Genomic DNA, 47,668 nt, shown 5'->3' on the forward strand with positions numbered 1-47,668 from the left:
AGCATTCCGTTCGACTTGCATGTGTTAAGCACGCCGCCAGCGTTCATCCTGAGCCAGGATCAAACTCTCCATAATAGAAAATTCGAACCAGATGCTCTCATCCGGTTAACTCTTGCACCCAGTAAGCATTAATGCTAAACTGACTGCAATTTCAATTCGTTAAACGGGAACCTTGGCTTAATATCTAGACTATTTAACTGTCGAGGTTCTCGCAGCCAGTCATGAGTCGCTCTCGCTTCCCCCCTCTGGCGCTTTACCAATATAACTACCCCCTTACTCAATTGTCAATACAATCGAGAAAAGAAATATCCCCTGCCTCAATCGCCCACCACGTAGGGGTTTCAAGGGTTTAGGAACGGTCTTAAAGTAGGTTTTTGAGAAAAAAAGTTTGAACTTTCTGCGAAGAGAGCCCTGCCAGAATCTTTCTAGCAGGGCTCTCTGACGGTTAAAGCGATCTTTAGCCCACAGGCGGGGGATCTTTGCGGGCAGGGTTGGTTGCCTCTACTGGAGCGTTTAGACTTTGGGGAACAGGCTTGAACTGGAAGGCTGCTCTTAGATGCTCAGGAAGTTAGGAGCGGCATTCGGTCCGATTCGGGAGAGAATGAATCGGTTGCTGTTGCAGTGTTTGATGAGAGAGGGTTGGCTGTGAATTTTCAATCGGTGATTGCGACGCTGCATGATTTTTGGGCGAAGCAGGGATGTCTGATTGTGCAGCCCTACGATACGGAGAAGGGGGCAGGTACGAAAAGCCCTCATACATTCTTGCGGGCGCTTGGGCCTGAGCCTTGGTCAGTTGCTTATGTGGAGCCCTGTCGCCGTCCGGCAGATGGGCGGTATGGGGAAAACCCAAACCGCTATCAGCACTATTACCAATATCAGGTGCTGATTAAGCCATCGCCAGACAATATTCAGGAAACTTACCTGGACTCGCTGCGGGCACTGGGGATTCGGCCGGAGGATCACGATGTTCGATTTGTGGAGGATAACTGGGAGGATGCGGCAGTAGGCGCTTGGGGCGTGGGTTGGGAGGTTTGGCTTGACGGCATGGAAATCACCCAGTTTACTTACTTTCAGCAGTGTGGGGGAATTGACTGTCGTCCGGTGTCGATTGAGCTGACTTATGGGCTGGAGCGATTGACGATGTATCTACAGGAGGTGGATGCGATCGCAAAGATTCAGTGGAACGACCACATCACCTACGGCGATATCCACATGCAGGGGGAAATCGAGCACTCAACCTACAACTTTGATGAGTCTGACCCGGAGCTGCTGTTTACACTGTTTAACCTGTACCAAAAGGAAGCAGAACAGCTGATGGACAAGGGATTAGTGCTACCAGCCTATGACTATGTCTTGAAGTGCTCTCACGCGTTTAACCTCTTGGATGCTCGGGGCGTTATCTCGGTCACGGAGAGAACCCGCTACATTCGCCAGGTACGGGGGTTGGCTCGGCGAGTGGCTCAGCTGTATTTACAGCAGCGGGAGGAGCTGGGATTTCCCTTGCTTAAAGAGGTTGCGAGAGAGGCTGCCTAAACGGGCTCAGGTGTGGCATGTTAAGAATTGTTTTGCCACCAACGCAGTTTAGGGAGAGGGATTGTGGTTTCTAGCGTGCGCGCATTTTTACAGCCGATTGCGGACTGGTTTGCGGGTTTTGGGATGCCTGAACCGATTATCCACTGGGGTCACCCGGCCATGATGGGGATTGTGGTGCTGGTGATGGGCAGCTATACGGCTTGGGCTGGTTGGCAGGGGCGAATTGCTGCCGATGATGAAGTGAAGCTGACTCAGCGATCGAGCCACCGTAAGCTTGCGCCTTGGCTGTTTACGTTTATTGCGCTGGGGTATACCGGCGGGGTGCTGTCGCTGGTTATGCAGGGGCAGCCAATTTTTGCCAGTCCTCACTTTTGGACCGGAACGGCGGCAGTAACTATGTTGGCGCTGAATGGGCTAATCTCGGCCACTAAGTTTGGCGGCGGCAGTGGGTCGCTGCGGACGGCTCATGCTTACATTGGCACCATTGCGATGGTGCTGCTGTTGGTGCATGGCTTCTTTGGGCTGAAGCTGGGTTTGTCTATTTAGTTGAGTTACCCCACTAGAAGTAGGGGCCTTGTGCTGTACCCCTACTTCTAAAGCAGTTGCTCCAGAGTCATATCTGTTCGATAGGGCATTAACGAGTAGAGGAGTTTTGTCCAGGATCGGGTGGGGTGGAGAAGATGGCTGAAAATTGGTCGGGCAGGGCCTGTGCGATCGCATCTCTGACAAACGCTCTGATAAAAGCTTCTCGCTGGTTTAAGCGAAACTGCTCCTGCACGACTTCGGCCATGCCACCGTCACCCCAAGTCTGGCTGCGGCGAAAGTATTCAATGAAGCTTTTGCCTGCTATACGGGTGAGATAGGCAGCACTAACGCCTTGTAAAGCCCTGCCAGCCAGCACGGTGGCTAGGTTAGTTTGTAGACCAACTGCCAAAAGCTCAACTGCGCCCCGGACAATGCCTAATCCGGTTAGGGTCTTGGCGAGAGAAAGGGCCAGCTCTTTGCCTTCTTCCAGGCTGAGGCTACAGTCGTAAACTCGGCCTAGCTCTACGACCATTTGGGCATTGATGGCTGCTGCCGCCAGCAAATCCAGACCAGGTAGAGGTGTTACTGCAATCACGCCCGCTCCGATCCACTGATAGCGCTCGACCACTGCATCAGCCTGCCGCTGGCGCTGATCGTCGATTAGGCGGCGGGCCTCGCTGCTGAGCCGCTGAGCTTGAAGCAGCAGGTTATCGGCGATTAACGTGTCGCCCTCTAGCCAGAGCACTTCGGCCATGCGCTCAATCAAGGGCACTACGTCAGGCTCCATTTGAAACCAGCCGCCATCTTCTAGAGGCAAAGGAGCTGGATTCGCGGCAATTGCTAACACATCTGCTGGGGTGAGAACGGTTTGAAAGCGCGATCGCACCCGCTGCAAAATTGCCTCCAGGGCTTCATCGGGAAAACGATCGGCCTTATTGAGGACAACGAGAAGGCGCTTGTTGATATCAAGGAGCGATCGCACCAGCTGATACTCCGACTGCCGCAGGTCATCATCAATGACAAACAGCACCAAATCGGCTTCTGTCGCAAGCTGACGCGCATCCTGTTCCCGCAGGGTTCCAGCGACGCCTGCTTCCGAGATGCCCGGCGTGTCTATCAGCAGGATATTGCGAGAAATTTCGGCTAGCTGCCAGCGGTAGGTTTGCCGATCAGTTGTGGTGCCCATTGGAGCTGCCACAGCCCCCACGGCCTCACCAATTAAGGCATTGACTAAAGAAGTTTTACCGGCGGAGCCAACCCCAAAGACTGTTACTGCCAAGTCGCGGCGCTGCATCTCAGTTGTTAGACTTTGGGACTGCTCCTGCAGCGCCTCTCGCGCCACCTGATTTTGAATTTGAGCGATCTGCTGCTGCAGGGCGTCGAGCGTTGCTCCCGCCGCTGCCGTCTGATCTTGGGGAGCTTGAGGCCGTCGCTGTGGCTGTTTGGGGCGTAGAAACAGCCAACCGTAGTAGATCCCAACTCCCAAGGCCAAAAGGAATAACCCAAGCACCAACAGCAGCAGCAGGTTGGCTAGAAGCGGTGATGTGAGGGCTAAGCCATAGTAAAAGCGCGAGACAACTTCCACTAGCCAGAGCAGCATGCCCAGAACCAGCACTAAGCTCAGTACCAGAGGAATGAGTTGCCACCGCCGCATAAATAAAACCGCAGCCCGATGCTTAATCTACGCGTAGAGAGAGACCCAGGTTGAGTCTGCCCTCAGGCAGATGAGCTAGGGATGGCCCAGATCGTACAACCAAGGAGGCTTTGCCACAGCATAGCGTGTAATGCTAACGGGTACGACTTATGGGACTGTTTGATCAAGTTTTAAGTGCAATTAACGACCCCAGCCGTCAGGCCAGTCAGGATCAGGTTGGTCAGTTATTAACAACAGTCAACCAGCTCAGCCGCCAATCGAATACCCCTCCTAGCACCATGAATCAGGCTGTTTCGATCTTGGGTAGCTTCGTGCGATCATCGCTTCAAGATACGCGACAGCGTCAGGGAAATGAGGCAGCCTTGGATTTGGTTAGAGAAGGCAGCCGCCCAAACAGCAACATCTTACCCAGGCTGTTTGACAATGGGCAGCAGCAACAGCTGGTCAGTGCTTTAACTCAGCGCACTGGCCTAAACAGTGGTCAGATTATGACCCTGCTGCCTGTTTTGCTGCCAGTTGTCATGCGGCTCTTGCAGTCGGGCGACACCACTCAAACTGGACCCAGCAATCACAACAGCATCCTCAGCGCGTTTCTAGATACCAACAGCGATGGCGAGGTGGACATGGGCGACATGCTTAGCCAAGCTAGCCGCTTCTTTACACGTTAGAAAGCGGTTAGCTCGAATAGATAGAGTTCATAGGCAATCTCAACAAAGAGCGGGCACAGCCTGATACAAGGCAACTTCAGGCCTAAATAGCGTGCAGCCTATGGAGCTCTATTAATAGCAGTACAGGGCTAAAGGGGATTGTGGGAGAATCGGGTAGTGCGGTTGCGGCTTCGGATGCCGCCGCTGCCACCGGCACTGCCATCGTCAGAGCGGGGCCGGGCTTTATTAACGCGCAGCTCTCGGCCTAGCCATTCCGCACCATCGAGTTCAGCGATTGCAGCGTCTTCACGGGCTTCCTCTGCCATATCGACAAAGGCAAATCCACGCTTCTTACCCGTTTCGCGATCAATGGGTAGACTAATGCGCGTAACCTCGCCATACTCGGCGAAGACATCCCTAATGTCGTCTTCAGTTGCCTGAAAGGACAAATTCCCAACGTAAATAGTCACGACTCTCTCCGACCGGAATACAGAAAGTACTCATTCGGCAAGAATGACCAAAAACGCCTTGAATGCCATCATTTGGCATCTATATCCGAATGATTGCTGCCATAATAGCCCATCTTTCATCAAGCTAGCAGTAGCGCACCTTACACCCTCAAGCACTTTTAATGAAGGTGTTGAAAGCTCTTTTGCGACGCTGCTGACTCGCTTGATTCACTGCTAGCAGACTGGCGAACGAGAACAACAGTAGCGTTAGTTTTGTCAGCAATTTCTAGCGGGATATTGCCCTTGAGAACCTGGCTGAGGAGCCCCTCTCGGCTTGCTCCCACTAAAATAGCGTCACTTTGGTACTGCTGGGCTAGCTTAACAATAGCTCCAGCAATTTCCTCTTGCTGCACAACTAAACATTTGACGGAGCAGCGTAAGGAGCGTAGGGGTGTAGCCAGTTCTACTAGCAGCTGTTCTTCGTGAATCTGCAGCTGATCGGATGCCCGTTTTGTCACGCAGCACAACCGCACATCGGTCGCTTCGCCCAAACTGACCAGACCGGGCAGGAGCTGCAGCGCCGCCTGAGAATTGGGCCCGCCAGCGGTGGGAATGAGCCAGCGATCGAACTGCAGGTCTTGGCCAGGACGCACCACGATCACAGGACAGGGGGCCTGCCGGATTAGGGTATCTACTACAACTCCCATAATCCGACCAGGAGTAGTGGGCTGTCGATGCCAGCCTGCCAGTACGAGGTCGATATGGCGTTCTTTGATGACTTCTAGCAAGGTGCGGCCCACCTCATGAGCAGCTCGCACCTGAAAATGCAGCGGCAATCCATTTCGTTGGGCGTAGGCGGTAGCTAGCTGTTCTAGAGGCTCGCTGTACTTTAGATTGACGGCAGCCTCTGCTGGGGGAATGCTGCGCGGCACCTGAATGATGTGGACGCACTCTAGTTCGTAGTGCTTGTCTTTTGCGATCGCACCCCCAATTTTCAGCAGCAGCGGCGCAGTTTTAGGATCGCTTAGAGGCAGCAACAGCCGACCCTGCCCTATGGCGGGCGCTCGTCGCTGGTAAACCACATAGGAGGGTTGTGCCTGAGGCCCTGGCTCTATTAGCTGGCCGCTAACCTGATCAGACTCAGCCCGGATAATGTCAGCGCGGGTAATGATTCCGACTAGCTTGGTGCCTTCAACTACAGGTAGGCGGCTGATTTTGAGGCGGTTGAGCAAATACAGCACGTGAGTCAAAGAAGCCTCTGGCCCCACTGAAACGGGATTGGGCGTCATCACATCAGCCAGTTTTGGGTTGCCCTCAGAGCTACTGGCGGCAACCTCACTTAAATCTGTCTGAGTGACAATGCCCACCAAGCGACCTGAATCTAAAACTGGAAAGCCTCGGTGGTGTGACCTCGAAAAAGCCTGCACTACCTCGGGTAGGCTAATCTGGCTAGAGAGCGTTTCAACCCGCCGCTGCATCAGATCGGCAGCCTTAAGGTTGGCCCAGGGGTTGTTAGCTTGAGGCACTGGCTCTAGGTGAATGCCCTGCCAAACCAGTAGGCGGCTGTAGATAGAGCCGTTGGCCACCCGATCAGCAATTAGGTAGGCAATGCCTGAACCGATCATCAGCGGCAGCACCAGGTTAAAGCTGGCAGTCATTTCAAAGACAATCACAATGGCAGTAATCGGTACGCCTGTAACAGCACTGAAAAAGGCTCCCATGCCGGTCAAGGCATAGGTCGTGGTGCTAGCCAGATCCGCTGGTGGAGCCCACGCCCCAAAGCCGCTGTAGGTAGCCTGAGCCACAAAGCTTACAAGACAGCCCAGGGCGGATCCGAGCACCAGCGAGGGGGCAAAGATGCCCCCAGCGGCCCCCGACCCATAAGCCAGCAAGGTCAGCAGAAACTTGGAGATGAATGCGATCGCAATTAGCTGCCAGCTAGCCGCGCCCGTCACCAAAAACTCCTGCAGACCCGTATTGTCTGCAGCGGCAATCGGCAGAAATATGCCTACTACCCCTGTGATCAACCCGGCTAAACCCACTCGCTGGGCCAACCCCAGTTTGAACCGACGAAAAAACTTGAGACTGGCAAAAATACCTCGGCTAAAGCCCGCTCCCAAAAACCCCGCTAGCACTCCCAGCACAATTAGAAACGGCAAGTCCCGAACAGACAGACCTACGCTAGGAGCATCGATCACCAAGTTCAGCCCTTGGCCTCCCAAGAGGCGAGAGACTACAGCCCCAATAAAAGACGCCAAGATTGCGCTCCCCAGGGTAAGCCCAGAGAAGTCCTGCAGCAGTTCTTCGACAACGAACAAAATGCCTGAGATAGGCGCATTAAAGCCAGCGGCCAAACCCGCAGCGGCTCCAGCAGAGATCAGCTGTCGGCGGTACTCCGGAGAAGTAGGCACCCAACGGCTAAGCTGAGCAGCCAGGGCCGCACCTATTTGCACTGTCGGCCCCTGCCGCCCCAACGAGAGGCCAGACCCTAGGGCCAACATGGTGCTAGCTAGCTTCACCAGCGCCACCCGCAGGTTCAGGGCCATCGGTGCAAATCCGAGAGCCGCCTTAACCTGGGGAATACCAGAGCCAGCCGCTTCTGGGGCCAGCCGCTCCACCAGCCCGCCCGAAAGCCAGCCCCCTAAAAGCCCTATCAGCGGCAGCGCCAGCCACAGGGGCAGAGCCAACCCCAAGGGCAGGGCTAGGGAACTTCGCTGCAGGGTTAGCCACTCTACCCCCTGCTTTAAAAATACGGCTGCTAGCCCAGATACGACCCCAATGATGCAGGCTTCTAGAATGGCAGCGCGCTTTCGACTTAGAAACGGCTCTAGGCGTTTGAGCAGCATAACCAGCAGGAGCAGGCATCCGTTTAGTATTCACTAACAGCCTGTCATAGAGAGCCCTCCGACGATAACCGATGGGGTATAGCAAGAGCCATTCCAATCTGCGTCTCCGCCCAACTCCACAATGTTGGACAGGGCCGTATAAACGTTGCCAGCAATCATCGTGTCTTTGACCCGACCGACAATTTCGCCATTGCGGATTAGGTAGCCAAGCTCAACATTGACCGAAAATTCACCCGAAATGCCCGCGCCGCCGCCCAACATCTGATCGACCAGCAAACCCCGATCTAGAGAGGCAATCAAATCGAGCAGGTCTCGCTCTCCGGGCTTGACCAGAGTGTTAAACAGGCTGGGTGTCGGGTAGCTGCCTAAACCAGGGCGAAAACCGTTGCCGGTAGAGCCGCCCCCCAGTTCGCGGCCCGTGGTACGGTCGGTGTAAAACAGGCGCAGCACCCCATTTTCGATAAAGGTCAGGGGCTGAGCCGGGGTGCCTTCATCATCAAAGGGGCAGCTAAAGGGACCGGCCTCAGGATCTTGGGAAAAGGTCAGCTGAGCGCCCGTGACCTGATCGCCAATGCGATCGCTCCAGGGAGAAGACCGCTCCAGCACCCGCTTACCGCTCAAGGCATCTTGCACCGTGCTCCAGAGCATATCGGCAGCTTTGGACGTAAAGAGCACTGGCAGCCGCCCTCGAGGAGCCGCCACATTGCGATCGGCCCAATCCAACCGCTGAAGGATTTGCTGGGCCAGCGCATGGGGATCGAGGGCGTTGCGCCGGGTCTGCCCGTCGGCAACGCTAAGAAAGTCGTCTCCTCGCACCCAATCTGCCGACACATAGCCGTCTAACGTGGTGTCGCTATAGCTGCAGTCTAGGCCGAGCGTATTGACGATGCGGGTTCTTTCGACGTCGCATTCTAGCTCCGCCTCGCAAATTACCTCTGGGTAGGCGCTGCGAATTTGATCAATGACTTCTCGGCCTAGCTGCACTAGGTGTTCTACCGGCACCGCCTGTCCCATATCGGGGTAGCGGGTTTGGTTACCAACTGTAAGCTCGATTGTCTCGGGATCGTTAAGCTCGCTGAGCGCCAACGCTTTGGCTACCAGCGCTTGAGGATCGACATCGCCATAGGCCACTGCCAAACCCGGACGACCATCGCGCCACAGCCGCAAAGCTGTCCCTTCTGCTTCGGAGCTTTCTAGCTGCTTAAGTCGGTTCGCCTCAAAAAAGACGGGCCTGGAAACAGATTTTGACTGCAATATTTCAGCCGCCTCTGCTCCAGACTGGAGCGCCAGATCAATTAGCTTCTCTGGCAGCAAGTCGTCAAAATGGTCAGACCCCATAGATATTACTCAGGCGGTAACCCGAATGAACCTTCACCCATCTTCGGGGATCGTGGTCACTCTGGAAAGGTGTCGCTGTTTGAGGTGGGGAAGAATCTAGCAGTGCGGCTGCCAGATCGCCAATTCACGATTAAATAGGAAAGTCCTTTTTGCCGAGACCTGTGCCAGATACTCCTAAGCCCGGTCGGTCCCTCGCTAATATTGCTGGGATCGTTGCTGCGGCTACCTTGATTAGCAAGCTCTTTGGCCTATTTCGCCAGCAGGCCATTGGGGCAGCCTTTGCCATTGGTCCGGTCGCCGATGCCTACAACTTTGCCTACGTGATTCCGGGGTTTTTGCTGGTGCTTTTGGGCGGTATCAATGGCCCCTTTCACAGCGCTATTGTTAGCGTCGTTGCCAAGCGCAAGCGGGAAGATATCGGGCCTCTAGTGGAGTCGATCAGCACTCTGGTAGGGCTGGTTTTGCTGGGGGTGGCGGTGCTGCTGGTTATATTTGCCGCACCGATGATTGACCTAGTGGCGCAGGGATTGGCCCAAAGCACGCCCGAGGCCAGAGAAATTGCCATTCTGCAGCTGCGGATTATGGCTCCGATGGCGCTGTTTGCCGGCCTGATTGGCATTGGCTTTGGCACCCTTAATGCCGATGACCAGTATTGGTTACCCTCGGTCAGCCCTCTGTTTTCGAGTGTGACGGTGCTGATTGGGCTTGGACTTTTGTTTGCTGCTGTGGGGCAGGACATCGTGCGGCCCGAGTATTTTCTGCTGGGGGGAGCGGTGCTTGCGATCGCAACTCTAGCGGGCGCAGTGCTGCAGTGGCTGGTGCAGCTGCCAGCCCTCTGGCGCTCTGGCTTGGGTCGGCTGCGGCTGCGGTTTAACTGGTCTGATCCGGGGGTGCAGGAGGTCTTTAGGATTTTGGGACCGGCCACCTTTTCCTCAGGCATGCTGCAGATCAATGTCTTCACAGATTTGTTTTTTGCCTCGTTTATCCCTGGTACGGCAGCCGCTCTAGGCTACGCCAACCTGCTGGTTCAGACGCCCCTAGGAATTGTTTCCAACGTTATTTTGGTGCCGTTTCTGCCCATTTTTGCGCGGCTGGCAGCGCCAGAAAACTGGCCGGAGCTCAAGAGCCGCATTCGCCAGAGCCTGCTGCTTACGGCCCTGACCATGCTGCCGTTGGGGGCGCTGATTATTACCCTGGCACTGCCCATTGTGCGGCTAGTTTATGAGCGCGGAGCGTTTGACCTAGAGGCCTCACAAATGGTGACCTCGCTGCTGATCACTTACGGTATCGGCATGTTTGTCTATCTAGCGCGGGACGTGCTGGTGCGGGTGTTTTATGCGCTGGGAGACGGCCAAACTCCGTTTCGCGTCAGCCTAGCCAACATCGGGCTGAATGCGGTGCTCGACTTCTGGTTCATCCGCTGGTTTGGCGCGCCTGGTCTAGTGCTGGCAACGGTCGGAGTCAATATCATTTCGGCCTTGGCGATGGTGATTATTCTGGATCGGCGGCTGCAGGGACTGCCATGGCTGGCTTGGGGCCGCCCAATCCTAGCGCTGACGTTGGCCAGCGGAGCAGCGGGCACCGCCGCTTGGGGAACTCGCCTAGGGCTTGAGAACTGGTGGGGGATGGAAGGATTTTGGATTCAGCTGCTGGTGCTTGCGATCGCAAGTACCGTTGGCCTCATGCTATTTACGCTGCTTGCCATGCTGCTGCCTATTCCTGAAACGGGGTTACTGGTGGCACGGCTGCGGCAGCGCTTCCGACGTCGCTAACGTAGGCCGACCTTTAACAAAGCTTGCAACAGTTGGCGTCACTTTCGAGATCTCCGTGTATCCTTACACACAGCCGATTTAGCCTCGCTGGGGTGCCCCCAATGAACACGCTACCGAAGACCTCTTTATTGCTGCTTGCCCTGCTGACCTCGCTGGTCATGCCTCTGGTAGAGTTCCGACGAGAAAGCGGGCATACCCAGGCCCAAGAGTTTCTGGCTCAGGAATTGATTGAGCCTGTGCCTACCTTTACTCCGCCCGCTAGCATTGCCGCCGGGACTACCTTGACCATTGACGGGTCACCCAGTATGCGGGCAATCAATCAGGCGTTAGAGCAGGGATTTGAGAGCCGCTATCCGGGCTCGCAAGTGACCTCGGGCAGCAGCAGCACAGAGGCGGGGCTACAGGCTCTGCTCCAGGGCAACCTCGACCTAGCTGCAGTCGCTCGCCCCCTCAGTGATGCTGAAATCGCCCAAGGGCTAACTCAAGTGCCCATCAGCCGGGAAAAAATCGCCATTATTGTGGGGCGCGACAATCCCTTTCAAGGAGATCTCACCTTTAACGACTTTGCGCGGATTTTTCGAGGAGAGATTACCAACTGGGCTCAAGTTGGTGGCCCTAACCTGCCGCTGCGCTTTGTTGATCGCCCCGCTACCAGCGATACCCGGCAAGCCCTAGGCGGCTATGAAATTTTTCAGGCTGCGCCGTTTGAAACGGGAGCCAATGCGGTTCAAGTTGACACAGATGATACGGCTGACGTAGTTCAGACGCTCGGCAACGATGGTGTGGGCTATGCGATCGCATCTCAGGTATTAAACCAGGAAAACGTTCGGGTCTTGACTCTAAATAGCACCCTCCCCGACGACCCTCGCTATCCCTACTCCCAACCCCGAGGCTACGTTTACCGGGGCGAGCCCAGTCTGGCCGTAGAAGCCTTTTTGGGCTTTGCTACCAACCCAGAGGGCCAGCAAGCCGTTGCCGTTGCCAAAGCAGACGAAGCCGCGACAGTAGCCACCGCCGATCTGCTGCCTGGGCAACTGGCCGTAAGCCCCGATGGCGAATTAATCGTGCGAGGCACTCAAGATGGCCGCCTGGAGTGGTACGACAGCCAAGGCAAGGCTTTGGGGATCACCGTGCCCGCCCACACCAACCTAGTCACCGGGCTGGCCTTCGCCCCCGACGGGCAAACCCTGGTTTCTAGCAGCGCTGATGGCACCATCCGCCGCTGGGATCGAGAGGGTAACCCGGTGGGGCAGCCCCTACAGGGCAGTGGTAGCCCGATAACCGCCCTCGCAATCAGCCCCGACGGGCAGCAAATCGCCAGCGGCAGCAACAATGGCAGCGTTCAAAGGTGGTCAGCTGATGGCACACCGGGCAGTCCTATTGCAGCCCACCAGGGCAGCGTACGGGCTGTGGCCTTTAGCCCTGATGGCCAAACCCTGATTACTGGCGGTACCGATGCTGCTATCCGACGGTGGAACCCCGATGGCACCGCCGCTGGGGAAGCCGTTGAGGCCCATCTAGGGGGCGTCAACGCTTTGGCTAGCAGCCCAGACGGCCAGTTTTTGGTCAGCGGCGGCGCAGATGGCACCCTGCAATTTTGGGATGCTGCCGGAACACCTCAAGGTGAGCGGGTAGCTGCCCATGAAGAGGCTGTCACAGCCATCGCGATTAGCCCCGACAGCCAAACAACCGCCAGTGTCGGTCAAGACAACGTTTTACGGCTGTGGGACCCCAACGGCAATCCTCGAGCCACGCCCGAGGGTTCTCTCCCTAGCTCAGTTAGCGATTTGGCCTATACTCCCGAGGGCAATCTGGTGACCAGTCTGGCTGAGGGCGACCTGCAGCTGCGCGATCCGCAGGGACGGCTGCGAGGGGATGAACTGCCTGCGCTGCCCAGCAACTCCAATTTGCCGCCTGGAATCAACAATGCCTTGCAAGGTTTACCCCGCTCAGTCTGGTGGATTATTCCGGCAATTCCGATTCTGCTCATTTTAGTCGGCCTGCTGTGGAGCATCTTTGGCAGACGGCGATCTCCAGAAGACCCGGAGGAGACTGAACTAGAGGAACTAGAAGACGTTAATGCCCAGCTAGTCAGTGTTCCAGTCGAAAATGTTCCAGCCGAGGATGCTCCAATCGGAACTGTTCCAGTCGAAGATGTCTCAGCCAGAGTTGACGACATTACTCCTGGAGTACCCGATAACGGCTACCTAACCTCCCCTGAAATACCGCCCGATTCGGCTTGGGTAGGAGTTCCTGGAGCAATGGTCAAAGACCAACCCTTTAGGGCCACTGCAGATCCCTCTCTGGGGGAAAAACTGAGTCAGGCTAGGGCAGATTTGGCAGAGGGCAACCGGCTAGCCAGCACAGGTCACTATGACGATGCTCTCAACCATTTCAATAGCGCAATTGAGGCGGCTGAGGTGGAGCGCATGAAAGCGATCGCAGCCGGCACCAGTCTGGCTGGAGTCGCCCTGGTTATGGCCCAAGCCACTGCTAGCCAAGGTAACGTCTTGGCACTGTTAGGCCGTTCTGATCGGGCTCTAGAGAGCTTTAACCAGGCTCTAGAAATAGATGCCGACGCTATAGAAGCTTGGGTGGGCAAAGGTCGCCTGCTGGCAAATATGGGGCAGCTAGACGAAGCATTATTTTGTTTTGACAAGGCCCTAGAACTCGATCCGAGCTCTGGTCCAGCCTGGGCTGGCAAAGGGCGCACCCTTATTCAAATGGGAGAGCAGCAGGAAGGACAGACCTATCTCAGCCGAGCAGCCGAATTGGGCGGCGACGGTGACCCTGTCCCCGCTGAATCTGGTCTGCTAGAGCCTAGAAATCCTAGCGACCTAGCAGGCGATCTGCTCACAGACAACATTTCAGATGAATCTACTCTGCAATCACTAGTTGACCCTGCACCCGCATCCTTGCCCGGCCCAATTCAGGCGTCTACGGGCTTGCCCCAGGCAGACGTACCCGCCGAGCTAGAGCAGGACGTTGCCGATTTACCCAGTGCCAAAACCCTGAAACAACCGGCAGCCCCGCTGGCAGATTTAGAAGTGCCAGCGGCCATGCAGGCTGTGGTAGCCGCCCTCCCCGATGAGCCTGAACTGCCTGAACACGCCTTCATCACGGCAGACCAAATCACCAATCCGGATGAATGGGAGCAGCCCATTGCCCCCGTTATTTTGGAAGCGCCACCACTGACGCCAGAACAGTCACTCACTCCCACAGAGCTAGCTGCCCCCCCAGCAACGCTGGTGATAGACGAAGTTTCTCTGCCTGATCCAGAGGATTTACAAGAGATGGCAGAGGCTCTCAGGGCCACGATTGATCTCTCTACCATCACGACTCAGACCCGCCAGTCAGGAGACATGGCCCCAGAGAACCCGACTGCGGACATAACCCCAAACCCGCCTAGAGCAGAACGGCCCACAGGTCGGGTGAGTTTGGTCGAGTACCTCCAGCCTAATGGTCCAGAACCTCCAAGCGGTGCTTTAAGTTCAGGCAGTACACTGGTCCCGGCTGAAGTGGCAGAGCCTGAGGCTTTAGAGACTGAGGCTGAAGTTGTAGAGCCTGAGGTCGCAGAGCCTGAAGCTGTAGGGCCTGAAGTTTTAGAACCTGAGGTCGCAGAAGTTGTAGAGCCTGAGGTTATGGAGCCTGAAGCTGTAGGGCCTGACGCTAACCCTGCTCCGGTAGATAGTTTCTCTGGTTCAGGCAATGTATCTATGCTGGATGAGCCTTTAGAGGCCGAACCTGAGCCGGATCTGGCAGGTGATACCTCCTATCTCTCAGCCACCAATAGCTCAACGACATCCATTCCCGCTGAAGCCCCCCGTGCAGTGAATTCCGCCGAACCTGAGCCAGAACTGGTCGAGAGCAGACCCGACAATCCTGACGAAGGCAATGAGTTTGCTGACCTGCCCCCAGAGGTGCTGGCAGCGCTGCGCGGCATTCCTGCTGATTCCCCTGATTATCTCGATGTGCCCAGCGAAGTGGGAGGCGGGACAGTGAAACCGCCAGCGGTTCCGGCGAATCCCCGCTTGGCCCAGTTGTTACCAGATAATCTTACCGACCTGCCGACCAGCTGGATGACCCTCGCTCAAGAGACAGGCGGTGAACGCCTTTACACAGTCTGGGAAATTTCTGATTTGGAGCGAACTGCAGCCAAGCAAGAGGGTGGGGAAACTCTCATGATTCGCCTATACGACGTTACAGGGCAGCCTGCGGCAGGGAGCTTGCCTGCGCCTATTGATCAGCAAGCGTGTTACGAACTGGCTAAAGACTGGTATCTAGCGCTGCCTGAAGGCGAAAATGTCGAGGCCCAATCAACCCGCACCTATCTAGCTGAGGTTGGCTACCAAACCAATACCGGAGAGTGGTTAAGCCTAGCGCGCTCTAATTCAGTGACCATCGGCCTTGGCTAAGCGCTGCTGCCCACAGCCACCATAGCCGCCCTGTATAGTGGTTAGAAGTTAAGTGGGAAAGCCCATGACAGCACCGCTGAAAACCTGGCTCCAAGCCTGTCCTAACCTATTTGCGATCGCAGCTGCAGCTCTGCACCGAATTAACCGGCCCTGGCAGCGAGGAACGGCGCTGGTCCTGGCAGGGGTATTTGCGATCGCACTGAGCAGCTGTGACCCTTCCCAGTTTCAGAGAGCCGATGCCGCTTCCACTCCTCGGCTAGTGCTGAGCTCCCTGGGCGATCCCAAAACCTTTAACCCCGTTCTCAACGACGAAGCCAACCACGTTTTTGGCTACACCTTTGAGGGCCTGACCACCGGCGATGGCATTACCGGCGAAGTTATTCCCGCCCAAGCCGAGTCGTGGGAGATCTCTGAAGACGGCAAAACTATCGTCTTCACAATGCGAGAAGGGCTGCAGTGGTCAGACGGAGAGCCATTAACCGTTGACGATGTGCTCTTCACCTACAACGAAGTCATCTTCAATGAGGCTATTCCCACCAGCAGTCGTGATGTGATGCGTATCGGTGAGCAAGGGCTTCTGCCCACCGTCAGTAAGCTAGACGACCGGCGTGTGCAGTTTGTCCTGCCCGAGCCCTTTGCCCCTTTCCTACGCACCACCAGCATGGAGATCCTGCCCGCCCACGTGCTGCGGCCTAGTGTGCAAGAAAAAGACAGTAACGGCAACCTACGATTTCTCTCCACCTGGGCCTCCGACACTCCGCCTAGCCAGCTCGTGGTCAATGGCCCCTACCGGATCAAGCGCTACACCCCTAGCGAGCGAGTCGAGTTTGAGCGCAACCCCCACTACTGGCGTAAAGATGAACAGGGCAACCCGCAGCCCTACATTCAAGAACTGGTTTGGCAGGTGATTGAATCTACCGACAACCAGCTGCTGCAGTTTCGCTCAGGCGGGTTGGACCTGATGAGCATTTCTCCCGATTTCTACGCGCTGCTGCGGCGAGAGACAGAGCGGGGCGACTTTAGTATTTACAACGGTGGTCCAGCCCTAGGAACCACCTTCATGACCTTCAACCTAAACAAAGCCAGCCGCAACGGCAAACCCCTCATAGACCCGATTAAGTCCCGCTGGTTCAACACCCTAGAGTTTCGTCAGGCGGTCTCCTACGCAGTCGATCGCCAAACAATGCTCAACAATATTTTCCAAGGCTTAGGAGAACCCCAAACCTCCCCCATCTCCAAACAGAGTCCCTACTATGCCGCACCAGAAGAAGGCATTCCGACCTACGACTACAATCCTGACAAGGCCCGCGAACTGCTGCTCTCAGCCGGATTTCAGTACAGCGGTCGAGGTGAACTGCTCGATGCCGACGGCAACCGGGTGCGGTTTACGCTAATCACCAACTCTGGCAACAAGATTCGTGAGGCAATGGGCTCGCAGATCCGGCAAGATCTGTCCAAAATTGGTATTCAAGTTGATTTTCAACCAATTGCTTTTAGCGTTTTGGTAGACCGTCTGTCCGACAGCCTTGAGTGGGATGCCCACATCCTAAGTCTGACCGGAGGGTTAGAACCTAACAGTGGAGCCAATGTCTGGCTAGTTAACGGCACCCTCCACGCCTTCAACCAAAATGCGGTCTCTGGGCAGGAACCCCTGGAAGGCTGGGAAGTTGCTGACTGGGAACAGCGCATTTCAGATCTTTACATTCAAGCCGCCCAAACCGTCGATGAAGATGAGCGTCGGGCACTTTACCGGGAAACCCAGGAAATTACCCAGACCTACCTGCCCTTCATCTACTTAATTAACCCGCTTTCCCTCGCGGCTGTTCGTAACAAGGTGGAAGGCGTACAGCACACGGCCATCGGCGGCTCTCTCTGGAATCTTCATGAACTCAGGCTGCAGGAATAAAGTAGTTCCTAGGCGGAGAAGCCCTCTGGATTGAGCTATTGCTGCCATAGTCAGCCTGAAGAATCTTGGCTGGCAGAGTTTTTGAGCGCTGTGCTGATGGAGGCAACTCTAGCCAGAGGCTCTTGATTGACAGACCCTAGCGGCGGCATTTTATGCCAGCACGACCTTCCACAGACACTGATCAAGATTGAATCGCTTCCTAGCTTTATTCAATGCTTGTCCTTCTTCAGCAGACAGGTGGCAACGTTCAGCCTGTTCTGTTTACGGAGGCCGCAGGCGCATCAAAAGTATCTAGGTACTGACGGCATTTATATGCGTCAACCTTTAGCGACACCAGAAAAGCAGATTAATTCTTTTAATAGCTGGCATTTTAGATCTTAATTAGTCTTCCTTAGAGGGAGCGTTCTTATTTTTATTCTGAAAAATTATTTTAAATAATCAGATACAATTCCATGAGTGAGCGATTCTCAAGTTTGTAAATTTTGTTTACAAACTTATCGATTGTTTATTTCAATTTGTGTCTCCTAACGGCTCAAATCCCTACCAGGCAAGGATTTTTGATACAAACGTTTGGTAGGCTTGTTGTTGAACCACAGGCTAAAAAACATTTCCTTATACCTTGGAAGTTGTTTTGTAAAGCCTCTGATCTCTCTAAGTTCAAAATTTTTGGAGTTTTATCTCCCTCACCTCTAAGGATCAAATTCAAGGGTTAAATTGAGCCTGCGACGACATCCGTAAATGCATAGAATGAACTTTTTTACAAGCGGCTGGCCATCGTTTCTGAGCAGTCCTCCTGGAGTTCATTTTGATGACAGCTTTGGCCCCTGGCTTCAGTTACTAGGCTGATAGATTAGGTGCTGGTTTTAACGAACTTTTCGGCAACTTGAGATTAACGCAAGGAGTTTTACTGCATGTTCACCCACGTCAAGCCCACTATTCGACACATCGCCCCAGAGAGTGTAGATGGGCGTTCCTTGGTCAAAGTGGTCTATGTCGTGCTGGAGCCCCAGTACCAAAGCTCTCTCTCAGCTGCGGTTCGGGCTATCAACGCCAACAATCCCCAGATAGCTGTAGAAGTCAGCGGCTATCTCATTGAAGAACTGCGAGATGCCGAAAACTTTGAAGCCTTCCAGCGAGATGTCGCCAAGGCCAATATTTTTATCGCCTCTCTGATCTTCATTGAAGATCTAGCTGACAAAGTGGTGACTGCTGTGCAGCCTCACCGCGACCATCTGGATGTGGCGGTGGTCTTTCCCTCCATGCCTCAGGTCATGCGCCTCAACAAGATGGGCAGCTTCTCAATGGCGCAGCTGGGCCAGTCTAAGAGCGTGATCGCCAACTTCATGAAGAAGCGCAAGGAGAACTCCGGCAGCGGCTTCCAAGACGCCATGCTGAAACTCCTGCGGACGCTGCCTAGCGTACTCAAGTACCTGCCGATGGAGAAGGCCCAGGATGCCCGCAACTTCATGCTCAGCTTCCAATATTGGCTGGGCGGCTCCTCGGAGAACCTAGAAAACTTCCTGCTGATGCTGGCCGACCGCTACGTTTTGAAAAAGGGCGATGGAGCTGAGGCCAATACAGCACTGGCCCTACAATATCGGGATCCCGAAACCTTCCCTGATATGGGTATCTGGCATCCCCTTGCACCCGCCATGTTTGAGGATGTCAAGGAATACCTGAACTGGCACAACTCTCGCCGCGACGTTGCCGACGATCTCAAGGATCCGCTGGCTCCTTGCGTGGGTCTAGTATTACAGCGCACTCACCTAGTGACGGGCGACGATGCTCACTATGTGGCCATGGTGCAGGAGCTAGAGTACCTGGGCGCGCGAGTTATTCCCGTCTTCTCTGGGGGCTTAGATTTCTCCAAACCAGTAGAGGCCTTTTTCTTCGACCCAGTCGATACCAGCAAGGCAATCATTGATGCTGCCGTTTCTCTGACTGGCTTCGCGCTAGTCGGAGGCCCAGCCCGCCAAGATCACCCTAAAGCGATTGAGACGCTGAAAAAACTCAATCGCCCCTACATGGTGGCCCTGCCCCTAGTCTTTCAGACCACTGAAGAGTGGGAAGACAGCGACCTGGGTCTGCACCCGATTCAGGTGGCGCTGCAAATGGCAATCCCCGAACTCGATGGCGCAATTGAACCCATCGTGCTCTCCGGCCGTGACGGCATTACCGGGCGGGCCATCTCCCTCCAGGACCGGATTGAGGTGATTTCCCAACGGGCCATGAAGTGGGCCAACCTGCGCCGCAAGCCCAAGATCGATAAGAAGCTGGCCATCACTATCTTCAGCTTCCCACCAGACAAAGGCAACGTGGGCACGGCTGCCTACCTCGACGTGTTTGGCTCCATCTACAAAGTGCTGGAGGCTATGAAGCACAATGGCTACGACGTGCAAGACCTGCCAGAGTCTGCCGAAGCCCTGATGCTTGAGGTGATTCACGATGCCCAAGCCCAGTACAACAGCCCCGAACTCAACGTTGCTTATAAAATGCCTGTCCGGGAATACCAGGCCCTAACCCCTTACGCCGAGCGGCTAGAGGAAAACTGGGGTCCCCCGCCGGGCAACCTCAATACCGACGGCGAGAACATGCTGGTATACGGCAAGGCATTTGGCAATGTCTTTATCGGTGTGCAGCCTACCTTTGGCTACGAGGGCGACCCGATGCGGCTGTTGTTCTCCCGCTCAGCCAGCCCTCACCACGGCTTTGCCGCCTACTACACGTTCATAGACAAAATCTGGGGCGCAGATGCGGTGCTGCACTTTGGCACCCACGGCTCGCTAGAGTTTATGCCCGGTAAGCAGATGGGCATGTCGGGCAGTTGCTACCCCGACAACCTGATCGGCACCACGCCTAACCTCTATTACTACGCAGCCAATAACCCATCAGAGGCAACTATTGCCAAGCGCCGGGCCTATGCCGAGACCATCAGCTACCTCACTCCCCCAGCGGAAAATGCCGGTCTCTACAAGGGCTTAAAGGAACTGAGCGAGCTGATCGGCTCTTATCAGTCTCAAAAGGACAGCGGTCGGGCAATCCAGATTGTCAACGCTGTGATCGAGACGGCGCGGCAGTGCAACCTTGACAAAGACATTCAGGAGCTAGCCGGAGAGCCAGGTTCCCTCGATGCAGCCACGCTATCGGCTGAGGAGCGCGATGGGCTAGTCGGCAAAATCTACATCAAGCTGATGGAGATCGAGTCACGCCTGCTGCCCTGTGGCCTGCACGTGATCGGCAAGCCGCCCAGTGCTGAAGAAGCGATCGCAACTCTAGTCAACATTGCCGGACTCGATCGCGAAGAAGAAGGCATCAAGAGTCTGCAGCGGATCATTGCTGAAAGCCTAGGCCGCGACATCGACGAGATCTACGCCAATAGCGATCGCGGTGTACTGACTGACGTGCAGCTGCTCTACGACATTACCCAGGGGGTGCGCTCAGCGGTCAGCGCCTTGGTGCATGAGCAGATCGACGCCGAAGGTCGCGTCTCGATGGTGTCTCGCCTCAACTTCTTCAACATTGGCCGCAAAGAGCCCTGGATCAAAGCCCTCCATGAGGCAGGCTATACCAAAGTAGACAGCGAGCCCCTCAAGCCTCTAATGGAGTACCTGGAGTTTTGCCTAGAGCAGATCTGCGCCGACCAGGAACTGGGCGGACTGCTGAAAGCACTAGAAGGCGAATACGTACTGCCCGGCCCCGGCGGCGACCCCATCCGCAACCCAGATGTGCTACCCACCGGCAAAAACATCCACGCCCTCGATCCCCAGTCCATTCCCACCACCGCAGCGGTGCAGTCGGCCAGGATCGTAGTGGAGCGCCTGCTAGAGCGGCAGCGCCAGGAAAACGGCGGTCGCTACCCCGAAACCATTGCCACCGTGCTCTGGGGCACCGACAACATCAAAACCTACGGCGAGTCCCTGGCACAAATGCTTTGGTTTGTCGGAGCCAAGCCCGTCCCCGACTCTCTAGGCCGGGTCAACAAGCTAGAGCTGATTTCCTTAGAAGAGTTGGGTCGTCCTCGGGTAGACATTGTCGTGAACTGCTCCGGCGTCTTCCGAGATCTGTTCATTAACCAGATGGCGCTGCTAGATCGAGCAGTCAAGATGGCAGCTGAAGCTGACGAACCGCTGGAGATGAATTTCGTTCGCAAGCATGCACTAGAGCAGGCTGAGCAAATGGGCATTTCCGTCCGTCAGGCAGCGACCCGAATTTTCTCTAACGCTTCTGGCTCCTACTCGTCCAACATCAACCTAGCCGTCGAAAACAGCAGTTGGGAAGAGGAAAAAGAACTCCAGGAGATGTACCTGAAGCGCAAGTCCTTTGCCTTCAACTCCGACAACCCAGGCGTGATGGACAACAGCCGAGACATGTTTGAGACGGCGCTGAAGACGGCAGAGGTGACCTTCCAGAACCTCGACTCTTCGGAGATCTCTCTCACTGATGTATCCCACTACTTTGACTCTGACCCTACCAAGGTCGTAGCCAGCCTGCGAGACGACGGCAAAGCCCCATCTGCGTACATCGCCGACACTACCACCGCTAACGCTCAGGTTCGCACCCTCTCTGAAACCGTCCGCCTAGATGCCCGCACCAAGATGCTTAACCCGAAGTGGTACGAGGGTATGCTCTCCCACGGCTACGAAGGGGTCCGGGAACTGTCGAAGCGCTTGGTCAACACTATGGGCTGGTCAGCTACCGCTGATGCAGTGGACAACTGGGTCTATGAAGACGTCAACACCACCTTCATTCAGGATGAAGAGATGTGCAAGCGCCTCATGAACCTCAACCCCCACTCCTTCCGCCGGATGGTTTCTACCCTGCTGGAGGTCAACGGTCGCGGCTACTGGGAAACCAGCGACGAAAACCTGGAGCGCCTGCAAGAGCTGTACCAAGAAGTTGAAGACCGAATTGAAGGCGTTGAATAAGCTCTGGTAATTTAGACATGTACTAGGGGTGAACACAAGTTCACCCCTTTTTTATTTGAACAAGTCCTTATTCAAAGGGAGTAATCCTAAACCGCGAGAAGAAAAAATAGCTAGGAAGCACCACCCGAAAAAGGATTTAACGCCGGAAGAACAAGCTTTACTGGAGCCTATAGAAGAGGGAATGAAATTTTGCTTCAAACCTTGAACAGGAGATCAGAGGTTTTCAAAGTGATGCCAAGAACCAGCTAAGCGCTCTTTACCAAGCACCCACAGACAATAAATCAAATAGCTAGCATAGAAGCAGTTTGCCAAGGTGAAACCTATGAGGTTGCTGACTCCACTCGCTGCTGCAGCCATTTTGTTTGCAATTGTGCCAACTGCAGCCGCTGAAATCAGTGCTGATTCATTTCCTGTGTCAGAGCGCACTCAAGAGATTTCTGTACAAGCCGATGCCCCTACTGCTGAAGAGACAGGGATTGCTCAGGGGACATTGGAGTGCCCACCGGGTCAGTTTTTATCTCCTTTCTCTGACGTAAGGCCCACAGACTGGGCCTATTCGGCTGTGGTTGCGTTGGCAGGTGTACCGCTGGAGTGTTTTGGCCCGAACACAGTAGGGCAAGCGCCCCTAAGCGGGACAGCCACAAATTGAGGCTAGGGGCCAACGGAGAGCCTAGCCTGACGCGTAAGCTCTCCGCTCTGAGTAGTCCTGCTAGCGGAATTAGCCTCTGTTGATCCAGGGCATCTTTCTGTTTTGCGAACGCCGCTGCAGCCACAGCACAGCTGCAAGGCCGCCTAGGCCCAGGAGCACTCCCGGTTCGGGGGCGCTAGCAGGGTCGTTGAGCAGGTTGGCTGGTTGAGTCAGCGTATCGTTGCCCGTCTCGACCTGGCGCTTGAATCGATCTGCCGAGGCCTCTGCCTGCCGTAGGGCTTCCCGTTGCCGAGCATCCACCAGCACTAGCATCGACGAGTAGGGGGTCACAATTTGACTGCGTTTAGCAATGGCATGCACCCGATCGAGCTGCTCTAGCTGCCCCATATCGCCATCTCGACCGAGCTTGAGAATGAGTTGACGGGCTGCCAATGCGATAAAATCAGGCGCACTTACATCTGTACTTTGGTCAGCAGAGACAGGCTCCACACGCCACACATACCCATCTGCCACGCTTGCGACCCGGCTATCTTGACGGTTCATTGCTAGTCGCTGGAGCAGCTCACTCACCTCAGTCGCCACACCTCCTCGGCTCGCTTGAATCGCTTGTAGCACTGCATCCTGATAGGCCGATGGCAGGTGCCCGCCCAAGTGCAGTACCCAAAGTGGCGCATCCGGCGGAGGAACCTCGGCCTCATTGTTGGCCAGCTCATAGCTGCCCTCGTCCGTAACCAGAATGATGGCATCGTAAGAGCGACTTTCCTGTAGATGCTCAAACTGTTTCAGCATCTCAGATAACTGCAAACTGCCAAAAAAGAGCAGGTCTTTCGGATTGGGGGCTTTGTCTAGGCGCTGAGGGGTATCTTCGGCCCCTGCTACATACCAGTCAAGAGTGTTGTTGTTGCCGATGCGCTCCAGCTCCTGCACCGTCTTAGCCAGACGCTTTGACTGGGCCTGCATACTGTAAGAGGTATCCATAACTAGGGCCAGACGTTGCCCCTGTAGCGGAGCGGTTGTGCCCGACAGCGGTTCAGCAATTACCCGGTACCCTTCTGGAAAAACGGCCTGATGACGACGAGGCTGAACTGAAGCCGCGACTGGAATTCCTGCTTCAAGCCAGGTATCTTGGTCTAGCTTTGTCGTGCCCTGAGGGCGCAGATGAGCGGTCTTGCGATCCCAGTAGATGCTGCGCTTCTCGGTCAGCTGGGGTAGAGGCCATTGATCATTCTGCGGCAGAGCTTTGTAGGTCAGCCATAGGTCTGTGCGACCAGGCCGCCCTTCGACCGTATTGCGAGGCGGAATGGGAAAAACTCGCAGGCGGTACTGTTGTGGCCCGACTTGTTCTAGCAAGGCCGGATCGGTAGGAGCTTGGCGCTGTCCTCGCTCAACCTCTTCGTTGTAGACCTTTTGGGCAGCTCCCCGAGGTGACACCACAAACGGATAGCGGGTCTGCGGCTGTAGGTCATCGCCCAGCCACAGACCTGTAATGACGGCACTCTCGGGCAAAGAGAAGGAGTAAAAGATTTCTTGGTCTTGGGGAGTGTTGTTTTCATAGCGCTCAAACAGGGTCACCTCGGCCCAGTCGCCCTGCTCCTGGACGCTGACCTGCTGCTGAGCCAGATAGACAATTTCCTGGTTGATATTTAGCAGGCCTGCCTTGGTTTCCTCCCGGTTTACAGTGGACTGCAGAGCCTGCTGAATCGGCTGGCGTTCTGCCTTTTGAATGGGCTGATCGAAAACTTGAGCATATAGCTGAGCCGCTTTGCCATCGTCTGAGCGTTGGCCCTGATAGAGAAAGGGCGATAAAAACCGGTTATGCCAGTTCTGCCAAAATCGAGCTTGATCTAACGATAAATTGAACAGACTTTGATACCAGCTGGCTAGGGCGTTGCTTTCTGGCCAAGGACTGAGGTAGCGATAAGACTGGAGGTAAGCATTGGTCAGACCCTGGCGCACTGTTTCAGACTGGGCCAAGACTGCCTGACGGGCTACCTCAGTCTGGGGTAGGGGGTCGAGCAGCTGGAACGCCTTAACTTGAGGTTGGGCTTGGGTCTGGATGAAGAGTAGGAGGGTTGCGATCGCAACCCCCCCCGTCACCAGCCCGCCCTGTCGCCACCCATGCTGCCGCCCAAAGGCAGTTAGAATGCGTCCCCATGAGCGGGTGTATAGATTCACCAGACCGTAAGGCATCGCTACAAACAAAGTGCAGCTAAAGCCAAACAAAAACAGCGACATTGTCCCCCACAGCACTGAATGCCAGGGGCTGCCAGTCATAGCCCGAAAGACATCCCGCCACCAGTCGCCCTGCAGCAAGCTGGTAACAAAGGTGTAGAGAAAAACGCAGAGCGCAGGCACCGTATAGAACAGCAAAATACCGCCCACATAGAGCCCTACCATCAGCACCAGGCTGTGAGTAGCCATCTGAAACCAAGCCAACGGCTTTTGATAAGCGGCGTAGCCAAAAAATAGCTCCAGCGCAAACGTAGCAATGGCAAAACCAAAGGCGGCCAGTACAAACGCGCTTCCGGGAGTCGTTTCCCGCAAAACAAACAGTCGCAGCAGTAGTAATCCCAGTAGCGGTGCTTCGATACCATAAAACAGGCGCATCAGGAGTACCGGGTGCCGCCGCAGTCGCCAAAAGCCTAGTCCCGTACAGACAGGCGGCACTACCAAGATACCGACTAGGCTGACGACAAAAGGAAAAGGAATGGTGCCATCTACCATTGCCCGCACCACCTCAAATCCACTCAGGGGCAGCAGACCAAAGTAAATCAGCAGCAGAAAGCAAAGATTCCAGATCCAGAAGATACCAGCGCAGAGCAGATGGATAGCTGTCTTCATAGGACTGAGCCTGAAAGGTTGACAATAGCCAATAGAGCAGTATCGCCTCGGGAGCTAGTGAACTCACGCAGATCTCCCTGTTTCCATTGATACTTCCTCTGCGCTCAAAATTCCAGACAAAAGTATCGAGCCATACACCCCTAATCTATAAATTAATATTTCGTAACCACAGCTAGAGAAAAATCACAGTAGATAAGACTCTCTAGCAGAGGGAAGGCCCTAAAAAATGTTCTTATCCTGGCCTGAAAACGTGAAGTTTTAACTAATAAGCGTTTTCACTGATAGCTTTTCTCAGACATTGGAACATCCTTCTTCTATTAAGCCCCTAAAGTTCAGCTCAGTCGCTGTTATTCTTCCCCTCAACCTGATTTAGGAGCCTTATCATGCGTATTTACTTTCCTCCAATTCTCAATAAATTCTTTTCCACCCTGATCCTGCTGCTTTCAGTAGGGTTGGTCTTCCTGGTCGCCACCAAAGCCCTGGAGGTTTGGAGCAGCGATCCTGCCCTCAAAAAACTCCCCGAAATCATGCAGAAGTCCAATTAAAAAACTCCTGCCTACTGGAATTTAGTAGGCAGGAGTTTAAGGACAGTTTACAGCCCCATTTAGATACCACTAGCTACAGTAAAGCTGCCGTCTCTGACGCCATTTGGGTGCGGCTAAAACTCTCATCAGCCGTAATTTTCACACTTTCAGGCTGAGCCCAGAGAATTAGTTTCATGTCGTAGGAGCTGTTGAGATATTGGTGCTGCGGCAAAATCCGTAGGGATAGGCCCTGCAGCCCACTGGTAGTGTAAGTAACTTCAACGGTGTATAGACGCTTGCCCTGGGGATCTTGACCCCGATAGGTCATAGGAGTGGCGATACCGCTATGAATTTCGCCGTCCACGCTGACTACACCTTGATACAGCTCCACCTGAACATCGTCGGGGGTTAAGGCACCCAAATGCAGCCGGGCTTCTACCTGAAAGCTCTGATTCACCTTTAAATCAGTCGCTTCTGAGATAGCAATTTCCTCGATCCGCATGTCGTACCAGTGCTCAAAAATGTGTGTTTGCCAATGGGCTAGTTCCCGAGCTGGTTTAAAGTCTTGCAAGCCAAAAGTGGCGCAGCGATCGCTAGCCGCAAAGTAGCCCTGCTCAGCATAGTCTTGCACCATGCGGGCAGTATTAAAGAGCGGCGTATTGAGTCGAATGGCGTCTTTCATCTTAGCCACCCAGCCCCGAGGAATCTCGTCTTTGTCGCGGTTGTAAAATAGGGGCACAACGGCTTTCTCTAGCAGTTCATAGAGGGCATTGGCCTCTACGTCATCCTGATAGTCTGGCTCGTCATAATCTTCCCCCGATCCAATTGGCCAGCCAGTGCGTACATAGTCGGCCTCATCCCACCAACCATCGAGCACGCTTAAGTTAGGTAAACCGTTCATCGCTGCCTTCATACCGCTAGTGCCAGACGCCTCGCGGGGCCGACGCGGGTTGTTGAGCCAGACATCACAGCCTGCTACCATTGCCCGCGACAGGTGAATGTCGTAGTTGGGCACAAAAACAATCGATCGGCTCAGCCCTTCATCCCGGGTGAAGTGAATGATGTTACGGATCAGCTCTTTACCGGGAATGTCTTTAGGGTGAGCTTTTCCAGCAATAACAAACTGCACTCGGCGATTGTGGCCATCTCCTTGAATGATTTGACGAATGCGCTCTACATCTCGCAAAAACAGAGTGGCTCGCTTATAGGTAGCAAATCGACGGGCAAAACCGATAGTCAGCACAAAGGGATCGAGCACTTCCTGAGCATCTACCACCTCATGGGACGAGGCCCCACGCTCTACCATGCTCTTGGTCAACCGTTCCCGCACATAAACCACGAGCTGAGATCGGCAGAGTTCGTGGTTGCGCCACAGCTCTTCGTCTGGAATGGTATAGACCCGATTCCAAACGGCATCGGTGGGGCCAGCCTGAGACCACTTGGGTCCTAAATAGCGGTCGTAGAGTTCCTGGGTTGACTTGGCGACACAGCTGCGAGCATGAACCCCATTGGTAATGGCGCGAATCGGCACTTCATTTAGCGGCAGGTCTGCCCAAAGCCCCACAAACATCTGGCGGGAGACCTCAGCATGTAGCTTGCTAACGCCGTTGACAAAAGTCGCCATTTTGATAGCCAGCACGGCCATACTGAAAGGGGCTGAAAAGTCTCCTGTGTTTTCCCGCCCTAGAGCCAAAAACTCTTCATCAGCCAAGCCAAACCGCTTAGCATAGTGCCCCAAGTAGTAAAGCACTTTGTCAGGCGGGAAGAGGTCAATGCCTGCAGGCACAGGCGTATGGGTAGTAAAAAGCTGTCCGGCCTGAGCGACCTGTTTGGCCTCAGCAAAGGTCAATCCGTTTTCGTCCATCAGCATTGAGATCCGCTCTAGCGCCAGAAAGGCAGAGTGGCCCTCGTTCATGTGGTGGGCAGTGGGCATCAGGCCCAAGGCCCTAAGCATACGAACTCCACCGATGCCCAGCATGATCTCCTGGTGGATTCGCATGTCAATGTCACCGCCGTAGAGGCGATCGCAAATATCCTGGTCGTACTGCGTGTTGGGTTCAATGTTGGTGTCGAGGAGATACAGCGGCACCGTGCCTATCTGAACCCGCCAGACCCGCGCATAAACCACGCGCCCAGGGTACCCTACAGCAATTCGCAGCTCTTCTCCTTGGGCATCTCGCTCGAGGTGCAGCGGCATGTTGTAGAAGTCGTTGATGGGGTAGCGTTCTTGCTGCCAGCCGTCGGCATTGAAGTACTGGGCAAAGTACCCCTCCTGATAAAGCAGCCCCACAGCCACCAGGGGCAGACCTAAATCGCTGGCTGACTTCAGGTGATCTCCCGCCAGCACCCCCAGCCCTCCAGAGTAGACGGGCATACAAGAGGTCAGCCCAAACTCCATCGAAAAGTAGGCGTAGCATTCACCTGAAACGATGTTAGAGCGATGCTTCTTAAACCAGGTTCGGTTCTGTAGATAGTCCTCAAGCCGTTGAGCCGCTCGATTCATCTGGGCTAAAAACCCTTCATCTTCTGCAACTTCCTGCAGTCGGGTTTGACTAATGGTGCCCAGCATCAAAACCGGATTGTAGCGGCTAGACGCCCACAGGTCAGAGTCCAGACGTCGAAACAGGTCAGTCGCGTCAGTATCCCAATCCCAGTGCAGGTTATAGGCCAGCTTCCGCAGAGGCTCCAGCTGGGCTGGCAAAGAGGGCGTCACATTAAAGGTGCGAATAGGGCGCATAAATCTCGCCAATGATGCTGTCATGTAGGGACATTTTGCCGCCCATTCATCAAATTGTCAGTGGTTTTAACACTCTCTTCCCAGGTCAAATTTTAAGGGCAGCAGACTCTGGCAAGAGACCCCTTAGACTTTGCCCTTCTCCAAACCTGGGGCAAACCGGCGTAAAGACTCACCCGCCTTCAGGCTGTCTACCCCTGTGAGCGGATCCGTTAAAGCTCGCATAAGACGCTCGTAGCGATCTACAGCCTGCTCGAAGGAATAGTTTTCGAGGGCGTATTGCCGCCCCTGCTGACCCAAATGATCGACTTTGGAGCGATCGCTGTAAAGCTCCAGCACACCGTTAACAAGAGCTGTGGGGTTTTCGGGCTCGACGACAATGCCCCCTCCGCTGCGTAAAACAGCTTTAGCTGCAGTACCGTCGCTAGGGACTGAAGCAATGATGGGCCGCCCACTCGCCAACAGCAGCTGGGTCTTAGAGGGCATGTTAAAGCCCACCACATTGCGCTTTTGCATAATTAGTCCCACATCAGCAGCTGCCAGCATGTCCGGCAGTTCAGAACGAGGAGCAAAAGGTAGGAGTAACAGGTTATTGACCTCCAATTCCTGGCGAAGCTGGTCGAGTTCGCACAGCTGGTTCTGCTCTCCGACAATCACAAAAACAATATCTGGGTAGGCAGACAGTGCCTTGGCAGCCCGAATTGCGGTTTTAAGACCCTGAGTGCGGGCAATGTTGCCGGTGTAAAGCACGACAAACTTATCCTGCAGCTGGTGCCGCTGGCGAAATTGGCTGGTGGCCTGGGGCAGCGGGCAAATGAAGTTAACGTCTACCCAGTTGGGAATGCAGACCATCTTCTCAGCTGGCACCCCTTTACTCTGCAGATTGTCCCAAAAGCCTTCGGCGATTACGCTAATCCTATCTGCACTGCGATAGGCAAATCTCTCCAGCGCTTCAAAGCAGCGGATAGCCACAGGATTGGTCAGTAGCCCGGTGTGAATCGCGGCTTCGGGCAAGATGTCTTGCAGATTGAGAATGCTAGGACAGCGGTACCAGGCCTTGAGCAGCGCTACCGGCAAACAGGCTGGTAGGGAGGGGCTCGTTGCCAAAATTACGTCTGGTCGCCAGCCCCGCAGCGCCTGCACAAAGCTCAGGGTAATAAAGCTCCCCTCTAACATTAGGCGAGCCACTAGACCTGGCTGCGGACGAATGGCCACAAAACAGCGCTGAATCAAGACTCCATTGCGCGTCTCAGTGCAGTATAGGCGGCCCCGGTAATCGGGGTAGACAGTCCGCTCTGGGTAGTTGGGCATAGCCGTTACCACACGAACTTCATGCCCTCGATTGACTAACCCTTCAGCCAGTTCAGTAATTAATGGCGCAATGCCAATGGGCTCAGGGTAGTAGTTGTAGGAGTAGATTAAGATGCGCATGAACAATCGCTCGAACGGTAGATTGCAGGAACGCTCGATGCAACGGTTACGGCCGAACAGGTATCTAGAATAAAAGATAGGCTGTTTTCAGAAGATTGTTAACTGTTAATACCCAATTCAACCTATTTATAGGCATGGGGTGTAGCCTCTCTTGATTTGAGAATCTATTAAGGATCAAGAATCTAGAGCTATTAAATTAAGTCACTTGGTTTAAGATACCAGCCAGCCTCAAGCAGCCGTAACAGAAGCTATCTAGATAGAGTACCCAAAACTCACTTAATTGCCATACTTTAATTAGCACACCATCCATAGGTTTTCCATATCACAGGTGCATTAATTGGCGTCACAACTCAGGCGCATGCCCAGCTACAGCTAGGATTTGGCGTTCTTAGACTAGCTTTTACAGATCTCACAGGAGCTTAACATGAGCTTGCAGTGGCTCAAAAGAGCCGTTTAACCATCCCCCCAACCCACAACAGCCGCTGCACCTAAGACCTTCATGAGCAGGCAAGAGGCAGCAGCATGGGGAATAGTAAACCAAAACCCCACCTGTTCTGACTTGCTGAGTCAAAATAGGTGGGGCAGAAATCTGGTAGTACAGCGGTCAAGGTGGCCGTCGGCAAGCTGCTCAAGCAACAGGCAGCGTGATTAATAGGCAGAACGCATATCGCTGCGCTCAGTCCGGGCCTTTTCTTTGGCCCTAGAAGCACTCTTTTTCAGGGCCTCTAGACGCTTGATGTAGCGATCGCGCTGTCGCTTTTTGGGAGTCTGCTCAATCAGGGTCTTGAGCGCGCTACCGAGGCTCTTGTAAGCATTGGGCAAGGTATAGCCGAAGCGGGTTGCGATCGCAATTGCCCGTTCATCCGCCTCAATTGATTCTTCCAAAGTCTTTTGATTGTTGTTGCGCCGATACAGCCGCCACCCGGAGAAGCCACACAGCGACAGAGCCAACATCAGCAACAGCCCATCTTGCACCCAGAGCTCACCGACTGCACCCCCCAGACCAATGGCAAGTGCCGCCATTTCCCAACCATCCCGGGGAATCGTGTCATTCTGAATGCGTCCCACCTGATGCCAGAACAGCAGGTTTCGCTGATCTAACGCCAGCTGCTCCCACTTAATCAAATCCACCTGGACCTCGATCTGGTCTTTACCCAGTTCTTCACAGGTGATTAGAGGCGGCGAAATATCAGTAGCTGCCTCAACCGTCACCCAACTTTGCAGTTCAGGCGGCAACAGGCTTCTCAACCGGCGCAATTCACCTATATCAGCTCGAGCGGTGGAAGTGGCGTACGAGGTCATGGACTCTGGTGGTATGAGTACTTAACCCAGATAGCAATAAATTCCCAGGATATGAGAACCCATCCAGGTATCAACTTATATTATCCTAAACCTCCAAGCTGGATGTGCCGCCCCTCTGCAGGACGGTTATCCGAACGCTGGGTTTGGAATACAGGGGTCAAATGTCAAGGGGCAGCGGGTAGAAGGTGTTTTTATTGCTTCTGCCCGCTGCTTTCTTCTAAACCACCTGCAGTAATGCCTCATCCAGCAGCCGATAACCTTCCTCCACCGACTCAATTCGGCACAGGTGCTGGCGCAGTTGGGCAGCCCCAGCAAACCCAGTCACGTACCAGCTCATGTGCTTGCGGGCCTGGTAGATACCCCGCTGGCCTTTGTATTGCCAGAGCAGCTGCAAATGGTCGCGGGCGCACTGCAGCCGCTCAGCTAGGGACGGAACAGGACGGCGTTGCCCGGTTTTGAGGAAATGATCGATTTCTCCGACCAAAAAAGGATAGCCCAGCGTGCCTCTTGAGCACATCACGCCGTCAGCCCCGGTCTCCTCCAAACAGCGCACGGCTGACTCAACTGACACAATGTCGCCGTTGGCAATAACCGGAATTGACAGAGCGGCTTTGACTTGGGTAATCCACTCCCAGCGGGCAGGCCCGTGATAGCCCTGGGCTCGAGTTCGGCCGTGGAGGGTCAGCATTTGGGCTCCGGCGGCCTCCATTCGCTGCGCAAAGGCCACTGCATTGATCTCTGCATCGTCCCAACCAATGCGGGTTTTGATCGTAACCGGCACCGCCACAGCTTGAGCAACCGCGCGCACAAGGGCCTCTGCCGTTTCAGGATCGCGCAGCAGGGAAGAGCCGCCGCCTTTGCGGGTGACCTTATTCACCGGACAGCCCATATTGATATCGATGGTCAAGGTTCCCTCGTCCACAGCTTTGCGGGCTGCTTCTGCCATGAAGTCAGGGCGGCAGTCAAATAGCTGAATGCTGATGGGTTGCTCCTCCGCTCCCACCGCCATGATCAGCTCCAGCTCCTGGGCATGGCACAGCCCGGCGGCCTGAACCATTTCAGTGTAGAGCATTGAAACCGGGGCATAGCGGCGCACTAGCTGGCGAAAGGCGCGATCGCTTACCCCCGACAGGGGCGACTGTAGCACCCGGCTCTGTAGCTGAACCGGCCCAACTTCAAGCGGCACACTCAGGCGCTGCTGCAACTCTGACGAAAGCACAACCATCTTTCCGCTCCCATGCTGTTTAGCTACAGCCGTTTTTCACTGCAGCGTTCAACTGTGGCCAATTAATTGCGGCCAATCAGCCAGTAGGTCGTCATCTGGCCCCGACCTTTAACCGCTACAAAGCCGCGCTTCTCCAATAAAAATTCGTCCTTCAGGCACTCGTAGAGGCCGGGAGTGACCTGAATGCGTTGGGGTTCGCCAGTTGCCTCCATCCGGCTGGCGATGTTGACGGTATCGCCCCACAGATCATAGGCAAACTTGCGGCGGCCAATCACACCGGCCACTACTGGCCCTGTATTGATGCCGATCCGCAGCTGAAAGGGTTTACCATCGGGCCGTTGGAAATGCTGAATTGCATCTCGCATATCCAAGGCCATGCGGGCGATCGCCATCGTGTGGTCAGGCCGAACCGTAGGTAGCCCGCCTGCCACCATGTAGGCATCTCCCAGAGTTTTGATTTTTTCAAGGGAATGGGAAACCGCCAGCTGATCAAAGATCGAGAAAATCTCATTCAGCAGCTTCACCAGTGCGCGGGGCGTCATCTCGCTGGAGGCCGCTGTGAAGTCTACCAGATCGGCAAAGAGCACGCTTACCTGGTCAAAGCTTTCAGCAATCGTGCGGGTGCCGACCTTTAGCCGCTGGGCAATTTGGTAAGGCAGAATGTTGATTAGCAGTCGGTCGGCCTGCTGCCGCTGCTGTCGCAGCTCCGTTTCCATCTGACGACGTTCGCTGATGTCGTGAACAATGCCTTCGTAGTAGAGGAACCGGCCCCCCTCATCACAAACGGCCCAAATGTCCTCACTAATCCAGAAGGGGCTGCCGTCTTTGCGGTAGACTTCTGACTCGGCATCCTGGATTTTGGAGTAGCGCTTGAGGTATGCAGTCAATTCATCTCGCCGCTGAGGCTGGGCGTAGATTTGGCCGTCGATGTTTGTCACGATCGCCATCATTTCTTCCGGCGAGTCATAGCCGTACATGCGCGCTAGGGCAGGGTTAACGCTGATGTAGGTACCGTTGCCAGTGGTTTTGAAAATGCCCGCAGTGGAGTTTTCAAAAATGCTGCGGTACTTGGTTTCTGCAGCCCGTAGCGCCTGCTCGGCTTGTTTGCGATCGCGCACTTCCTCCAGCAACAGCGCATTCTGCTGGCTCAGCTGCCGACGCTGACGGTAGAGATTCACCTGGTTACGCACCCGCGCCAGCACCTCTTGAGGCTGAAATGGCTTGGTCACATAATCTGCGGCCCCCGCCTCAAAAGCTTTGACCTTATCTAAAGAATCCCCCAGGGAACTCAGGAAAATAACAGGAACTTCTCGAACGCGCGGCTGCTCCTTGAGGCGTCGGCAAACTTCATAGCCATCAGTATCGGGCAGTAAAATGTCCAGCAGAATCAGGTCAGGCAAAACATCAGCAACAGCAGCAGACACTTCCTCTCCATTCTGAAGTTCGCGCACCAGAAATCCATGATGGGTCAAAAGGCGCGCTAATGGCCCTCGGCTGATCGCATCATCATCCACAATGAGCAGGTTGGTTTGAAAAGCCTCGTCCACGGGTGGCGACTCTTGCTGGTTCCTGGCAATGATATCGTTAGCTGCTTAAGGAGCTGTTCAAGGGCAACGGGAAAGGGCTGCTCAGCTTGCTCCCTATTTCCCACTGCGTGCAGTTTAGTCTTTAATTATCCTGCAGAGTCTCAGCCATTAAAAATTAAATTATAGTTCTGCACTAACAAGCAGCGAATAGTTAGAGGCCCCTGTCCAAAATTATCGGTTTTGGTAGAGAGTTACGCTATTAATCCCTACTAATTATCCCTGTTGGTCTTTCAATCATCCCTATTAATTTTTGATTTTTTGCTGCACTCGCCCAACCGCCAACCAGACCAAGGCAAAGCGAGCTCAGCTGCCCTCTCTGGTGACCCAAGCTTGTGACCGTGACTTGTTGCTAGGATCAAGTCACCCCAAGATAATAAATGGGTACTATGCCAAAGCCGACCCCCCAATGGCAGCTGCCGTCAGACTCTTCCCAGCCGCCTGCAGACTGGATCAATATCATTCGCCAAGCCTGTCCTGCTGCCGCGTCTCTGCCTCTACACTATGCAGCGCAGTTGCTATGGCAGCGCCAAGTGCAGCAGCCAGCTCAGCTAAAAGGCTTTCTTCGGCCCGATGCCTATTGTCCTACCAGTCCGTTTGCCTTTGGAGAGGAAATGACTTGGGCAGTGGAGCGGCTAAAGCAGACAGTACACCCAACCACCCCACCAGCTTCCCTAGAAAAAGTAGCTATTTGGGGTGATTTTGATGCCGATGGCGTCACCGCCACCGCCGTCTTATGGGAAGGGCTGAAGCCGCTGCTGCCCCCTGATAGCCGCCTGCGCTACTACATTCCCAACCGATTCACAGAGTCCCATGGGCTATCAACAGCAGGGTTAGAGCAGCTAGCTGAGTGGGGCTGTCAGCTGCTGATTACTTGCGATACAGGCAGTACCAGCCTAGTCGAGATCGACTACGCCCACCAGCTAGGCATGGAAGTAATTATTACTGATCACCATACCCTACCAGCCCAGCGCCCCCCGGTGGTGGCCCTAATCAATCCTCGCACTCTGCCCTTGGGCCATCCCCTGCAGACCCTGTCGGGTGTTGCGGTCGCCTACAAACTGATCGAAGCTCTGTACGAGTCCCTGCCGGTACCATCCACTGCTCCCTTAGAAGATCTCCTAGATCTGGTAGCAATCGGCCTAGTTGCCGACTTAGTCGAGCTAACCGGAGACTGCCGCTATTTGGCCCAGCGGGGACTAGAGCAGCTGCAAAGCCACCTGCAAACATCGTCCCCCCGGCGTCCGGGAGTAGCTGAGCTACTGGCTCTCTGCAAACGCACGGGCGACCGTCCAACAGATATTTCCTTTGGTATTGGGCCTCGAATCAACGCCATCAGCCGGATTCACGGCGACGCTCGCTTCTGCGTTGAGCTGCTAACCAGCCAAGACCCCGAGCACTGTCGTACCCTAGCCCTGGAGGCAGAGCTGGCCAATACCCGCCGCAAAGCTCTGCAGCGAGACCTGTTGAATCAGGCCAGGGGAAAACTGGCTCAGCTCGATCTGGCGACTACGGAGGTCATTGTCCTGGCAGATGAACAGTGGCCCACCGGGATTTTAGGACTAGTGGCGGGTCAGATTGCCCAGGAGTATGGTCGTCCAACCCTTCTACTCAGCCTTGACCCGCTTGCCTCTGAGCCTTCTAGCTCAAACTCAAACCGGATGGCGCGGGGATCGGCCCGTTCCATACCAGGTCTGGATCTCTACGACCTATTTAAAACTCAGGCACACCTGCTCAAAAACTATGGCGGCCACCCCCTAGCGGCTGGACTGAGTCTGCCTGCCGAAAACCTAGCCCTATTTACCGCTGCCCTAAACCGGGAGGTCCGGGAGTTTAAGGGAGAGCAGCCGGGGGCAGGGGGACCGGTGCTGGCAATTGATTTAACTGTCACCGTAGCTGACTTGGGCCAAGAGCTATTTCGGGCACTCAAGCTGTTGGAACCTTACGGCATGGGCAACCCTGTACCCCGGCTATTGATTTCGGATTGCTGGGTTACAGGGGCCTGGCACCGCCGCATTAAAGACCAGCGGGGTGGGCAGGTGGCTTTTATCAGAACCGAGTTTAAGCTCTGGGATGATACGGTTCAGGTTGGCTTCCCTGCGGAGTGGTGGGACCATTATGCTGAGGACCTGCCTCAGGGCCGCTGTGATGTCGTGGTGGAGCTGGATTTTAATACGTTTCAAAAGCAATACCGGGCGCGGCTGGTTGCCGTTCGTGCTGCCCAGTCACAGTCTCGCGCTGCCCTTACCCAGTTTCAGGAACCAGTTCTAGATTGGCGGCAGGAACCAGCGGGAGAAGCCGTTGATGGCACCAGCTTCCCTCAGTCATTGGGGCAGCCCTCAGAGGCAATGCTCGCAGCACGGACATCAGATATGGCAAATGCTCTGGTCGTCACTCGGTGCCCCGCTGGGTGGGCTGAATGGGCTACCTGGGTAAAACAGGCAGAAACCGCCCAACAGCCTTTGGCTATTGCCTATCCCCCTCCCACTGAGCGCGCCCCTGAGGCAGTCTGGAAAGAACTGGTGGGACTGGCCAAGTATCTCAGCCGTACGGGCGCGACTGTGGCACTCGATCGTCTACAGGAGCGATTACAGCTATCGGCCCCAGCCCTAATGCTGGGATTCAAAAGCCTTGAATATCTGGGATTTCAGGTACAGATAGACAGCGCTGATCAAGTGCAGATCCAGTGGGAGGCAGCTGAATCGTCGTTATCCCCCGATGGCCCAGAGGTTAGAGCTTTTTTAGAGGCATTGCAGGAAGAGCAGTTTCGCCGCCGTTACTTCTACCAGGTGCCTGTTTCTACGCTAACGACTCGAGGCTGAGCCGGCTTCTAGTCCAGATCCGCCTGGTGTTCGCACTTAAACCCTTTCGCTTGCCAGGCCTCAAGATCGACCCCAGCCAGCGGGATCACCTCTGGGCAGCGGGGCCGGTAGACTTGGCTGACCACGACCCAAATTAGGCTACGGCCTAGATCAAGGGTGGTTTTGAGCCTATTTTCCTGGTTGCCAGGCCGGCCTGTTTCCGCCACAGCATCGACTTCAACCCAAATGCCGTGAGCCCCTAGCATGATCTGGCCGAGCCATTGGGCTCGGGGCAGGTGACTTTGGGATGTGACCAGACGTACGTGGTTGATACCCCACTGCTGCAAAATCGGCAGGCTAAAGCGGAAGTTGTCAAAAGTAGATTGGGCACACTTTTCTAGCCAGACGTCTTGAAGAGAGGTGCCCTGGCGCTGAAAAAGCTGCCGGATGCAGGGATCGGCTGATCCCTGGGAGATCAAGATAGGGATAGCTGGATCACCCAAGGCATTGACTGTGCGGCGCTGGGCTACCTGGATCTCTCGCTGCACGCTGCCGCCCAATACCAGGACTGCGTCGACGGGTTGACTTGCTGCCTGATGCAGGGTGCCTAATCTCAACATCAGCCCTAGGCTGAAGGCCAGCAGGCATCCTAGCAACAGCCATCGCTTGAGCTTGAGCATCACGGCACTAGCCTCTCTTAATGGCCCTAGCAACCTCAACCAGGTGGGTTTCAACTATAAAACTTTATACTTTTCCTCAGGATTGCTTTGAGAAGACTCCGGTAAAGTGAAACAGTTGAGTCAGTTTTAGCAGGGCTTCGGCCTGTAATCTTGCTCTAGTCCTTCGGGAACCACCTGTAGGGCGAGTTACGTCCAGCCTCCTATATTCAGCCAATTTCGTGTCCCTCATCCCTTTTGCAGTTCGGCTAGACTGGTTGAAATGGCTCTAGGTTTTGCCACCTCTGCAGCTGTCTTGATTCTCAGCCCCTCTTTTTAGGGGGTTGCTTTCCGTTGAGAAAGCATTTTGTTCGTCCATACGTTTTCTCAGGCTAGCGTAGATGAATCTCTCTATTCGCACGCTTCGATTTTCCCCAGCCAGTCTGATGAGGGGCGCGATCGCATCTTCTTTGCTGGCGATTCCCACTGCTCCCGCCTTCGCCACCTCTTCTGCCCAGCCCGTTTTTGAAGACAGCCCCAAGGCCGTGCTAGATGAAGCCTGGCAAATTATTGATCAGCACTACGTAGATGGCGACTTTAATCGCGTCGATTGGCAGGCGGTTCGTCAGAGCCTCTTAGGCCGAGAGTACACTAGCCGAGATGAGGCCTACTCAGCCCTGCGAACAACGCTAAGGCAGCTCAACGACCCCTACACTCGTTTTCTCAGCCCCAGAGAATACTCAGAACTAACCGAGCAAACCTCTGGAGAAGTCTCTGGCGTCGGGCTGCGGCTGCGGCGCGACACCCAGACCAGCAAGGTTTTTGTCACGGAAGTGGCGGAGGGATCGCCCGCTCAGCAGGCTGGGCTGCAGCCCGGAGATCAGCTGCTGCTGGTAGATAGCCAAACCACCGACCGCATTACCATCGAGGGAATTTCTCAGCGGCTGCGGGGAGAAGAGGGCACCCAGGTGACCTTGACCGTATCGCGCAACGGCACTGCTCCCCGTACAGTTATTTTGACTCGCACCCTACAGGAAATCCCAACCGTTGAACATGCTGTTAAACAGCAGGGCAACAGTCGCATCGGCTACATTCGCTTGGGCGAGTTCAACGCTCATGCTGCCGAGCAAATGGAGCGAGCGATTACCAACCTGACCCAGGAAAACGTTGAGGGATTTGTCCTCGATCTGCGGGGCAATCCTGGCGGATTGTATCAGGCCAGCATTACCATTAGCCGCATGTGGCTGCAGCGGGGAAGTATAGTTCAACTTATTGACCGGGAAGGCCACAGCGAATCGATTCGGGCTAACGGCACAGCGATCACTCAGCTCCCTCTCACGGTTTTAGTTGATGGCCGCTCTGCCAGCTCCAGCGAAATTCTAACTGGAGCGTTGCGTGACAATGGCCGAGCTACCGTGGTCGGCAGCACCACCTTTGGCAAGGCGTTGGTGCAGTCGCTGCACGGTCTTTCCGACGGCTCTGGACTGACGGTAACAGTGGCCCACTACTACACACCCAACGGCACTGATCTCAGCCGCAAAGGTATTGTCCCCGATATCGAGGTGGAGCTGTCTGACCGCCAGCGGCAGGAACTGTTTAATAATCCTGTCCTACTAGGAACCGATGCCGACATCCAATACCTCCAGGCGGCCCAGGTGCTAGAGCAAACCATTCTCAGTCTTAGACAGCCTGGGACAGTTCCGGGGATCAACACTCCTAGTCAGCTAGGTAGGGTTGAGTTTTAATCCGTCAGGACATGGCTGGAGAACACATAGATGCGCTGGCTTTCTAGGCTGTCGCGTAGATCCGACGGGCGCACAGTCTTCTCAGTCAGCGGCAGCTCTCGGTGAAAGATCTGTCTGTTTAGGCCAACCTGCAGACTGGTGAAGGGATCGCCGCCGGGGGAAACCAAAAACTCTAGCTGACTGACGTCGGGCCAGCCCACTAGGGCGTCGAGGAAGGCTGCGATCGCATCTATCCGAGCAGAGTCTTTCTGATACCAGTCTCCAGCCACCCCATTGGGCTGATCGAGCCCCAAGTGAAAAATTAAATGGGCCTGGTTAAACAGCGCCACCGCCACCGATCGGGCCTCCTCCTGCACCAGCAGGTCGTGCTCACGGGCCAGTTCTCTTAGCTTTTCCAGGTGCTCATAGCGAGCCGCTAGTGAGAGGGGCCCCTGCTGCCACTGAATTGCGATTGTGGTCAGGTAAGTCTGCAGCAGCAAATGACCTAGCTTTTTCGCCTTGGTAGCCAGGTAGTTAGAGTTGTAGGCCGTAGCCTCGATAATCAGCGGCACCCGATTAATCATCTCCAGCTCATATCCCTTGAGGCCCGCAATCTTACGCGGGTTGTTGGTAATCAGGCAAAACTGCTTGACCCCAATATCGTTGAGAATCTGAGCCCCAATGCCATAGTTGCGCTGATCAACGGGGAGCCCCAGCCTTTCATTGGCCTCGACAGTGTCTAGCCCCATATCCTGCAGCGAGTAGGCCTTGAGCTTGTTGACCAGCCCAATGCCCCGGCCCTCCTGTCGCAAATACACCACCACGCCGCGACCAACACTGTTGATCATCTTCAGCGCCGCCTGCAGCTGCATACGGCAATCACACCGCAGCGAACCAAAAGCATCCCCCGTCAGACATTCAGAGTGAACCCGCACCATTACCGACTCATCTTGAAAGGTGGCCGGGTCACCCTGCACCAAGGCCACATGCTCAGAGCCATCCAGCAAATTGCGGTAGGCGTAGATTTTAAACACCCCAAACTGGGTGGGCAGATCGGCCACTGCCTCCCGCTGCACAAATCGCTCATGCTGCAGGCGATAGCTGATCAAATCCGCAATGCTGATCAGCTTTAGACCGTGGGTGCGCGCGTAGTCAACCAGATGCGGCAGCCGCGCCATTGACCCGTCCGGGTTTTGGATTTCGCAAATCACGCCTGACGGGTACAGTCCTGCTAGCCGCGCCAGATCTACCGCTGCTTCCGTATGGCCCGCCCGCTTCAACACCCCACCTTCTTTAGCCCGCAAGGGAAAGATATGGCCAGGCCGCCGCAAATCATGAGGGCGGGCCTTAGGATTGATGGCTACCTGAATCGTTTTGGCCCGATCGTCTGCCGAGATCCCGGTTGTTACCCCCCAAGACAACCCTGCATCAATGCTGACGGTAAAGGCAGTCTGCTCGTTTTCGTCTTCAAAGGCACTCTGGCTGACCATTAGCGGCAGCTCTAGCTCATCTAGACGCTCCCCTGTCATAGCCAAGCAGATCAGTCCGCGCGCTTCAACCGCCATGAAATTAATCATGTCTGGGGTGGCAAACTGAGCCGCGCAGATCACATCCCCTTCGTTCTCGCGATTTTCATCATCAACCACAACAATGGCGCGACCCGCAGCCAAATCGTGCAGGGCGTCTTCAATGGCGTCAAACTGAAAGTTAATGGAGTCTACCGACACGGACTGAGGAGTTGCCGCATCTAAGTTCCCTAAAGCCGAGTTGGACACAATCCTGATAAACCTTGTATATCAATGGTTGTCTATATAAGATTGTAGTCCCGACCGTTAAGGCAGTCATGAAATCTGCATTTCCTAAGAACTTTACAGGGCAATAGCAGGTTTAGTATTACAATGTCGCATCTAAGATCGTGAACTGCAGTCTTGCGGCCAAGCGATGGAGTCACGCCTTTTATTCGTCAAATCCTATGGGTGATTTAGCCTCCAATCCAATTTCTGTCGGCATTATTGGCGCATCTGGCTACGGTGGTGTGCAGCTAGCACGCTTACTGAGCGAGCACCCGGCTGCTGAGATCACCTACCTAGGGGGCGAGAGCAGCGCGGGCAAACGCTTCTCAGATATCTACCCGCACTTCGGTACGCAGGTTCCGCTGGCAATTGAAGCGATTGATTTAGAAGAAATCGCCAGTCGCTGTCAGGTCGTCTTTTTGTCTCTGCCTAACGGGCTGGCCTGCGAGATGGCCCCTACCCTGCTCGCTAAGGGGTGCCGGGTGCTGGATCTTTCGGCAGACTACCGCTTTACTGACCTGAGCGTTTATCAAGACTGGTATGGGGGCGAGCGGCAGGATCAGGAAGTGGCAGCAGAGGCTGTGTACGGTCTGCCAGAGCTGTATCGCGATCGCATCCAATCGGCCCGCCTGATCGGCTGCCCCGGCTGCTACCCTACCGCCAGCCTGCTAGGCATTGCGCCCCTTCTGAAGCAGGGCCTAGCCCAGCCGGAAACCCTAATTATTGATGCCAAGTCTGGCACCTCTGGCGGAGGAAGAGTTGCCAAGACCCCACTCTTGCTAGCAGAAGCCGACAACTCCTTGGCCGCCTACAGCGTGGCCCGCCATCGCCATACCCCTGAGATTGAGCAGATCTGCGGCCAGCTAGCCCGCCAGGAAGTGCTGGTGCAGTTCACCCCTCACCTGGTACCGATGGTGCGCGGCATCCTCTCCACCATTTACGCCACCATGCGCGATCCGGGCCTGGTAAGGGATGACCTAATTACGATCTATAACGCCTTCTACCGCTCGTCACCCTGGGTAACTGTCCTGCCCAACGGCACCTATCCCCAAACCAAGTGGGCCTGGGGAACTAACCGCTGCTACATCGGCATCGAGGTCGACTCGCGCACAGGTCGGGTCATCGTGATGTCAGCTATCGACAACTTAATGAAGGGGCAGGCAGCCCAAGCTGTACAGTGCTTCAACCTGATGATGGGCCTTGAAGAAACGGTGGGCTTACCGCAGCTGAGCTTCTATCCCTAGAGGTAGCCTAAGCAGGTTCTACGCTGTGGCCTGTTGCTAGAATAGAGTTCTCAGATCGAGCCGGGGCACCCGCTAGGTGCTCCCACCGCTTCTACTGCAGCTTGTTTTCCAAAGACTTGAGATATTCAGTATTCACGCCAGACTCGCGGGTCAAAGCAATCTTACCGGTGCGGGCAATCTCACGAATGCCAAAGCGGTTAAGCACCTGTACGATAGCAACCATCTTTCCCGGATCGCCCACTACCTCTAAAGTGAGGGAGTCTTCCGAGACATCGACAACACGGGCGCGAAAGATTTGGGCCAGTTCGATAATCTCAGAGCGGCTGGCACTGCTGGCATTGACCTTTAGCAGCATCAGCTCTCGCTCAACACAAGGCGTTTCGGTAATGTCTTGAACCTTAAGCACGTTGACCAGCTTGTAGAGTTGTTTGGTCAGCTGCTCAATTACCTGATCGTCACCGGGCACGACCATCGTAATCCGAGAAATTCCTAAGGTCTCAGCTGGGCCTACAGCCAAACTTTCGATGTTGAAGCCGCGACGGGCAAACAGTCCAGCGATCCGTGAGAGAACGCCTGCCTCATCCTCAACTAGCACAGACAGGGTATGTTTGATCGCGGGAGGAGAGAAAACAGTAGTAGCAGTAGACATGGCAATACGTCCTCAATAAAGCAGACCAGCCGGTGGGAAAGTCGCAGCGACCCCTGCCGCCAACATAACTAGAGCCTCAGCCGAGAAGACATCCATTTTATCCTGAATTTAAGGTAAATCAGGCCCTGGAGCGAGGTCTAGAAGCACGCTAGCTCCAGAAATAGGTGCCGAGTTTCAGCATTTCACAACATAATGTTCGGCATGGTCCAAGATCTAGGGGCCATGGCTGATTACAGCAGGCCGCCAAGAAGGCCGCATATGATGAGGATGCTGTCACCGAAAAAGTAGGTGGGGGTATCCTATAAGTCAACAGTTTTGCCCCAATCGCAAGCTAAATGAGGTCACAGGGAGCCGTTCAAACCAAACCACCCCTCATTCACCGTCTGCTGGAACTGATTAACCTGCGACCGGGGGAAGGGGAGCGAACTCTTTTGATGTTCGCGTTTTACACTGCATCCTCCATGGGAATTTTGTGGCTGGAGGTCAGTTCGGCAGCGCTTTTTCTGGGTGAGTATGGGGCGGCTAACCTGCCCTGGATTTACCTGTTCAGTGCTGCGGTGGGGTTTAGCCTCAACACGATTTACTCGTGGCTCCAGCGGTTGCTGCCCTTGCGCTGGGTCATTGTTCTAATTGCTCTGCTGATGGCTCTACCCATCTTGCTGTTTCGCTGGGGGTTAGCGGTTCCCTGGCTAGCTGCCGCTACTGTATTTGCGATGCGGCTGTGGATGGAAGCCATTTACAACCTGAATGATCTCAATGTTGCTGTTACCGCCAACCAGCTATTTAACATTCGAGAGATCAAGCGGGCTTATCCAATTATCAGCAGCGGCAATCTGGTCGCAGATGTGCTGAGCGGCTTCTCTGTCTACCTGCTCCTGAATCTGGTGGGTCTGGAAAATGTGCTGCTACTGGCTTTTCTGATCATGGTGGTGGGCTCGGTTATCCTGCTGTACCTGAGCCAAACCTACGAGCATGCCTTTCCAGATTCACCTAAGCGACAGGCTGAGGAAACAAGCTTCAACCAGGCTCAGAATCGACTGCAGGGATCTTTGAGGCAGTATGTCATCCTGCTGTTTGCTTTCTTTGTGCTGGCTCAGATGCTGATGTTCTCAATTGAGTTTCAGTTTCTCAACCAGCTAGAAATCAATCTAGATGACTATGAAATTGCCGGTTTTCTGGGCATCTTTACCGGCCTGCTGGGGCTGATTGAGCTAGTGACTCAGTGGTTTACCTCCAGCCGTTTGATCGAGCGCAAAGGGGTATTTACGGTCAGCCTGATCCTGCCTTCAGCCATCGTGGTCTTGGGGCTGATCAACCTGGTGCTGAGCAGCCCACTGTTCTTGGGAGCCAACTTTCTTTTTTTAGGGCTAGTTGCCCTCAAGTTCTTTGATGAGTGGCTGCGCTATACCCTAATGGTCAGCACTCGGCCTGTCTTATTTCAGCCGATTCCCGACCAGCTCCGCAGCAGCATGCAGTCCTTCATTGCCGGGATTGCCGAGCCTTTTTCGATGGGCTTTACGGGAATTACGATCCTCCTGACTATCGCTATTTGTCGGCGTTTAGGGTTTTATGAGGTTGCTTTTCAGTCGCGGGTCTTCTTGGTTGGGGTGATTGCCTCGGCCTTAGTCTGGTTTGGGGTGATTTATCTGCTGCGATCGCGCTACCTCAACCTGCTGGTGCTGGGAGCCGAGCGGGGTTTGCTCAGCTTCTCGGATGCCAACCTGCGAGTCCTTAAACGGGCCTTTATCGATCAGCTTGAGTCTCAAACCTCAGAGGCCAACAAGCGCTCCTGCATCGAACTGCTTTGCCACATTGATCAAAAGGGGGTAGGCGAAATTCTAGCCCCTCAGCTTGCCACGCTCTCTCCGGCGCTGCAGCGGCAAAGTTTGGAGGCCATGCTGGAATATCCCAACCCGGATTATCTAGAACCGGTGGAAACTTTGCTGAAGGCTTCCCGGCAGCCCGAAGTGCTAGCCTTGGCCCTGCGATATGTCTGGCTAGCCGAGGCCAATCCAGACATCAATGCGCTACGTCCCTATCTCAAACCGGATATTGATCCGGTGGTGCGCGGCACGGCTGCCTCAATGATGCTGCGGCGAGGCGATCGACAGGAGCGGGCCGAGGCCACAGAAACTCTGCGAAAAATGCTGACTCATGAGCAGGAGCGAGAGCGGGTGATGGCCTGCCGAGCCTTGGGCGAAGCGGAGTACATGCAGGCTTTGCGGATCTACATCCGCGACCTGCTGCAGGATGAGTCTTTGAGGGTGCGGCGGGCGCTGCTAGATGCGATCGCAGCCACCCAACTGGAAGAGTACTACCCCTCACTACTCAAAGCGCTGCAGTACAAATCTACCCGAGAGGCCGCCGTCAAAGCTCTGACCCGTCTGGGTAACGAGGCCCTGCCAATGCTGGAGCGAGTGGCCACCGACGGGTACAAGCCCGAAGCCCTGCGAAACCAGGCATGGCAAGTAATTGGTGACATCGGCACCCCAGAAGCACTCGACATTTTGATCAACAGCCTCATGACTTCTTGGGGCAATACCCGCCGCTGGATTTTGCGGATTTTGCTTAACCTGTTTCAGGAAACGGGGGTCAAACGGTCCAATTTTATTGATGCAGCCCTAGATCAGCTGGGCCGTAGCGGCATCGAAAACCTGATGAATACCGAGCTAGCCTTTATCGCGCAGATGCTGGCTGCCAAAATTGACCTCTCTGCAGAGCAGGTTTCAGGTCGCGAGGCCAACCTGCTGCGGGAAGCTCTAGACGATCTGCAGGATGACGCCATTGAGCGGTTTTTCATGTTACTGCGGTTTGTTTCGCCGCCTAGCGCCATTCAGGCAGCTCAGGTTAGCCTACAGGGCTCCTCCGCTAGTCGCGCCAGGGGGTTAGAGATTCTTGACAACAGCCTTGATATCTCCAGTAAGCGAGCTTTTCTAGGCATTTTAGATAAGCGATCGGATTGGGAAAAACTGAAATTCTTGGCAGCCCTGGCCCGCTATTCCCCCCAGGCTCCTAACGAGCGGCTCCGCAGTCTTTTAGATCTGCGTAACTTTCTCTCCGACTGGGCGCTGGCCTGCTGCTTTCACTTAGCGCGGCACAAGCGCTGGCGGCTCACTGCAGATCACACAGTTGCCTGCCTACAACACCCGACTGGATTTGTGCGAGAGGCCGTTTTGGCATACCTCAACATGGCTTCTCCCCGAGCCCTAAAAGCAGTTTTGCCGCTGATGAAGGAAGACCCCAACGCACTAGTAGCGGCCCAAGTACATCAGCTCCTAGCAGATCTACAGTTAGAGGAGGACTCCCCTACCCTGTCCTCTCCGGCTTAGCCACTTAGGCAGGTAAAGTCGTTTGCCCCAGACGCTACCCAAAACCAGAGTCTTGTAAGCTGAAACTGGCCAGCGTATGGCTCCGCTTAATCGATTTCGTACTCAACAGCCATCGGCTTGTTCGCCCCATTCCCTATGCTCACCAGTGTTGATCGGCTCCTCTTCATCCGCAGCGTTCCTATCTTCAAGGAACTGAGAGACGACTTTTTAGTACGTCTAGCTTCTGTTATGGATGAAATGACCTTTGCGTCAAATTACACGATCATTACAGAAGGGCATGAAGGGCGAGCCCTTTACATTGTGGTTTCTGGTCGGGTCAGAGTACATCTACGCAGCCAAGAACTAGCCCAGCTAGCTCAAAATGCGTGCTTTGGGGAAATGTCTGTCTTCGACGCCGAGCCCCGCTCTGCCTCAGTCACAACCCTAGAGCCCTGCAACTGCCTCGTCCTAACGCAGCAGCAGCTATACGATGCCATTGATGAGACCCCCGGTATTGCAGTCAATATAATTCGGCTGCTCTCTCGCCGCATCCGGGAACTTAATCGAGACCTGAACCAAAAGCAGCAAGAGCTTCAGGCGTTCCAGCGGATAGCACAGCCTTATCTACAGGAGGCTTCAGTACCTGCCGCTGAGACAAAGGTTAGTCAGACTCAGGAAAACGGCCAAGGTGAGTCAGCCCGCCCTCACGGATATTTCCCCTACGGCCAAATTCCCTATTAAGCCTTGACAGGCAAGGATTTCTGACAGGCAAAGATTGTTTGCACATCTGTAAATAAGTGTTAACATAATCTCAGGTAGGAAAACAGTTTGGTTTCCCGCCTATATATATCAACGTTTTTGTTGTTAACGCACTTATACAATCATGACGACTACTCTACAGCGGCGCGAAAGCGCCAACCTGTGGGAGCAGTTCTGCCAGTGGGTGACCAGCACCGACAACCGCCTCTACATTGGCTGGTTCGGCGTACTGATGATCCCCACTCTGCTAGCTGCAACCGCTTGCTTCGTAATCGCCTTCATCGCTGCTCCTCCTGTTGACATCGACGGTATCCGTGAGCCTGTTGCGGGTTCTCTGATGTACGGCAACAACATCATCTCTGGTGCTGTTGTGCCTTCTTCCAACGCCATCGGCCTGCACTTCTACCCCATCTGGGAAGCAGCTTCTGTCGATGA

At 54.8% G+C, this 47,668-nt stretch carries 27 protein-coding genes, 1 rRNA gene and 1 pseudogene; 15 read left to right on the plus strand and 14 right to left on the minus strand.

Features of this window, described 5'->3' with window-relative positions; genetic code table 11:
• Positions 1 to 75 (minus strand): 16S ribosomal RNA (locus H6G13_RS12525); the annotation flags it as partial.
• Positions 76 to 645: 570 nt separating this feature from the next.
• Between H6G13_RS12525 and glyQ the strand changes: the two genes are divergently transcribed.
• Both glyQ and H6G13_RS12535 read left to right on the plus strand, forming a co-directional pair.
• Positions 646 to 1,533, plus strand: a complete 888-nt coding sequence (glyQ, locus tag H6G13_RS12530; RefSeq protein ID WP_190483560.1) for a glycine--tRNA ligase subunit alpha — start codon at positions 646 to 648, stop codon at positions 1,531 to 1,533.
• A gap of 123 nt (positions 1,534 to 1,656) precedes the next feature.
• Positions 1,657 to 2,079: a DUF4079 domain-containing protein gene (locus tag H6G13_RS12535; protein WP_190483582.1), complete on the plus strand. Its 423-nt coding sequence runs from the start codon at positions 1,657 to 1,659 to the stop codon at positions 2,077 to 2,079.
• Positions 2,080 to 2,167: 88 nt separating this feature from the next.
• Here H6G13_RS12535 and H6G13_RS12540 read toward each other — a convergent pair whose 3' ends face one another.
• Entirely contained in the window at positions 2,168 to 3,712 is a 1,545-nt protein-coding gene (locus tag H6G13_RS12540; protein ID WP_190483561.1) for a GTP-binding protein, read from the minus strand.
• 149 nt (positions 3,713 to 3,861) lie between these two features.
• On the opposite strand from H6G13_RS12540, the gene H6G13_RS12545 reads away from it, so the two are divergent.
• Positions 3,862 to 4,380: a DUF937 domain-containing protein gene (locus H6G13_RS12545; protein WP_190483562.1), complete on the plus strand. Its 519-nt coding sequence runs from the start codon at positions 3,862 to 3,864 to the stop codon at positions 4,378 to 4,380.
• Between the two features lie 128 nt (positions 4,381 to 4,508).
• On the opposite strand, the gene H6G13_RS12550 is transcribed toward H6G13_RS12545, so the two are convergent.
• The 3 genes from H6G13_RS12550 to H6G13_RS12560 form a co-directional block, all read right to left on the minus strand.
• Positions 4,509 to 4,829 carry an RNA-binding protein gene (locus tag H6G13_RS12550; RefSeq protein WP_190483563.1) on the minus strand — a complete coding sequence of 107 codons (321 nt, stop codon included), beginning with the start codon at positions 4,827 to 4,829 and terminating at the stop codon, positions 4,509 to 4,511.
• Positions 4,830 to 4,987: 158 nt separating this feature from the next.
• Positions 4,988 to 7,654 (minus strand): chloride channel protein, encoded by a 2,667-nt coding sequence (locus tag H6G13_RS12555; RefSeq protein ID WP_190483564.1) that lies wholly within the window; start codon positions 7,652 to 7,654, stop codon positions 4,988 to 4,990.
• A 33-nt stretch (positions 7,655 to 7,687) separates the two neighbouring features.
• On the minus strand, positions 7,688 to 8,992 hold the full coding sequence (locus H6G13_RS12560; protein ID WP_190483565.1) for a TldD/PmbA family protein: 1,305 nt from the start codon (positions 8,990 to 8,992) through the stop codon (positions 7,688 to 7,690).
• Positions 8,993 to 9,153: 161 nt separating this feature from the next.
• Between H6G13_RS12560 and murJ the strand changes: the two genes are divergently transcribed.
• From murJ to H6G13_RS12585, 5 genes are all read left to right on the plus strand, one after another.
• Positions 9,154 to 10,764, plus strand: a complete 1,611-nt coding sequence (murJ, locus tag H6G13_RS12565) for a murein biosynthesis integral membrane protein MurJ (RefSeq protein ID WP_190483566.1) — start codon at positions 9,154 to 9,156, stop codon at positions 10,762 to 10,764.
• A gap of 101 nt (positions 10,765 to 10,865) precedes the next feature.
• A complete protein-coding gene (locus H6G13_RS12570) occupies positions 10,866 to 15,179 on the plus strand; it encodes a substrate-binding domain-containing protein (RefSeq protein WP_190483567.1) in 4,314 nt (1,437 codons plus the stop codon).
• Positions 15,180 to 15,243: 64 nt separating this feature from the next.
• Positions 15,244 to 17,085, plus strand: coding sequence for an ABC transporter substrate-binding protein (locus H6G13_RS12575; protein ID WP_190483568.1), 1,842 nt, complete (start codon positions 15,244 to 15,246; stop codon positions 17,083 to 17,085).
• A gap of 911 nt (positions 17,086 to 17,996) precedes the next feature.
• The gene (locus H6G13_RS12580) at positions 17,997 to 22,010 is read left to right on the plus strand and encodes a magnesium chelatase subunit H (RefSeq protein WP_190483569.1); all 4,014 of its coding nucleotides are present in this window, start codon (positions 17,997 to 17,999) and stop codon (positions 22,008 to 22,010) included.
• Between the two features lie 322 nt (positions 22,011 to 22,332).
• On the plus strand, positions 22,333 to 22,659 hold the full coding sequence (locus H6G13_RS12585) for a hypothetical protein (protein ID WP_190483570.1): 327 nt from the start codon (positions 22,333 to 22,335) through the stop codon (positions 22,657 to 22,659).
• Positions 22,660 to 22,728: 69 nt separating this feature from the next.
• Here the strand turns inward: H6G13_RS12585 and H6G13_RS12590 are convergent, their stop codons facing one another.
• A complete protein-coding gene (locus H6G13_RS12590; protein WP_190483571.1) occupies positions 22,729 to 25,500 on the minus strand; it encodes a TIGR02921 family PEP-CTERM protein in 2,772 nt (923 codons plus the stop codon).
• A gap of 383 nt (positions 25,501 to 25,883) precedes the next feature.
• On the opposite strand from H6G13_RS12590, the gene H6G13_RS12595 reads away from it, so the two are divergent.
• Positions 25,884 to 26,045, plus strand: coding sequence for a hypothetical protein (locus tag H6G13_RS12595; protein WP_190483572.1), 162 nt, complete (start codon positions 25,884 to 25,886; stop codon positions 26,043 to 26,045).
• Positions 26,046 to 26,118: 73 nt separating this feature from the next.
• On the opposite strand, the gene glgP is transcribed toward H6G13_RS12595, so the two are convergent.
• The 5 genes from glgP to H6G13_RS12620 all read right to left on the minus strand — a co-directional run bounded on the left by glgP (position 26,119) and on the right by H6G13_RS12620 (position 34,263).
• Positions 26,119 to 28,761: an alpha-glucan family phosphorylase gene (gene glgP / locus H6G13_RS12600; RefSeq protein ID WP_190483573.1), complete on the minus strand. Its 2,643-nt coding sequence runs from the start codon at positions 28,759 to 28,761 to the stop codon at positions 26,119 to 26,121.
• Between the two features lie 123 nt (positions 28,762 to 28,884).
• The gene (locus tag H6G13_RS12605; protein ID WP_190483574.1) at positions 28,885 to 30,189 is read right to left on the minus strand and encodes a glycosyltransferase family 4 protein; all 1,305 of its coding nucleotides are present in this window, start codon (positions 30,187 to 30,189) and stop codon (positions 28,885 to 28,887) included.
• 648 nt (positions 30,190 to 30,837) lie between these two features.
• Entirely contained in the window at positions 30,838 to 31,491 is a 654-nt protein-coding gene (locus H6G13_RS12610; RefSeq protein WP_190483575.1) for a DUF3318 domain-containing protein, read from the minus strand.
• Between the two features lie 217 nt (positions 31,492 to 31,708).
• Positions 31,709 to 32,716 (minus strand): tRNA dihydrouridine synthase DusB, encoded by a 1,008-nt coding sequence (dusB, locus tag H6G13_RS12615; RefSeq protein WP_190483576.1) that lies wholly within the window; start codon positions 32,714 to 32,716, stop codon positions 31,709 to 31,711.
• A 62-nt stretch (positions 32,717 to 32,778) separates the two neighbouring features.
• Positions 32,779 to 34,263 carry an adenylate/guanylate cyclase domain-containing protein gene (locus tag H6G13_RS12620; RefSeq protein ID WP_190483577.1) on the minus strand — a complete coding sequence of 495 codons (1,485 nt, stop codon included), beginning with the start codon at positions 34,261 to 34,263 and terminating at the stop codon, positions 32,779 to 32,781.
• 416 nt (positions 34,264 to 34,679) lie between these two features.
• Here H6G13_RS12620 and recJ point away from each other — a divergent pair, with 416 nt between their 5' ends.
• Entirely contained in the window at positions 34,680 to 37,121 is a 2,442-nt protein-coding gene (recJ, locus tag H6G13_RS12625; RefSeq protein WP_242028296.1) for a single-stranded-DNA-specific exonuclease RecJ, read from the plus strand.
• An 8-nt stretch (positions 37,122 to 37,129) separates the two neighbouring features.
• On the opposite strand, the gene H6G13_RS12630 is transcribed toward recJ, so the two are convergent.
• Positions 37,130 to 37,780, minus strand: coding sequence for a YdcF family protein (locus H6G13_RS12630; protein ID WP_190483584.1), 651 nt, complete (start codon positions 37,778 to 37,780; stop codon positions 37,130 to 37,132).
• 377 nt (positions 37,781 to 38,157) lie between these two features.
• Between H6G13_RS12630 and H6G13_RS12635 the strand changes: the two genes are divergently transcribed.
• Complete coding sequence (locus H6G13_RS12635) at positions 38,158 to 39,501, plus strand: S41 family peptidase (protein ID WP_190483578.1); 1,344 nt, start codon at positions 38,158 to 38,160, stop codon at positions 39,499 to 39,501.
• Here the strand turns inward: H6G13_RS12635 and ribBA are convergent.
• Entirely contained in the window at positions 39,498 to 41,207 is a 1,710-nt protein-coding gene (ribBA, locus tag H6G13_RS12640) for a bifunctional 3,4-dihydroxy-2-butanone-4-phosphate synthase/GTP cyclohydrolase II (RefSeq protein WP_347277472.1), read from the minus strand. The genes H6G13_RS12635 and ribBA overlap by 4 nt on opposite strands.
• Before the next feature lie 245 nt (positions 41,208 to 41,452).
• Here ribBA and argC point away from each other — a divergent pair, with 245 nt between their 5' ends.
• On the plus strand, positions 41,453 to 42,517 hold the full coding sequence (gene argC, locus H6G13_RS12645; protein WP_190483579.1) for an N-acetyl-gamma-glutamyl-phosphate reductase: 1,065 nt from the start codon (positions 41,453 to 41,455) through the stop codon (positions 42,515 to 42,517).
• Positions 42,518 to 42,608: 91 nt separating this feature from the next.
• Here argC and ilvN read toward each other — a convergent pair whose 3' ends face one another.
• Entirely contained in the window at positions 42,609 to 43,130 is a 522-nt protein-coding gene (gene ilvN, locus H6G13_RS12650; protein ID WP_190483586.1) for an acetolactate synthase small subunit, read from the minus strand.
• Positions 43,131 to 43,501: 371 nt separating this feature from the next.
• Here ilvN and H6G13_RS12655 point away from each other — a divergent pair, with 371 nt between their 5' ends.
• From H6G13_RS12655 to H6G13_RS12665, 3 genes and pseudogenes are all read left to right on the plus strand, one after another.
• Positions 43,502 to 46,495 carry a HEAT repeat domain-containing protein gene (locus tag H6G13_RS12655; RefSeq protein WP_190483580.1) on the plus strand — a complete coding sequence of 998 codons (2,994 nt, stop codon included), beginning with the start codon at positions 43,502 to 43,504 and terminating at the stop codon, positions 46,493 to 46,495.
• Between the two features lie 135 nt (positions 46,496 to 46,630).
• Complete coding sequence (locus H6G13_RS12660; RefSeq protein WP_190483581.1) at positions 46,631 to 47,215, plus strand: Crp/Fnr family transcriptional regulator; 585 nt, start codon at positions 46,631 to 46,633, stop codon at positions 47,213 to 47,215.
• 142 nt (positions 47,216 to 47,357) lie between these two features.
• Positions 47,358 to 47,668: pseudogene (locus tag H6G13_RS12665) on the plus strand (photosystem II q(b) protein); the annotation flags it as partial.

It is taken from the genome of Pseudanabaena sp. FACHB-2040 (assembly GCF_014696715.1).
Taxonomy (GTDB): domain Bacteria; phylum Cyanobacteriota; class Cyanobacteriia; order Phormidesmidales; family Phormidesmidaceae; genus JACVSF01.

Excerpts from the sequence above, each read along its gene's own strand:
- H6G13_RS12535 (WP_190483582.1), top strand. The coding sequence starts at position 1,657 with ATGCCTGAACCGATTATCCACTGGGGTCACCCGGCCATGATGGGGATT.
- H6G13_RS12540 (WP_190483561.1), bottom strand. The coding sequence starts at position 3,712 with ATGCGGCGGTGGCAACTCATTCCTCTGGTACTGAGCTTAGTGCTGGTT.
- H6G13_RS12545 (WP_190483562.1), top strand. The coding sequence starts at position 3,862 with ATGGGACTGTTTGATCAAGTTTTAAGTGCAATTAACGACCCCAGCCGT.
- H6G13_RS12555 (WP_190483564.1), bottom strand. The coding sequence starts at position 7,654 with ATGCTGCTCAAACGCCTAGAGCCGTTTCTAAGTCGAAAGCGCGCTGCC.
- H6G13_RS12560 (WP_190483565.1), bottom strand. The coding sequence starts at position 8,992 with ATGGGGTCTGACCATTTTGACGACTTGCTGCCAGAGAAGCTAATTGAT.
- H6G13_RS12570 (WP_190483567.1), top strand. The coding sequence starts at position 10,866 with ATGAACACGCTACCGAAGACCTCTTTATTGCTGCTTGCCCTGCTGACC.
- H6G13_RS12575 (WP_190483568.1), top strand. The coding sequence starts at position 15,244 with ATGACAGCACCGCTGAAAACCTGGCTCCAAGCCTGTCCTAACCTATTT.
- H6G13_RS12580 (WP_190483569.1), top strand. The coding sequence starts at position 17,997 with ATGTTCACCCACGTCAAGCCCACTATTCGACACATCGCCCCAGAGAGT.
- H6G13_RS12585 (WP_190483570.1), top strand. The coding sequence starts at position 22,333 with ATGAGGTTGCTGACTCCACTCGCTGCTGCAGCCATTTTGTTTGCAATT.
- H6G13_RS12590 (WP_190483571.1), bottom strand. The coding sequence starts at position 25,500 with ATGAAGACAGCTATCCATCTGCTCTGCGCTGGTATCTTCTGGATCTGG.
- H6G13_RS12595 (WP_190483572.1), top strand. The coding sequence starts at position 25,884 with ATGCGTATTTACTTTCCTCCAATTCTCAATAAATTCTTTTCCACCCTG.
- glgP (WP_190483573.1), bottom strand. The coding sequence starts at position 28,761 with ATGCGCCCTATTCGCACCTTTAATGTGACGCCCTCTTTGCCAGCCCAG.
- H6G13_RS12605 (WP_190483574.1), bottom strand. The coding sequence starts at position 30,189 with ATGCGCATCTTAATCTACTCCTACAACTACTACCCTGAGCCCATTGGC.
- H6G13_RS12610 (WP_190483575.1), bottom strand. The coding sequence starts at position 31,491 with ATGACCTCGTACGCCACTTCCACCGCTCGAGCTGATATAGGTGAATTG.
- dusB (WP_190483576.1), bottom strand. The coding sequence starts at position 32,716 with ATGGTTGTGCTTTCGTCAGAGTTGCAGCAGCGCCTGAGTGTGCCGCTT.
- recJ (WP_242028296.1), top strand. The coding sequence starts at position 34,680 with ATGGGTACTATGCCAAAGCCGACCCCCCAATGGCAGCTGCCGTCAGAC.
- H6G13_RS12630 (WP_190483584.1), bottom strand. The coding sequence starts at position 37,780 with ATGCTCAAGCTCAAGCGATGGCTGTTGCTAGGATGCCTGCTGGCCTTC.
- H6G13_RS12635 (WP_190483578.1), top strand. The coding sequence starts at position 38,158 with ATGAATCTCTCTATTCGCACGCTTCGATTTTCCCCAGCCAGTCTGATG.
- argC (WP_190483579.1), top strand. The coding sequence starts at position 41,453 with ATGGGTGATTTAGCCTCCAATCCAATTTCTGTCGGCATTATTGGCGCA.
- H6G13_RS12655 (WP_190483580.1), top strand. The coding sequence starts at position 43,502 with ATGAGGTCACAGGGAGCCGTTCAAACCAAACCACCCCTCATTCACCGT.
- H6G13_RS12660 (WP_190483581.1), top strand. The coding sequence starts at position 46,631 with ATGCTCACCAGTGTTGATCGGCTCCTCTTCATCCGCAGCGTTCCTATC.